This window comes from Bordetella sp., from assembly GCF_057362025.1.
Window position 1 is genome coordinate 111,645 of record NZ_JBMQQZ010000011.1, and the last position, 41,863, is coordinate 153,507.

General features: G+C 65.2%; 37 protein-coding genes and 1 other RNA gene (1 of these 38 running past the window's edge). 21 read left to right on the forward strand and 17 right to left on the reverse strand.

Annotated features, from left to right (window positions below; translation table 11 throughout):
- The 4 genes in view from tssG to ACO1P8_RS04005 are tightly spaced (at most 14 nt apart) and all read left to right on the forward strand, a layout consistent with a single transcriptional unit that may run on beyond the window.
- Positions 1 to 945: the 3' portion of a type VI secretion system baseplate subunit TssG gene (gene tssG, locus ACO1P8_RS03990; protein WP_486294625.1), read on the forward strand. Its footprint begins 78 nt before the window's first position; the window shows 945 of its 1,023 coding nt (coding positions 79–1,023); its start codon lies off the left edge, out of view; its stop codon occupies positions 943 to 945.
- A gap of 14 nt (positions 946 to 959) precedes the next feature.
- Positions 960 to 3,653, forward strand: coding sequence for a type VI secretion system ATPase TssH (tssH, locus tag ACO1P8_RS03995; RefSeq protein ID WP_486294626.1), 2,694 nt, complete (start codon positions 960 to 962; stop codon positions 3,651 to 3,653).
- Complete coding sequence (locus tag ACO1P8_RS04000; protein WP_486294627.1) at positions 3,643 to 5,673, forward strand: type VI secretion system Vgr family protein; 2,031 nt, start codon at positions 3,643 to 3,645, stop codon at positions 5,671 to 5,673. Before tssH ends, ACO1P8_RS04000 begins: the two co-directional genes overlap by 11 nt.
- Before the next feature lies 1 nt (position 5,674).
- Positions 5,675 to 6,064, forward strand: coding sequence for a DUF4280 domain-containing protein (locus tag ACO1P8_RS04005; RefSeq protein ID WP_486294628.1), 390 nt, complete (start codon positions 5,675 to 5,677; stop codon positions 6,062 to 6,064).
- A 181-nt stretch (positions 6,065 to 6,245) separates the two neighbouring features.
- On the opposite strand, the gene ACO1P8_RS04010 is transcribed toward ACO1P8_RS04005, so the two are convergent.
- A complete protein-coding gene (locus ACO1P8_RS04010; protein ID WP_486294629.1) occupies positions 6,246 to 6,527 on the reverse strand; it encodes a hypothetical protein in 282 nt (93 codons plus the stop codon).
- On the opposite strand from ACO1P8_RS04010, the gene tssJ reads away from it, so the two are divergent.
- The 4 genes from tssJ to tssM all read left to right on the forward strand — a co-directional run bounded on the left by tssJ (position 6,526) and on the right by tssM (position 13,267).
- On the forward strand, positions 6,526 to 7,098 hold the full coding sequence (gene tssJ, locus ACO1P8_RS04015; RefSeq protein ID WP_486294630.1) for a type VI secretion system lipoprotein TssJ: 573 nt from the start codon (positions 6,526 to 6,528) through the stop codon (positions 7,096 to 7,098). The genes ACO1P8_RS04010 and tssJ overlap by 2 nt on opposite strands.
- Entirely contained in the window at positions 7,082 to 8,413 is a 1,332-nt protein-coding gene (gene tssK / locus ACO1P8_RS04020) for a type VI secretion system baseplate subunit TssK (RefSeq protein ID WP_486294631.1), read from the forward strand. The genes tssJ and tssK overlap by 17 nt, the downstream gene beginning before the upstream one ends.
- A complete protein-coding gene (icmH, locus tag ACO1P8_RS04025) occupies positions 8,410 to 9,726 on the forward strand; it encodes a type IVB secretion system protein IcmH/DotU (RefSeq protein ID WP_486294632.1) in 1,317 nt (438 codons plus the stop codon). Before tssK ends, icmH begins: the two co-directional genes overlap by 4 nt.
- 61 nt (positions 9,727 to 9,787) lie before the next feature.
- Positions 9,788 to 13,267: a type VI secretion system membrane subunit TssM gene (gene tssM, locus ACO1P8_RS04030; RefSeq protein ID WP_486294633.1), complete on the forward strand. Its 3,480-nt coding sequence runs from the start codon at positions 9,788 to 9,790 to the stop codon at positions 13,265 to 13,267.
- Here the strand turns inward: tssM and ACO1P8_RS04035 are convergent.
- The 10 genes from ACO1P8_RS04035 to ACO1P8_RS04080 all read right to left on the reverse strand — a co-directional run bounded on the left by ACO1P8_RS04035 (position 13,264) and on the right by ACO1P8_RS04080 (position 22,330).
- Positions 13,264 to 14,100: an ABC transporter ATP-binding protein gene (locus tag ACO1P8_RS04035; protein WP_486294634.1), complete on the reverse strand. Its 837-nt coding sequence runs from the start codon at positions 14,098 to 14,100 to the stop codon at positions 13,264 to 13,266. The two genes, tssM and ACO1P8_RS04035, sit on opposite strands and share 4 nt — an antisense overlap.
- Positions 14,097 to 15,149 (reverse strand): FecCD family ABC transporter permease, encoded by a 1,053-nt coding sequence (locus ACO1P8_RS04040; protein ID WP_486294635.1) that lies wholly within the window; start codon positions 15,147 to 15,149, stop codon positions 14,097 to 14,099. The genes ACO1P8_RS04035 and ACO1P8_RS04040 overlap by 4 nt, the downstream gene beginning before the upstream one ends.
- Positions 15,150 to 15,153: 4 nt before the next feature.
- A complete protein-coding gene (gene ybgF / locus ACO1P8_RS04045; protein WP_486294636.1) occupies positions 15,154 to 15,840 on the reverse strand; it encodes a tol-pal system protein YbgF in 687 nt (228 codons plus the stop codon).
- A gap of 100 nt (positions 15,841 to 15,940) precedes the next feature.
- Positions 15,941 to 16,438, reverse strand: a complete 498-nt coding sequence (locus ACO1P8_RS04050; protein WP_094843600.1) for an OmpA family protein — start codon at positions 16,436 to 16,438, stop codon at positions 15,941 to 15,943.
- Positions 16,439 to 16,473: 35 nt separating this feature from the next.
- Entirely contained in the window at positions 16,474 to 17,787 is a 1,314-nt protein-coding gene (gene tolB / locus ACO1P8_RS04055) for a Tol-Pal system beta propeller repeat protein TolB (protein ID WP_486294637.1), read from the reverse strand.
- Positions 17,788 to 17,803: 16 nt separating this feature from the next.
- The gene (gene tolA / locus ACO1P8_RS04060; RefSeq protein ID WP_486294638.1) at positions 17,804 to 18,970 is read right to left on the reverse strand and encodes a cell envelope integrity protein TolA; all 1,167 of its coding nucleotides are present in this window, start codon (positions 18,968 to 18,970) and stop codon (positions 17,804 to 17,806) included.
- A 24-nt stretch (positions 18,971 to 18,994) separates the two neighbouring features.
- A complete protein-coding gene (locus ACO1P8_RS04065) occupies positions 18,995 to 19,486 on the reverse strand; it encodes an ExbD/TolR family protein (RefSeq protein ID WP_486294639.1) in 492 nt (163 codons plus the stop codon).
- Complete coding sequence (gene tolQ / locus ACO1P8_RS04070) at positions 19,486 to 20,163, reverse strand: protein TolQ (protein ID WP_094843596.1); 678 nt, start codon at positions 20,161 to 20,163, stop codon at positions 19,486 to 19,488. Before tolQ ends, ACO1P8_RS04065 begins: the two co-directional genes overlap by 1 nt.
- Before the next feature lie 2 nt (positions 20,164 to 20,165).
- Complete coding sequence (ybgC, locus tag ACO1P8_RS04075) at positions 20,166 to 20,597, reverse strand: tol-pal system-associated acyl-CoA thioesterase (protein ID WP_486294658.1); 432 nt, start codon at positions 20,595 to 20,597, stop codon at positions 20,166 to 20,168.
- Entirely contained in the window at positions 20,597 to 22,330 is a 1,734-nt protein-coding gene (locus ACO1P8_RS04080; protein ID WP_486294640.1) for a proline--tRNA ligase, read from the reverse strand. Before ACO1P8_RS04080 ends, ybgC begins: the two co-directional genes overlap by 1 nt.
- Positions 22,331 to 22,396: 66 nt before the next feature.
- Here ACO1P8_RS04080 and ACO1P8_RS04085 point away from each other — a divergent pair, with 66 nt between their 5' ends.
- The 6 genes from ACO1P8_RS04085 to ACO1P8_RS04110 all read left to right on the forward strand — a co-directional run bounded on the left by ACO1P8_RS04085 (position 22,397) and on the right by ACO1P8_RS04110 (position 28,464).
- Positions 22,397 to 22,969 (forward strand): RNA pyrophosphohydrolase, encoded by a 573-nt coding sequence (locus ACO1P8_RS04085; RefSeq protein WP_094843594.1) that lies wholly within the window; start codon positions 22,397 to 22,399, stop codon positions 22,967 to 22,969.
- A complete protein-coding gene (locus ACO1P8_RS04090; RefSeq protein ID WP_094843593.1) occupies positions 22,950 to 23,642 on the forward strand; it encodes a response regulator in 693 nt (230 codons plus the stop codon). Before ACO1P8_RS04085 ends, ACO1P8_RS04090 begins: the two co-directional genes overlap by 20 nt.
- Positions 23,643 to 23,752: 110 nt before the next feature.
- Positions 23,753 to 25,255 (forward strand): sensor histidine kinase, encoded by a 1,503-nt coding sequence (locus tag ACO1P8_RS04095; protein ID WP_486294659.1) that lies wholly within the window; start codon positions 23,753 to 23,755, stop codon positions 25,253 to 25,255.
- 161 nt (positions 25,256 to 25,416) lie between these two features.
- Complete coding sequence (locus ACO1P8_RS04100; RefSeq protein WP_486294660.1) at positions 25,417 to 25,857, forward strand: tripartite tricarboxylate transporter TctB family protein; 441 nt, start codon at positions 25,417 to 25,419, stop codon at positions 25,855 to 25,857.
- Between the two features lie 6 nt (positions 25,858 to 25,863).
- Complete coding sequence (locus tag ACO1P8_RS04105; protein ID WP_486294641.1) at positions 25,864 to 27,387, forward strand: tripartite tricarboxylate transporter permease; 1,524 nt, start codon at positions 25,864 to 25,866, stop codon at positions 27,385 to 27,387.
- Positions 27,388 to 27,537: 150 nt separating this feature from the next.
- The gene (locus ACO1P8_RS04110; protein ID WP_486294642.1) at positions 27,538 to 28,464 is read left to right on the forward strand and encodes a 2-hydroxyacid dehydrogenase; all 927 of its coding nucleotides are present in this window, start codon (positions 27,538 to 27,540) and stop codon (positions 28,462 to 28,464) included.
- 38 nt (positions 28,465 to 28,502) lie between these two features.
- Here the strand turns inward: ACO1P8_RS04110 and ACO1P8_RS04115 are convergent, their stop codons facing one another.
- The 4 genes from ACO1P8_RS04115 to ACO1P8_RS04130 form a co-directional block, all read right to left on the reverse strand.
- Positions 28,503 to 29,408 (reverse strand): NAD(P)-dependent oxidoreductase, encoded by a 906-nt coding sequence (locus ACO1P8_RS04115; protein WP_486294643.1) that lies wholly within the window; start codon positions 29,406 to 29,408, stop codon positions 28,503 to 28,505.
- A 41-nt stretch (positions 29,409 to 29,449) separates the two neighbouring features.
- Complete coding sequence (locus tag ACO1P8_RS04120) at positions 29,450 to 31,054, reverse strand: gamma-glutamyltransferase family protein (RefSeq protein WP_486294644.1); 1,605 nt, start codon at positions 31,052 to 31,054, stop codon at positions 29,450 to 29,452.
- A gap of 332 nt (positions 31,055 to 31,386) precedes the next feature.
- Complete coding sequence (locus ACO1P8_RS04125; RefSeq protein ID WP_486294645.1) at positions 31,387 to 32,892, reverse strand: tripartite tricarboxylate transporter permease; 1,506 nt, start codon at positions 32,890 to 32,892, stop codon at positions 31,387 to 31,389.
- Between the two features lie 13 nt (positions 32,893 to 32,905).
- Positions 32,906 to 33,370 (reverse strand): tripartite tricarboxylate transporter TctB family protein, encoded by a 465-nt coding sequence (locus ACO1P8_RS04130; protein WP_486294646.1) that lies wholly within the window; start codon positions 33,368 to 33,370, stop codon positions 32,906 to 32,908.
- Between the two features lie 638 nt (positions 33,371 to 34,008).
- Between ACO1P8_RS04130 and ACO1P8_RS04135 the strand changes: the two genes are divergently transcribed.
- From ACO1P8_RS04135 to ACO1P8_RS04150, 4 genes are all read left to right on the forward strand, one after another.
- The gene (locus tag ACO1P8_RS04135) at positions 34,009 to 34,455 is read left to right on the forward strand and encodes a hypothetical protein (RefSeq protein ID WP_486294647.1); all 447 of its coding nucleotides are present in this window, start codon (positions 34,009 to 34,011) and stop codon (positions 34,453 to 34,455) included.
- A gap of 2 nt (positions 34,456 to 34,457) precedes the next feature.
- Positions 34,458 to 34,769 (forward strand): cell division protein ZapA, encoded by a 312-nt coding sequence (locus ACO1P8_RS04140; RefSeq protein ID WP_486294648.1) that lies wholly within the window; start codon positions 34,458 to 34,460, stop codon positions 34,767 to 34,769.
- Between the two features lie 115 nt (positions 34,770 to 34,884).
- Positions 34,885 to 35,072: non-coding RNA, 6S RNA (gene ssrS / locus ACO1P8_RS04145), on the forward strand.
- 273 nt (positions 35,073 to 35,345) lie between these two features.
- Positions 35,346 to 36,122: an SIMPL domain-containing protein gene (locus ACO1P8_RS04150; protein WP_486294649.1), complete on the forward strand. Its 777-nt coding sequence runs from the start codon at positions 35,346 to 35,348 to the stop codon at positions 36,120 to 36,122.
- Here the strand turns inward: ACO1P8_RS04150 and lgt are convergent.
- Positions 36,097 to 36,888 (reverse strand): prolipoprotein diacylglyceryl transferase, encoded by a 792-nt coding sequence (gene lgt / locus ACO1P8_RS04155; RefSeq protein WP_486294650.1) that lies wholly within the window; start codon positions 36,886 to 36,888, stop codon positions 36,097 to 36,099. The genes ACO1P8_RS04150 and lgt overlap by 26 nt on opposite strands.
- Positions 36,889 to 36,976: 88 nt before the next feature.
- Here lgt and ilvD point away from each other — a divergent pair, with 88 nt between their 5' ends.
- Both ilvD and ACO1P8_RS04165 read left to right on the forward strand, forming a co-directional pair.
- Positions 36,977 to 38,662 carry a dihydroxy-acid dehydratase gene (gene ilvD / locus ACO1P8_RS04160; protein ID WP_486294651.1) on the forward strand — a complete coding sequence of 562 codons (1,686 nt, stop codon included), beginning with the start codon at positions 36,977 to 36,979 and terminating at the stop codon, positions 38,660 to 38,662.
- Positions 38,646 to 38,999: a c-type cytochrome gene (locus ACO1P8_RS04165; RefSeq protein WP_486294652.1), complete on the forward strand. Its 354-nt coding sequence runs from the start codon at positions 38,646 to 38,648 to the stop codon at positions 38,997 to 38,999. Before ilvD ends, ACO1P8_RS04165 begins: the two co-directional genes overlap by 17 nt.
- Before the next feature lie 280 nt (positions 39,000 to 39,279).
- On the opposite strand, the gene hppD is transcribed toward ACO1P8_RS04165, so the two are convergent.
- The gene (gene hppD / locus ACO1P8_RS04170; RefSeq protein WP_486294653.1) at positions 39,280 to 40,407 is read right to left on the reverse strand and encodes a 4-hydroxyphenylpyruvate dioxygenase; all 1,128 of its coding nucleotides are present in this window, start codon (positions 40,405 to 40,407) and stop codon (positions 39,280 to 39,282) included.
- Between the two features lie 145 nt (positions 40,408 to 40,552).
- Between hppD and ACO1P8_RS04175 the strand changes: the two genes are divergently transcribed.
- On the forward strand, positions 40,553 to 41,029 hold the full coding sequence (locus ACO1P8_RS04175; protein ID WP_486294654.1) for an Lrp/AsnC family transcriptional regulator: 477 nt from the start codon (positions 40,553 to 40,555) through the stop codon (positions 41,027 to 41,029).
- Positions 41,030 to 41,863: the final 834 nt, after the last annotated feature.

Below are 41,863 nucleotides of genomic sequence, written 5' to 3' on the forward strand. Positions count from 1 at the left end.
ATCGAATCGGCATACCCCGACCGTCCCCGGCTGGGCCGTTCCTTGCGCCCGCGCGACGATGTCGTCAGGTTGGGGCAACGGCCCCGGCTGCATTTCGTGGCGGCAGAGCTGGACGCGTACCGGCCGCCGGATGACGCAAGGCCGGCGCAATTGACGGCCAACGTCGGCGGGCTGCTCGGACCGAACGGCCCGATGCCGCTGTACTTCACCGAATATGTCCATAACCGGCTGGCGCACGGCGGGGACTCCACGCTGGTCGGCTTCCTGGATATCTTCCAGCACCGTCAGCTGTGCCTGTTCTATCGCGCCTGGGCGGATGCCCAGCCGGTGATCGGCATGGATCGCGGCCGGATGCGGGCCGAAGGCTATGCCCGCTATGTCGCCAGCCTGTGCGGCCTGTCCGCGACGGCGTCGGCGGCGGGCGGGGAGAGCGACGATCTGGACAAGCTGCAGTTCTGCGGCCTGCTTGCCACGCGCACGCGGCACGCCAGTGGATTGGGGCTGCTGCTGTCCCAGTATCTGGGCGTGCCGGTGTCGATACGGCAGTTCGTCGGACTCTGGCTGAAGCTCGCCAGCGAGGACTTGACGGCGCTGCGGCGCGACGGCGGCCGTTCCCTGGGCGAGGGCCTCGTGCTGGGGCGGCGGGTCTGGGACAGGCAGGCGAAATTCCGCGCCGTCATCGGACCGGTGGCGGGCCGCGATATACGCCGGCTGCTGCCCGGCGAGCCGGGCTACCGGCGGCTTGTCGAGTGGGTCGAGCTATATACCGGCGGCCTGCTGCATTGGGACATCGAACTGCAAGTCCAGCCCGAAGCCGCCTCCTGCATGAGGTTCGACGGATCCGCGCGCCTGGCATACACCAGCTGGCTGGGGCAAAAAAAAACGGCGGACACGCCCGCGATGCTGCGCATTCAACCGCGCGGAAATACTCACCCTATGAGCTAGAGGAAAAAAAATATATGTCGGAAATCAGCCGCGTCGCATTATTCGGCAAGCTCACGCCGCTCGGCTACCGGGCGATCGAGAACGCGACGACCTTCTGCAAGCTGCGTGGCCACGCCCATGTCGAGCTGGAGCATTGGATGCACCAGATCCTGCAGATGCAGGATGCGGACCTGCATCGCATCGTGCGCCATTTCCGGATCGAGCATGCCGCGCTCGCCCGCGATCTGGTCGAGTCGCTGGACCGCTTGCCGCCGGCGGCGGGCAGGGCGCTGGACCTTTCCGCCCTGGTCGAGGAATCCGTGGAGCGCGGATGGATGTACGCCTCGCTGCAATATGGACAAAGCCAGGTGCGTACCGGCCATCTGGTGCTGGGCATGTTGCGCACGCCTTCGCTGCGGCGGGCCCTGCTGGGAATTTCACGCCAGTTCGCCGGCATCGATCCGGATGTCCTGGCGGAAGGTTTCGCTACGTGGCTGCGCAGTTCCCCAGAAGAGGGTTCGGCGGCGGGCGCCTCGCGTTCGACCGCAGCACCCGCCTCGGGCGCGATGCCCGGGCTGGAGGGACCGCACCAGGCCTTGAGCCGGTACACCGTCGACCTGACCGCGCTGGCGCGCGAAGGCGGGCTCGATCCCATCGTCGGCCGCGACGATGAAATCCGCCAGATGATCGATATCCTGCTGCGGCGCCGCCAGAACAATCCCATCCTGACCGGCGAGGCCGGCGTCGGCAAGACAGCGGTCGTTGAAGGCCTGGCGCAGCGCATCGTTGACGGTAACGTGCCGCCGGCCCTGCGCGATGTTTCCCTGCGCACCCTGGACGTCGGCCTGCTGCAGGCGGGGGCCAGCATGAAGGGCGAATTCGAACAGCGCCTGCGCCAGGTCATCGATCAGGTGCAGGCGTCGGACAAGCCGATCATCCTGTTCGTCGACGAGGCCCATACGCTGGTGGGAGCGGGCGGCGCGGCGGGCACCGGCGACGCGGCCAACCTGCTGAAGCCCGCGCTGGCCCGAGGTACGCTGCGTACCATAGCGGCGACGACATGGGCGGAATACAAGCGCCACATCGAAAAGGATCCGGCGTTGACGCGCCGTTTCCAGCCGGTTCCCGTTGCCGAGCCCGACGAGGCGAAGGCGCTGCGCATGCTGCGCAGCGTGGTCGGCGCGATGGAAGCGCATCATGGGGTCCAGATCCTTGACGATGCCTTGCGCGAGGCCGTGCGGCTGAGCCATCGCTATATTCCCGACCGCCAGCTCCCGGATAAGGCGGTCAGCCTGCTCGATACGGTATGCGCGCGTGTGGCGGTCAGCCGGCATGCCACGCCGGGCGCCCTGGACCGCTGCCGCGCCAGCATCGAGGCGCTGCGCACGGAGCTTGCCTTGCTGGAGCGCGAAGCCGCCATCGGACTGGGCGATGGCGCCCGCGCGGGCCGGGTCGCGGCGAACCTTGCGATGGAGGAACGCGCGCGCGTGGCGCTCGAGGCGCGGTGGGAAAAGGAAAGAGCCCTGGTGGAAGCGATCGCCGGCCATCGTGCCGCGCTGGCCACCGAGTCCGCCACCGAGCCGGCCACCGGGCAGACCGCCACCCCCGCCGCCGTAAGCCGGCTCGCCGAACTGGCGCGCCTTGAAGAGGCACTGGCGGAATGCCAGGGCGAACAGCCGCTGGCGGTAGCCTGTGTGGACAGGCATGCCATCGCCGCGGTCGTGCAGGATTGGACGGGCATTCCCGTGGGGCGCATGCTGAACGATGAAATCGATAGCCTGCTCGACCTGGACAAAACGCTGGACCGCCGCATCGTCGGGCAGTCCCGGGCCACCGCATGCATCGCGCGGCGCATCCAGACGGCCCGCGCCGGCCTGGACAGGCCCGGACGTCCCGTCGGTGTCTTCCTGCTGGCCGGCCCTTCCGGCGTCGGCAAGACCGAGACGGCGCTGGCGTTGGCGGACGCCCTGTACGGTGGCGAGCACAACGTCATTACGCTGAACATGAGCGAATACCAGGAGGCGCATACGGTCTCCACGCTGAAGGGCGCGCCGCCCGGCTATGTCGGCTATGGCGAAGGCGGCGTTCTGACGGAAGCCGTGCGCCGGCGGCCCTACGGGGTGGTGCTGCTGGACGAAGTGGAAAAGGCGCATCCGGATGTGCACGAAGTCTTCTACCAGGTGTTCGACAAAGGCTGGATGGAAGACGGCGAAGGCCGTGTCATCGATTTCCGCAATTGCCTGATCCTGCTCACCACGAATGCCGGCTCGGACGTCATCGAACATTTGTGCGCCGAGGGGCGCGACCTTCCTTCCCCGGACGACATATGCGTGGCCTTGCGCCAGCCGCTTGTGAAGGTATTCCCGCCCGCATTGCTGGGAAGGATGACGGTCGTTCCCTACTATCCCCTGGGCCTGGATACCATAGGCCGGATCGTGCGGTTGCAGTTGGATCGCCTGGGCGGGCGCCTGAAGGCCGATGACGGCATCGTCTTCCAGTACGCCGATTCAGTGGTGGACGAAATCGCCGGCCGCTGCAAGGAACGGCAAAGCGGCGCTCGCCTGGTCGATGCCGTCCTGATGCAGTCCGTGCTGCCCGGCATCGGCAAGACCATGCTGGAATGGCGTCGCGAAGGGCGTTCGGTCGGGGTGATTCGTATAGAGGCGCAAGAAGGCGCATTCCGATACGAATTGGCCGAGTCGGCGGCGGAGGAGCCGGATGTCCTCTGACCCGCAGGGCGGGCGCAAGCTTCGGATCGGCGGCGCGGCCCTGCCGGCGGATACATTGCTGCATACCGTGCAGGGGCGCGAGCGTCTGGGCAAGCCCTTCAAGTTCGATATCCTGTTCTCGTGCGGCGACGGCGCGCCTTCCGCGGAATCGATACTGGGCAGCGCGGTCGTCTTGACGCTGTCCGGGCCCCAGGGAGACCGCGCGTTCCACGGCATCATCGCGCAGTTCAGCCTCGTGGAGCTGGGAGGGCTGACGCAGAAGGCGTCTTCCGGCAGGACGAAATACCGTGCGATCGTGCGGCCGCGCCTCTGGCGCCTGACCCGCTCGTCGCATTGCAGGTTCTTCCACGACAAGACTGTCGTCGATATCGCCAAGTTCCTGCTGGATGAACAGAGCGTCCCGCATCGCTCCATCTGTATCGGCTCCTATCCCAAACTGGACAACTGCACGCAGTACCGCGAAACCGACTTCAATTTTCTTAACCGCCTGCTCCAGCGCGAGGGTATCTACTATTACTTCGATCACAAGGACGGCACGGACACGCTGGTCCTGGTCGACGATCCGCAGCAGCACGGCGCTACCCCGAATTACGAATCCATACCCTTCAATCACGTGGGGCAGGGCGACGGAACGCAAGCCGTGGGGGAAGCCGTCTACGACTGGAAGAACGATCGTCGTGTCGTGCCGGGACGGTCCGAGACGAACGCGTTCGACTTCGAGAACGTCTCCCGCAGTACGAGCCAGGGCCTGACCGGCCATGCCACCAGCGAGAAGCAGGGCAACAAGGCGTATGTCATACAGGAGCCCGCGCTCTGGTATGACGACGACAACGATGGCGTGCGCTATGCGTGGGCACGGCTGGACGCGTATCTTCCCCGCGCTTCGCGCGTGGCTGGCCGCGCCACCGCGTGCGGCATATCGCCCGGTGCCTGGTTCGCGCTGACGGGGCATGCCGTCGCCGAGCAGAACGGCAAGTACCTGGTGACCGACGTGCGCTATCGCATGAGCGATGGCTATTATCCGGTGGGGCACGCCGCCGAAAAGAACTCGTCGCCGCCGGCCGATCCGGCGGCGGCTCGCCGCGCCCGCATGCTGTTCGATTGCCGGTTCCGCGCCATCCCGCGCGATAGCCGGTATCGCGCACGATGCTGGGCCCACGTCCCGGTCATCGGCCCGCAGACCGCCATCGTCCTCGCGCCCGAAGGCGAGGATTTCGCGACGGACGCGCATGGCCGGATCAAGGTGCAGTTCCACTGGGAACAGTTCAACCCGCCCAGCACCGGCCAGGCGATGCAACGCTGCTGGGTCCGGGTCGCCCAGCCCTGGGCGGGAGACCGCTGGGGGGCCATGTTCCTGCCGCGCAAGGGCCAGGAAGTCCTGGTGGACTTCCTGAACGGAAACCCAGACAAGCCTGTCGTGGTCGGGGGGCTTTATAACGGCAAGAACAAGACGCCCTATGCGCTGCCCGATGCGGCGGCGGTGAGTACGATCCTCACGCAGGGGACCGGCGCGGGAAACGCCGGCAAGCGTAACGAGCTGCGGTTCGACGATGAAAAACTGCAGATCCTGCTGTACACCGACGGCAACCAGGACAACTACACCGAGCACGACAGCCTGACCTATGTCGGCCACGATTCGCACACCTTCATAGAAGAGCACCAACTGATCGAAACCAAGTACCAGGACGTCACCGTCGGCGCCAGCCAGACGATACGGGCCCGCGACGTATCTCTGAGCGCGAGCCTGTCCGTGGTACACGAGGCGGGAGAGAAGTACGTCATCAAAAGCGAACTGGTGCACATCAAGTCGGATGCCACCCTGGTGCTCGAAGCGACCGCCATGCTATCGCTCAAGGCCGGTGGAAGCTTCATCTCGATCGGGCCGGACGGCGTGCATATCTCCGGGCCCATCGTATACCTGAATTCGGGTGGCGCCGCCGGCAGCGGCCCCGGCGGCTCGACGAAGCAACCCGAGCATCCCAAGCGCGCCGATGACGGCAAGTCGGTGAAGCGGAACTGATATGGCATTACCTGTAGTACTGGGTGCGCAACTGGCCTGCACCTTCGGCACCGCTCCGTCCGCGCTCATCGTCGAGCCGTCCTCCAGAGTTCTCGTGGAAGGCCGGCCGGCGGCCAACATCGAGGACAACAAACCCATCGTCAACATCCCGCCGTTTCTCATGTGCACCTCCGTGGCGAATCCGGCGGTGGAGGCCGCCACCGCGGCGGCCATGGGCGTGCTGACGCCCATGCCGTGCGTCCCGATCGTCGAGGCGCCCTGGCTGCCCGGTGCGCCCACGGTGCTGGTGGGCGGCCTGCCCGCGCTGGACAACAGTTCCCGCTGCATGTGCCAGTGGGCCGGCGTGATCTCCATCGTTATGCCTGGCAGCGTGCGCACCATGGTGCCGTGACGGGCATCGAGTCCCGTGCGCCAGCAGGGTGCCACCTACGATTTTTCCCAATGTCCGGAGGCGTGGATAGTGCGATCCTTTGGACAGGCATCGAATTCCTTATGGGTAGCGATCGTACCGGCCTTGCGCGGCGTGCATGCCAGGCCCCTGACCATGGGGTAACCGGGTGGCGCGGCGCAGGTCAAACCAGCGTCGTCGCGGTCATCGCGTCGGCCGCTTCGAGGATGGGCAGATGAACGACAATTTCTGGAATACCTTCAATACCAGGACAGGTGCGCTCGATGCGCTCGCGCGCGTTGACTTGTTGGCCGGCGACCCGGCGCTGGATCGCCGGATGGCGGTACTGGCGGACGCCGATCCGTTGGGCTTGCGCATGGCGCGCCGTCCCCCGCCGGGATGTTGCTCGGCGCTTTCCCGAGATCGCGTCTCGCCGGAACACTACGCGTATCGGCTTCCCACCCATGCAAGCGCGGCGCCTGTATGGCGCGCGGATCTCGATGTGTGAACAGCGCCGGCTTGCCGTGCGCTTCATGGTGGTGGCATGTCTGCTCGCATGCCTGGCGGCATGCGCCACGGGGCCGGAGGAGCACCGCGGCGTTTGCCTGCGCCTGGCAGGCTCGGACAGGCTCAATCCGGATCGCGATGGACGCCCGTCGCCCGTCATCGTGCGGATTTACCAGCTGTCCGAAGCCGACGACTTCCGCCAGGCGGGATTCTTCGATCTCTACGGCAACGACAGGCAGCTGCTGGGCAAGGCCATGCTGGCCCGCTCGGTGCTGGCGATCCGGCCGGGTCAGCGGATCAAGCTTGGGCAGGCGCTCGTGCCGGGCGCGCGCTACCTCGCCGTGCTTGTGGCCTATCGCGACATCTGGCGCGCCCGGTGGCGCGCCGTGGTAGCCCTGCCGGACCAAAGCGAGGATGGCGATAGCGATTGGCTGCTGACGCTGCATCCGGACAAGTTGACGATAACGCCGCACGGCGGCGGAAACGATAAGGGTTCCTGGAAAGAGGGAAGTCATGTACTGGAACAGTAAGATCATCTGGTCCGAAGGCATGCTGCTGCAACAGCAGCATCTGCAGCAGCATGACCGCTACTGGCGCAATTACATCGAAGGACGCATCGGCCGTTCCCCGCGGGGCTGGGGTCTTTCGAGACTGGAATTGGACGAACACTTGTTGGCCTTGGGCAAACTGGCGCTGCTGGCTTGCGAAGGCGTGATGCCGGACGGCACGCCATTTGCCCTGCCGCAGGAAGACGACCTTCCCGCCGCACGGGACGTCCCGGAGGATGCGCGCGACGTCCTGGTGGTCCTGGCCTTGCCGCTGGCACGCCCAGGCGCGCCGGAGGCGGCGGGCGATGAACCGGAATCCCCCCACGCGCGCTACCGTATCGCCGAATGCGAAGTGCGCGACGCCAATGCCGGCGCGGACCAGGAGGCATTGGTGCAGGTGGGAAGGCTGCGCCTGCGCCTGGCCTTTCATCATGAGGTCGCCGAGGGCCATGCCCTGCTCGGCATCGCGCGCATCGTGGAGCGCCGGTCCGACGGCACGGTGATCCTCGATCGCGCGTACTGCCCGCCGGTGATCGATTGCCGGGCGGCGCCACGCATGACACGGCTGATGGACGAACTGGTGGGACTGCTCGGGCAGCGTGGGGCCGCGCTGGCCGGTCGGCTGATGGAGCCGAACACGCATGGCGCGGCGGAGATCGCCGAGTTCCTGCTGTTGCAGCTGGTCAATCGCGCCGAACCGCTGTTCGCGCACCTGTCGTCCGCCGGCGGCCTGCACCCGGAACATCTGTACCGGGAGATGCTGAGACTGGCCGGCGAACTGGCCTGCTTCAGCCAGGGAGACCGGCGGCCGCCCAAACTGACGCCGTATCGGCATGACGACCTGGACGGATCCTTCCGGCCCTTGATGGAATATCTGCGCCGCGCGCTGTCGGCCGTGATCGAGCCGCAGGCCATTGCGATTCCGCTGGAGCCAGGCCAGTTCGGCATGCGCGTGGGGCGGGTGCCCGACGTCGGCCTGTTGCGCACGGCCAGCTTCGTGCTGGCCGCTGGCGCGGATCTGCCCGTCGACGCACTGTGGTCCAGCCTGCCCGCGAAGCTGAAGGTCGGGCCGGTCGAAAAAATCCACGACCTGGTCACGCTCCAGCTGCCCGGCATCGCGCTGCGCACGCTGCCGGTCGCGCCGCGCCAACTGCCGTTCCACGCCAACAACTGCTATTTCGCGTTGGATGCGGCCGATGACCTGTGGGCGGAGCTGTCGACGTCGGCGGGTATCGCCTTGCACGTGGCGGGCGATTTTCCCGGCCTGCAGCTGGCGCTCTGGGCCATACGCCAATGAAGGTGGTCGACTATACGCGGGATGGGGACGCGGGGCCGCCCGGGGCCACCTCGCCCCTTGCCGTCATCCATGACATCGCGCCGCCCATGCCGCCGTCCGGCGCGCCGGTGTTCCTGCCCCGCCACGCCTTGAATCCGCTGGTGGCGGCCGCGCATCCGCTATTGGAGATCGGCGTGTTGCTGCGTCACGGCCGCCAGTCGCCGCCTTTTTCGCTGGAGGAGCTGCGTACCCGGCTGGTCGCCATGGTGCGGACCTTCGTGGATACCTGTGCGTCCTTTTCCACGGACATCGTCGCTGCCGCGCGCTACTGCCTTTGCACCTATGTCGACGAGGCTATCGCAGCTACCTGCTGGGGGGGAGAAGCCTGGTCGGCACGCAGCCTGCTCGTCATCTTCCATGGCGAATCGTCCGGCGGCGAACGTTTCTTTACCATCCTGCACGAGCTGTCGCGCGATCCGGCGGCCAACATCGATGCGCTGGAATTGCTGTCGGTGATACTGGCGCTCGGCATGCAGGGCCGCTATCGGCTGTCGCCGCAGGGCATCGCCTCGCTCGGACAGGTGCGCCACAAATTGCGGGGCCTGATCCGCCAGGTGCGCGGCGCCCCGGAGGCCGCCCTATCGCCGCGCTGGCGGGGCGAACGGGTGCCGCCGCGCGGCCCGTTCATGTTGCGTCCGCTGGGGTGGGTGGTGGCGGGGGTGATCCTTGCGCTGGTCTCGCTGCATGGCTGGCTGAGTTTGCGCTTGCGGCAACACGCGGATGCGGTCGCGCTGGCGCGCGAGGCCGTGCGGGTCACCGCTCCCATTCGTGCGCCGGCACCGCCGCCCGCCGTTGCGCCGCCGCGCCCGCAGCCGGCCGCCACTCCCATGCCTTTCGCTCCCCAGCTCGACCAGGCGCTGGCCGCCGACATCGCGGCACAGCGGGTGCATATCGATCGCCGTTCCGACCGCGTCGTTCTCACCCTGAATACCGACGGGCTGTTCGCTTCCGGCAGCGCGCGGGTGGCCCCCGCCGATCTTCCCCTGATCCGCCGGATCGGTGACGCGCTGCGCGGTGTCCCCGGGCAGGTCGTCGTGGTGGGACACACGGACGACCAGCGGCCCGCGCCTGGGGCCCCTTCGAACTGGGCGCTGTCGCTGGCGCGCGCCACGCAGGTCGTAGAGCTCCTGCGCCAGGAGACGGACACGTCCGCGCGGTTCCTGGCACAGGGAAGCGGCAGCAGCCAGCCCGTCGCTTCCAACGACACGCCCGCGGGCCAGGCTCGCAACCGGCGCGTGGCAATCACCGTACTGGCGCCCGGCGCCACCCCGTAGCGCCGCGTCCGTCGCCATCGTGGCCCCAGGGGCCCGGATACTCACTTCGAGAACGCGCTTTATGCTCAAAAGAATCTTCGGCGGGTTGACCTTCCGCCGCTTCCTGATGGCCGTGGTGGTGTTACTGGGCATCGGGTTCATCGTGCACCAATCGCCGCGCTTTTCCTACGCGGGGCATGCGCCTTTCGCGACGCCGGCGGCGCGGGCCTGGCTGACACTGGCCTTGTGCCTGTTGTGGGTTTTCGCGCATGGCCTGACGGCGTTGGTGCGCCGCCTGGACCGCGTGCGCATCAGCTGGGAACCGGCGCCGCCCGAGCCTTCCGCGCCCCAGTATGACGACGGTCCCCTGGTGGCAGCGCAGGACAGGCTCGACATGCTTTTCAGGGCGGTGCGACGCGTGCTGCGCAAGGATGGCCCGGCATGGCGGCTGGGCCGGCACAGCCTTTACCGCCTGCCGTGGTATGTCGCGCTGGGCGATGCGGGCAGCGGCAAGACCTTGCTGCTGGCATCCTCGCGCCTGGGGATGTCGGCGCCCGGCGACGATTCCCATTGGCAGGCGGGCGATCCTTGCAGGTTCTGGCTCGGCAACCATGCCCTGCTGATAGAGACGGGAGGTGCTCCGGCATCCGCCGAAGGCGGCGCCGGTTTCGGACACGCCATCTGGCAGCGCCTGCTCAAACGAACGTGGCAGGCGCGCCGGTTCTGTCCCGTGAACGGTGTCATCGTCGTCCTCAACGTACAGGATCTGCTGGGCGGCGAGCAACTGGCGTTGGCGCGCGCGCAGGATGCCCGCGCGCGCCTGCGCGACATGCAGCGGCGCTTCAGGGCGCCGTATCCCGTGTATGTCGTCGTCGCGCAGTGCGATCGCCTGGCCGGCTTCGAGGCGTTTTTCGCCCACCTGGATCGCGCCGCGGCGGAACAGGTGTGGGGGATGACGTTCGCCGATTCGACCGCTCAAGGCAACGAGGCGGCACTGGCCGCATTCGAGAACGAATTCGCGGCGCTGGTGCGCCGTCTGCAGGATCGCGTCGTGTATCTGACGGCGACCGCCGGCGACGATGTGCAGGCGGGCGCGATCTATGGGTTCCCCTCTCAGTTCGAAGCCCTGGGTGAACCTCTGGGAGCGTGGCTGGGGCATGTGTTCGCGCGGTCGTTCCACGCGAGGGCTTCCTGGCTGCGCGGGGTGTATTTCACCAGCGCCGCGCAGGATGGCGATGTCCGGTACGTTTCTTCGAGTGCCGTCGCCGCGTTCGTCCGGGATGCCGTGCCGTCGCGGCAACGCGGCACCCCGCATGCCCACGGCTACTTCATCACGGGCCTGCTGCGCGATGTGGTGTTCCAGGAGCGCGGGCTCGCCGACCGGGCCGCGGCGCATATGCGGCGGCGCGCTTCGCGCTATCTGTGGCCGGCCGCCCTGGTCCTCGCCGTCGTCATCGCCGGTGCGATGTTGGCGGCCGGATATCAGCGCAACCGCGCCTTGATCCAGAAGGTGCATGGCGATACGGCAAAGCTTGCCGCGCTCGCGGCCGGCGTGACCGCCCACGGGCGCGGCGCCGAACTGCCCCGGATGCTGGCCCTGCTGGATGCCGCCAGCCGGCCGGTGCTTGCGCCGGAGGCTTCCGTCGTCGACGCCATTGTGCTGCACGGCGCCGGCCTGTACCAGGGCGATACGCTGGCCGACACGGCGCATGCCGAATATCACGCGCTGCTGCGGCAGACCCTGCTGCGTTTCGTCCAGGCCCGCGCGCGCCAGGCGATGACCAATATCGCACGCGGCGACATGCCGCGGTTTCGCGCCCTGCGCACCTACCTGATGCTCAGCGATCCGGAGCACTACGATGGGGGCGCCGTTATGGCATGGACGATGCGCGATATCGAACGCCTGCCTCTGACGGACGCGCGGCGCGCCGATATGCTGTCCTATATAAAGGATTTGTTCGAGGCCCCCGATTTCGATGCCGCCTTGCCGCTGGACGCCGCCGTGGTGGCACGCGTCCGTGCCGAACTGACCGCGCGGCCGCTGGCGGACCGCGTGTACGACATGCTGGAGTCCGATCTGTCCGAAGCGGTACCGCAAGCCTTGTCGGTGGCGCTCCTGGAAGGGATGAACACGCCGCTGGTGTTGCGCCGTCCGAGCGGGCGGCCGTTGTCGGAGGGGGTGCCGGGCGCGTACACCCTCGCGGGCTACCGCCTTTACGAGGCCATGCGCGACCAACTGATCGCCGATACCGAAAGAGACGGGTGGGTGCTGGGGCAGGCGAGCTCCCCCGCGGATGCCGTCCGTCTGCGCGATGCGCTCGACAGGGACTATTTCTCGCACTACATCTGGGCATGGGATGCGTTGCTGGGCGACACGCGCGTGGGCCCCCTGCCGGCCGACGCCCGCGACGGCGCCGCGGAGATGCACGTACTCGCGGGCGCCGATTCTCCCTTGAGGCGTTTCCTCCAGGGCGTGGTTGCGCAAACCACGCTGGCCGCCAAGGGCGACCCGGATACGCCCGTGGACCGTCATTTCGACCCGCTGCACCAGTTGTTCGTCGCGCAGGATGGCGGCGTTCCGCCCATCGTCAGGATCCAGGGCGCCATCGAAAGCGCCGCCCAGTTCCTGGACGCGGTGGATGCCGCCCGCCAGCATGGGCTGGCGCCGCCGCCCGCGGAGGCGCTCGCATCCTTGCAGGATGCCGCCGAGGGCCAGCCGGCCCCGGTGCGGGACATGTTGCAGCAGTTGGCCAACGATGGAAAGGCGGTGGCGCTGGATGACGTGCGCCGCCGCATCGACGAACTGTGGCGCGCCGACGTCGCGCCGTTCTGCCATGCCGCGGTCGATAACCGGTATCCGGTCGATCCGCAGTCCGGCCAGGATATGGCGCAGGACGATTTCAACCGCCTGTTCGCGCCCGCAGGCTTGCTGGACGCCTTCTTCCACGCCAATCTGCTGAACTATGTCGACATGAGCGTCAACCCGTGGCGCTGGCGGCCGAATGCCGCGCGGCTGGGTTTCTCGCGCACCGCGCTGCAGGTTTTCCAGGATGCGGCGACGATACGCCAGGCGTTCTTTCCCGATGGCGGCAAGACGATGTTGATCCATTTCCAGCTGTCGCCGATATTCCTGGATCCCTATTTCACGCAATTCAATCTGACCCTGGGAGCCCAGACGCTAAGGTATTCGCACGGCCCGGCCATTCCGACCGGGTTCGCATGGCCGGGCGGCGGCACGCAGTCCGGGCGCATCGACTACGAGCCCGCGGATCCCGAGGGCCGCAATGGACATAGCGTAAGCGGTCCATGGGCGCTGTTCCGCCTGCTGGACATGGGAACCTTGCAGACGGTCCGAAGCGATCGCTTCAAACTCGATTTCGATCTGTCGGGCAAACGCGCGTCGCTGGAGTTGGACGCGGGCAGCGTCATCAATCCCTTCGCCTTGACGGCGTTGCATCGCTTCCGCTGCCTGGATCGCCTGCTGACCGTCGGTCCCGCGGCGAAGCCCCCGCCGCGCCAGCTGCCGGCGGACGCGGCAAGCGGCGTCGGCGCAGGACGCTAGCGCTGTCGTACGGCTTGGTCCAGCACGCCATCGATCATGACGTAAGGCCAGCCCTCGTCGCACCGCGCCACCCGGCCTTGCACGCCGTACACCGCGGCCAGGGTATCGGGCCTGATCACCTCCGCCGGCGGGCCTTCCGCGGCCAGTGCGCCGGCACGCAGCAGCACGGCCCGATCGGTGTGCCGCAGGGCGATGTTCAGATCGTGTACCGCCATCAGCGTGATCAGCGACCGCGCCCGGGTTTCGCGCGTCAGCAGCGCCATGACCTCGAACTGGTGCCGTAGGTCGAGGGCGGACAAGGGTTCATCCAGCAGCAGGACGCGCGGTTCGCGTACCAGCGCCAGTGCAAGGCCGGCCAATTGCCGCTGTCCACCCGAAAGCTCGTCCAGGTAGCACAGGGCGAGGTGCGCGATGTCTAGCCGTTCCAATAGCGCATGCGCGCGGCCGGCATGGTCGGTACCGTTGCTGCGTGCGGCGTGTGCGCGGTCGGCGGCCACGACGGCTTCCAGTACGCGCAGGTGCACGGCCGCGGGCAGGTCCTGGGGCATGTAGGCCACCAGCGTCGATCGTTCCGCCGGCGGCAGCGTCGCCAGATCTCGCCCCGCGAATGCAATCGTGCCGCCGCGCAGGGGCATCAGGCCCGCCACGGCTTTCAGCAGGGTGGATTTGCCGCAGCCATTGGGCCCCAGCACGGCGGCGACTTCGCCGGCCCGCAGCCCTTGCAGCGACAGGGCCGCGAAGACGTCTCGCCCGCCATACCCGGCGCGCATCGCCGAAACCGCCAGGCCGGCGTGCGGGGGGAGAGGCACAGCGCCCGACGGTTCGTGGGTCATGGCAGTTGCCGCCGCAGCACGACGGCCAGGAAGACCGGCAGTCCGGCCAGGGCGGTGACGATGCCGATCGGCAGTACCAGACCGGGTACGAGGGATTTCGAAAGGATGGACGCCAGAGACAGGACGATCCCCCCGATCAGCGCGCTGCCGGCGAGATAGAAGCGATGATCCTCGCCGAACAGGCGGCGGGCGATGTGCGGCGCGACCAAACCGATGAAACCGATGACCCCCGCCAGCGAAACGGCCACCGCGGAGAGCAGGCTGACGCGCGCCAGCGCGCCCAGGCGCAGGCGCCGCACGTCCACGCCGAAGCTGGCGGCCCGCTCCGCGCCCAGGCGCAGCGCCGTCAGGCGCCACGCGGCACGCAGCGAAAAAGGCATCGCGACGGCCAGTGCCAGCGCCAGAGCGCCCACCTGCGGCCAGCCTATCCGGCCCAGGCTTCCCATCGTCCAGAAGACCAGGTTCTGCAAGGCTTGCGCGCTGGCCACGAACTGGATGGCCGAAACCAACGCGTTGCACAGGAAAACCAAGGCAATGCCGAATAGCACCACGCCGCTGGCGCGCATTCCGCTCCAGCGCGCCATGGCATCCAGCAGCAAGGCCGCGGCGGCGGCGAACGCGAAAGCGAACGCCGCAATCATCCAGTCCGGCGCTATCCCCGGTGCAAGCCAGGCGCCGAAAACGATGGCCACGGACGCCCCCAACGCGGCGGCGGACGACACGCCCAGGGTATCCGGGCTGGCCAGCGGGTTGTTCAGGACCGTTTGCATCTCGGCGCCAGCCAGGCCGAGCGCCATGCCGACCAGGGTCGCGGCCAGGGCGTAGGGCAGGCGTATCGACCATACGATGACGCGTTCGACCGGTGCCGCTTCGCCCGGATGCCGCAGCGCATCGAGCATGGCGGCGATCGGAAGGGGGCTGCTGCCCGTGAGGAAGTCCGCCAGCATGGCCGAGCCGATCAGGGCGGCCAGGGCGAAAAGCAAAAGCTGCCGCCGTCGCAGGATGCCCCGGTACCGCCGGACCGGATCGGGCGCCGCCACGCCGGCCATCGCGCTATTGCAGCAGTTGCAGGCGGTTCTTGGCGGTGTCCGCGGCGGGCGTGCCGGGATAGTCCTTGACGATCCGCTGCAGTGTCGCCTTGGCGCCCGCGCGGTTGTTCATTTCGATCTGGCTGCCGGCGATGACCAGCAGCGCATCGGGCGCACGCGGATTGTCCGGCGCGCTCTTGACCATGTTCTGCAGCTGGTCGATGGCGCCCTTGTAATCCTTGGTCGCGTACTTGCTGCTGCCCAGGTAGAACTGCGCCGTGGGCGACAGCTGGCTGTTGGGATACAGGGCGAGGAAGGCGGTCAGCCCATCGGCGGCTTCCTTGTACTGTCCTTTGCGGAAAAGGTCGATGGCGCCGTCGTAGGTGGACTGTTCCTGGGGATCGCCGGCGGTCGCGCCGCCCGTATCGGATTGGGTGCCATTGGCCGGCGCGCGCGGCACCGACTGATGCATGGCTTGTTCGATCTGGTTGCGCAGCTCGGTCACCTGCTGCTGCAGCGACTGGATTTGGTCCGCCAACTGCATGCGGGAGTTCTCACCGATCTGCCGCATCTGCTGGATTTGCTGGCGCAGCTCCAGGATCGCCTTGCGGGCGTCGTCGTCAGCGAAGGCATGGGCGGGTGAGGAGAGGGCGGCGAAGGCGATGCCGGCGGCCACCACCAGGATACGCAAAGACGGGGCTCGATCGTTCATGAGAATTCCTGGGTCAAGATAAAAACATGCGCCGGGCGGCCCTTCGACCGTCCCGACGCATGTTGCAAGGCAAGAGATCAGCTGTTGTCAGCCGTTCGGATTAACGCTGGTAGACGATATCCGCGCGGCGGTCCTGCGCCCAGCTGGATTCGTCCGTACCGGTGGCGTGTTCCTTGCCGAAGCTCGTGACTTCGATTTGCGAGGCATTGACGCCATTCAGCTTCATCAGGTCAGCGACGGCGTTGCCGCGGCGCGTACCCAGGGCCAGGTTGTACTCGGAGCTACCGCGCGGGTCGGTGTTGCCCTGGATCTGGACCTTCTGCGTACCATGGCTGGTCAGGTAGCCCGAGTGCATCTGCACCAGGGACTTGTACTGATCGCTGACGGTGTAGCTGTCGAAATCGAAGAAGACGCTTTTCTGTTGAGCAAGGGGGCTGCTCGGGTTGAACGGGTCCATGACCGGACCCGCGCCGCCGCCGGCGGTGCCCGCCGTGCCAGATCCCTGTCCTGCCTTGTCATCGAGCGGGACGGAGCTGCAAGCGGCTAGAGTTGCGACGAGCGCTGCAACGGTTAGGCTTTTGGCAATGCGCGACTTCATGATGGTTCCTTTGTTTGGTAAGTGAGTCACACGTGTTAGCGGGTAAATGGGCCCCAAGTCGGTTCGTTGATCTGTCCATTCAGTACCGACAGCGTTTGGCGCACACGGCCATCGCTCGATACCACTGCGAGAACATTACGTCCGCCCTGGATAGCCGCGTATAGTACTTGCATTCCATTCGGTGCAAAACTGGGAGATTGGTCATCGTTGCCATTAGTCAGCAAAGTTTCGTTCCCGCTGGATAGATTTAGCGAAGCGATGCGAAATGCGCCGTCGCGTCTTGCAACGTACACGAGGGTCGAACCATCGGGCGAAATACGGGGTGAGACGTTGTAACTACCGTTAAACGTCAGCCTGCGGGGCTCGCCGCCTCCCAATCCCACCTGGTAAATCTGCGGGCCGCCGCTGCGGTCGCTGGTGAAAATGATGGACCGGCCGTCCGGCGTAAACATCGGTTCGGTGTCGATGCCGGGCGAACGGGTAACCCGGCGCAGGTTGGAACCATCCGCGCTGATGGTGTAAATCTGCGACAGCCCGTCGCGGGTCAGCACCACTGCCAGCATGCTGCCGTCCGGAGACCAGGCGGGTGCGCTGTTGTTGCCTTTGTAGTTGGCCACGGGCACCCGGGCGCTGGTGGCCAGGGTATGGACATACACCACCGGCTTGCCGGATTCGAAGCTCACATAGGCCAGGCGCGAACCGTCCGGAGACCAGCGCGGCGAAATGATCGGTTCGCGCGACCGCAGGGCGACCTGCGGATTCTGTCCGTCCGCGTCCGCCACCTGAAGCTCATAGGTATTGCCCTGCTTCAGGACATAGGCGATGCGGGTCGAAAATACGCCGCGCACACCCGTAATTTTCTCGTAGATGCGGTCGGCGATCTGGTGGGCGATGCGGCGTAGTTCCTGTTCGGAACCTGAAAACGCGACGCCGTCCAGCTGGCCCCGCTTGACCGTGTCGGCCAGACGGTAGCGGATGTCGTAGCGGCCGTCGGGCGTCTGGCTGATGCTGCCATAGGCCAGGAAATCCGCGCCCTTGCCGCGCCAATCGTCATAGTTGACGCCGCTGTCCACCGTCAGGCCGGCGTTGGAGCCGTCGATCAGGCGGAATTGGCCGGTGCGGTTCAGGTCGGCGCGGATGACCTCCGCCAGGGCGTGTCCGCGCGTGGTATCGCCGGCGAAATCGGCGATGGCCACAGGGTACTGGGTGGCGCCCGTACCGGAAATGTCTACGCGCAGCTGGGCGTGGGCAGGCCGTGCGGCCAGCAGGATGGCCAGCAACACCAACAGGCCGAAACCGTAGGTCCTCAGCGCAGTCCGGATCGGGGATCGGCGATAAGCTGGAGTCATGGTAAGCAATCTCCTGTCAGTCATACATGCGGTAAATAACGTCGATCAACGGCTCGTACCGCCCGGTCGAAGGTTTCGGGAAGGGGTTGCAGCGCCGGATGCCGGTTTCCACGGCGCGGTCGAAGCCGGCGTTGCCCGACGACGAAGTCAGGGTTACCGCGGATACGCTGCCGTCCGAACGTAACTGTACCCGGTATTGCACCGTCGGGTTGGCGGAGCCGGCGCGCGGAGGTGTCGGGTAAGACACGCCCGGCTGGATGCACGCGCGGACCTTGGCGCCGTAACCATCGTCGCGTCCGCCGCCTGCCTGGTTGCGGTCCGCCGTGCCGCCGGGAATCCCGGCCGCACCCAGCGCGTCGTTGCGGAAGGCTTCTTTCAAGGCACGATCGGCGGCGGCCTTCTTGGCCGCGGCGGCTTTTTCGGCGGCCGCCTTTTCCGCGGCGGCTTTCTCGGCAGCGGCCTTCTCGGCAGCGGCCTTCTCAGCGGCGGGTTTCTCCGCCGCTGCCTTCTTGGCCGCGTCGTCCTTGGCCTTCTTGTCGGCGGCCGCTTTTTCCGCGGCGGCTTTGTCCGCGGCGGCTTTCTGGGCAGCCGCCTTGTCGGCGGCCGCTTTTTCCGCAGCAGCCTTTTCCGCGGCGGCCTTGTCGGCAGCGGCCTTGTCGGCCGCCGCCTTCGCTGCCGCCGCCTTTTCGGCGTCCTGACGTTGTTTTTCCAGGCGTTGCTTTTCTTCCAGCGCGGCCTGCTGGCGTTCCTTCTCCAGGCGCGCCTGTTCGGCCGCTGCTGCCTGGCGGTCTTTTTCTTCCTGTTCCTTCTTCTTGCGCGCCGCTTCGAGGGCGATCTCCGGATCCGGCGTGTCCTGCGGTTGGGCCTGCGGCTGCGGCTGCGGCGGGGGCGGCGGTGGCGCGGGTTGCGGGGGCGGCGGTGCGGGCTGCGGTTCTGGTGTGGGCTGCGGCTGCGGCGTGGGTTCAGGCTGCGGCGTCGGCGGCGGCGATACCGGGGAGTCGCCATTGGCCCACAGCTGTACCTGCACCGGCCCCGGGTTTTCGGTGCGCCAATTTACGCCCAGCACCAGGACCAGCACCAGGATCAGGTGGACGGCCACGGCAAAGCCGAATGCTTTCCGATTGTCCTGCGGGGGCGGGGCTTCCGGAGCTCGGCCGGAGTGCTTGATGAGAGGTGGCGTCATTGAGTCGAATGGGTAGGGCGCGGATCAGCGTTTGGGCGTCGCCGGCGCGGGACGCTGCGGCTGGCCGGCTGCAGCGGCGGCGGCCCCGGTGGAGGATTGCTGGTCGACCAGCAGCCCCAGCCGCGTGACGCCATTTGTGCGTAATTCGTCCATGACCTTCACGACCGATTCGTAAGGCACCTTGCCGTCGGCGGCGATGACGACCGGTGTGTCCGCGGTAATGCGCGAACGCACCTGGCTGACCAATTCCGAACGGCCGATGTTTTCCGGGGTCGCGCCCGGTTCGCGCATGCGCAGCGCGATATCGCCGTTCTGCGAGATCTGCACTTCCAGCGGCTTGACCGGCACGTCGGACGCCTGGCCGACCGAGGGCAGGTTGATCAGTCCGGGCGTGATCAGGGGCGCGGTCACCATGAAAATCACCAGCAGCACCAGCATCACGTCGATGTACGGCACGACGTTGATGTCGGCCTTCATGCGGCGGCCGGTACGGCCGCTCGAGCGTACCGAGGGCATCAGCGCACCTGTCGTTGCAGGATGTTCAGGAATTCATCGACGAAGCTGTCGAACCGGATGGACAGGCGATCGATGTCGTTGGTGAAACGGTTGTAGGCCACGACCGCGGGAATCGCCGCGAACAGGCCGATGGCGGTGGCGATCAGGGCTTCCGCGATGCCCGGCGCCACGGAGGCCAGCGTGGCCTGCTGCATGTTCGACAGGCCGATGAAGGCATGCATGATCCCCCATACGGTTCCGAGCAGGCCGATGTACGGGCTGACGGAGCCAGCCGACGCCAGGAAGTTCAGGTGGGATTCCAGCGCGTCCATCTCGCGCTGGTAGGCCGCCCGCATGGCGCGCCGTGCGCCGTCCAGGACGGCGTTGGCATCGTTGGCCGCGGCCCGACGCGCTTTCAGGAATTCGGTCATGCCGGCATCGAAGATGCGGGCCAGCGCGCCTTGTTCGGCGCGGCGGTTGGCCACCGCCTGCTGCAGCATGGACAGGTCCCCTCCCGACCAGAAGTCGTCTTCGAAGCGGCGCGTTTGCTGATGCGCGCGCTTGATGGCGTAGCGCTTCGCGAAGATATAGGTCCAGGACATGATCGAAATGCCCAGGAGCAAAAGCATGATCAGTTGGACCGGCACGCTCGCATGCGCGATCAGTGCGAACAACGACAGGTCGTTGGAGACTTGCATTTTTATCCCTGAATAGATTCGAGTAGTGCGCGCAATTCCGGAGGCAGCTCCGCCGGCCTCAGGCTGTTCGCATCCACGCAGCACACTTGGATGTTGCCCTCGGCCAGCAGTTCCCCGCTGCGCTCCGCCCGCTGCGCGAAGTGTATCGAAGCCCGGCGTACTCGTGTTACACGCGAGCGTATGGTAAGCACGTCGTCCAGGCGGGCCGGTTTCCGGTAGGACATGTCCAGGCCGGCGACCACGAACAGATGGCCGGATTCGCGAGCCAGCCTGGATTGGTCGAAACCCAGCGCGCGCAGCCATTCGGTCCGGCCGCGTTCCATGAATTTCAGATAGTTGGCGTAGAAAACGATCCCGCCGGCGTCCGTGTCTTCGTAATAGACACGGACGTCCAGCGTCGATTCCGGCGGAAGATACGGGGACAACGGGGAGATCAAAGGGTTTCCAGCTTGGCCAGCACTTGCTCCAGCGCCTGGTCGGCCGGCACCGTACTGGCGCTGGCTTCACGGCGGGCCTGCAATTCGATCACACCGTCCTTCAGTCCGCGCTCTCCAACTGTTACGCGCAAGGGGGCGCCTATCAGCTCCCATTCAGCGAACATCACGCCCGGACGCGCATCGCGGTCGTCCAGGATTACGTCGATGCCACGCTCGCGCAGCGCGGTATAGAGCGATTCAGCTGTGTTACGAACAGTTTCACTTTTTGCCCATCCGACGGGGCAGATCACGACCTCGAAGGGCGCCAGCGCGCGCGGCCAGACGATGCCGCGGGCGTCGTGGTTCTGCTCGATGGCGGCCGCGGCGATGCGGGTGATGCCGATGCCGTAGCATCCCATTTCCAGGGTGGCGGGCTTGCCCGTCTCGTCCAGGTAGGTGGCCTTCAGCGCGGAGGAATACTTGGTGCCCAGGTAGAACACGTGGCCGACTTCGATGCCGCGCTGGATGACCAGGGTGCCCTTGCCATCCGGCGCCGGATCGCCCGCCACCACATCGCGCAGATCGGCCACCTGGGCTGGTTCGGGCAGGTCGCGGACCCAATTGGCGCCCACGTAATGGTAGCCCTCGCGATTGGCGCCGCAGACGAAATTACCCATGTTCGCGACGGTGCGGTCGGCAATCACGGTCACGGGAAGTTGCGTGCCGATGGGGCCAAGATAGCCGGGCTTGCAGCCGAAATGCGCGACGATTTCCCCTTCCGTGGCAAAGCGGTAGCCTCGGTCCAGGCCCGCGACCTTGGCCGTCTTGATCTCGTTCAGGACATGGTCGCCGCGCAGCAGCAGTAGCCAGACGCGCACCTGGCCCGGCTCAGGATCCGTGGCCAGGACGATGGATTTGACGGTGGCTTCCAGCGGGATGCCCAGCTGGGTCGCCACGTCTTCGCATTTGGCCGCGCCGGGCGTCGGCACGGCTTCCAGGGCGCGTGCCGGCGCCTGCCGTTCGGCGATCAGCGCGGCGGCCTCCGCCAGCTCGATATTCGCCGCGTATTGCGTTTCCGGGTTGTAGACGATCAGGTCTTCCCCGGTGTCCGCGATCACCTGGAATTCATGGCTGCGCGTGCCGCCGATCGAGCCGGTGTCGGCCGCGACCGCGCGGAATTCCAGCCCCAGCCGGCGGAAAATCCGCATATAGGCGTCGTACATCGCGTCATAGCTGCGCAGGGCGCCGGCTTCGTCGCGGTCGAAGGAGTACGCGTCCTTCATCGTGAACTCGCGCCCGCGCATCAGGCCGAATCGGGGACGCCGTTCATCCCGGAACTTGGTCTGTATGTGATAGAAGTTCAGCGGCAGCTGGCGCCAGCTATGGATTTCGTTGCGGGCGATGTCGGTGATCACCTCTTCCGAGGTGGGTTGCAGCACGAAGTCCCGGTCATGGCGGTCCTTGAAGCGCAGGAGTTCCTGTCCGTACTGGACCCACCGTCCGGATTCCTGCCAGAGCTCCGCCGGCTGCACGACCGGCATCAGCAGCTCGATGGCGCCGGCCGCGTTCATTTCTTCCCGGACGATCTTCTCGATTTTGCGGATGACCCGCAGGCCCAGGGGCATGTACGTATAGATCCCCCCGGCGAGCTTGCGGATCATGCCGGCACGGGTCATCAACTGGTGGCTGACGATTTCGGCCTCGGCGGGCGCTTCTTTGAGTGTATTGATGTGATAGTTGGAGGCGCGCATGGTTTCCAGGAGGCGGCAGGTACGTATAATCAGACGTAATTGTATTGAATTTGGTGGGGGTGGCCCATGCTGGACCGCGAAGGCTACCGTCCCAATGTCGGCATCATTCTCGTCAACACGAAAAACGAGGTCTTTTGGGGCAAGCGAATCCGGGAGCACGCCTGGCAGTTTCCACAGGGCGGAATCAAGTACGGCGAAAGCCCGGTGCAGGCGATGTATCGCGAACTCCATGAAGAAGTGGGCTTGAAGCCCGAGCATGTCCGCATTTTGGGGCGCACACGCGATTGGCTGCGCTACAACGTCCCGGACCATTTCGTCCGGAGGGAATGGCGTGGCCATTACAAGGGCCAGAAGCAGATCTGGTTCCTGCTCAGGCTGGTCGGGCGCGACAGCGACGTCTGCCTGCGCGCCACGCAGCACCCGGAGTTCGACGCCTGGCGCTGGAGCCAATACTGGGTCCCGCTCGACGCCGTCATCGAATTCAAGCGGGACGTGTACACGCAGGCCTTGAACGAGCTCTCGGCTATCCTGTTCAGGCGGCACCACGAAACACGCTACCTGCGCCAACGGGTGCACGGGCAGCGCGCTGCCGAGAATCTGGCTGGAGGGCCCGAGGGCCATGCGCATATTGCTGGTTGAAGACGAAAGGGACATGGCGTCCTGGCTGGTGCGCGCACTGGCCCAAAGCGGTTTCGTGCCGGACCATGCGCCGGACGCGCGCACGGCCGAAGCCTTCATGGCGGGAACGGAATACGACGCCATCGTGATGGACCTCCGTCTGCCGGACAAGCACGGCCTGGTCGTGCTGCGCGAGATGCGCAACCGCGACGATCGAACGCCGGTATTGGTGTTGACGGCGCAGGGGGCCTTGCAGGACCGGGTGCGGGGCCTGAACCTGGGGGCCGACGACTTCCTGACCAAGCCCTTCGCGCTCGAAGAGCTGGAAGCGCGGCTGACCGCGCTGGTGCGTCGCAGCCGGGGGCGGCAGCATCCGCGCCTGCAATGCGGCTCGCTGTCCTACGACAGCGAAAGCAGGGCCTTCACGCTGGACGGCTCGCTGTTGTTCCTGACGCCGCGCGAACATGCCGCGTTGGCGGCGCTTTTGACCCGCAGCGGCTATCCCGTGGACAAATCGCAGCTGTTCGGCAAAGTGTTCAATCACGACAGCGAAGCGAATCCCGACGCCATCGAGGTCGTCCTGCATCGCCTGCGCAAGAAACTTGCAGGCAGCGATATCCGGATCGTTACCGTGCGCGGGCTGGGCTATATGCTCGAAAGCGTGGCCAGCGAATCCCAATCGGCGGATGCCTAGGGCTTGGCGCTCCTTCCTGAAACCGCGCACTGACCGTGGCCGCACACTCCACGCCGCGACAGGCGCCGACGCAGCGGGCTCCCGGACGCCCGTGGTATGCGCGGGTCGGCATACGCGCGCTGCTTATTACGCTTCTTCTGCCGGGCGTGATCGCGCTGCTGGTCATCGACAGCTATAACGATTACCAGACGCTGGCGGACATCACCAACGATGCTTACGATAGCGCGCTGCTGGAGCCGGCCCGGGTACTGGAAAGCAGTATCGAGTTCACCCCGGACGGCACCTTGCAGGTCGTGACCCCGCTATATGCTCAGGTCATGCTGGAATCGCGCACCGGCCTGCGCAAATACTTCCGCATCGAGGAAATCGATCCGCCCTTGCCCTCCGGGCAGGCGCCCGGCGCGCCCGGCGTGGCGCTGCTGGGTATGCCGGATATCCCGCGTCCGCCCATCTGGCCGCACAGCGACGGGCAGCCGATGTTCTACGACGGCGCCTACCGCAACGATCCGGTACGGATGGTGGCGCTGGTGCGCGATCTCTATTACCACGGCACGCACCGGCAGGTGCTTATCCTGGTGGGCGAAAGCACCGGCAAGCGCATCGAGGCCGAAGACGCCGCCCGGCGCAAAGAGCTGCTGCGCGACGGCCGCATGCTTGCCCTGGTGGTCTTGATGGTCTGGTGGGGCGTGGCCTGGGCATTGCGCCCCCTGGCCAGGCTGCGCAACGACATCCGCGCGCGCTCGGCCGATGACCTGACGCCGCTGGACGCCTGGCGGGTGCCTTCCGAAGTCGCCCCCCTGGTCGAGGCGGTCAATCATCACATCGCGCGGCACCGGCACATGCTGGACGAGCAGTCGCGGTTTCTCGACGATGCCTCGCACCAGTTGCGCACGCCGCTGGCCATCATGTCCACCCAGGCGCAATACGCCTTGCGGGAACGGGACCCTGCCTTGATACGCGACGGCCTGCGCGCGATCGTCGCGCAGCTCGGACGCACCCGCCGCCTGACCGAACAGCTGCTGCAACTCGCGCACGCGAGCCAGGGGGGGGAATCGCCGCATCGCGTACTGGACCTGAACGATGTGGCGCGCGAGGTCGTACTGCAATATTTGCCGCTCGCGCACGAAAAGCAGCAGGACCTGGGCTGGAGCGACGCGCGCGGCGACGCCGATGAAAGCGGCCTGACAGGCCCGGCGGCTCCCGTGGCCGGTTCCGAGGTGGAACTGCACGAGGCCATCGCCAACCTGGTCCACAATGCGGTGAACTACGCGCCCCGCGGGGCACGCATCACCGTATCGGTCGTGCGGGGCGATACCCGTGTGGAAGTACGGGTGTCCGATAACGGCCCGGGACTCAACCCGGCCCTGCGCGCGCGCGCTTTCGCGCGCTTCGATCGCGCCGGCGTAGAGGCGGGCGGCGCGCCCACTTCCGGATCGGGGCTGGGGCTGGCCATCGCGCAGGCCTACGCCCGTCGCAACGGCGGCGATATCGTCCTGGCCGATGGTGAAACCAACCCCCAGGGCGGGGTGGGACTATGCGCCATCCTATGGATTCCCCTGTTAGGGGATAACCCTGGGATTCAGGAACCAGACAGTCTAAAGAAAGCGGATTAGCAGCTTTCGTCCTTATTCTGCCCTCCAGGCTCACGGTGCTTTGTGAGAGGGACGTGCTCACCCTGAGTACTTCCTATAAAGGCTGGTGTAAGCCTAGTACACGGAGGAATGCAGTGGAAACACTGAAAAAATACAACAAGGACTACTACGGCGGAGCGCTGATGGTCCTGATCGGCCTGGGGTCGATATACGGCGGTCTGAATTACCAGATCGGTTCACTTAGCCATATGGGACCCGGGTTCTTCCCGGCAGCGGTAGGGGGGTTGCTGGCTTTCACGGGGATCTTGATCGCCATCGGCGCAAAGACCGGAGCAAAAGACAAGGAAGAAGACGGCACGCACGTACCTTCGTCGCATCCGACGGGCATGCCCGACATGCGCGGTGCCATCTGCATCATCGTCGGTATCCTGGCCTTCATCGGCCTGGGCCAGTACGGCGGTTTGCTGCCGGCCACGTTCGCCATCACGTTCATCTCGGCGCTGGGCGATCGCAAGAACACGGTGAAGCAAGCCTTGATCCTTTCCTTGGGCATGGTGGTTATCGCCGTGGTCGTGTTCTGGTGGGCGCTGCAATTGCAGTTGCCGCTGTTCCAGTGGGGTTGATACGCCATGCATCAAGCACTTGTTGACCTTTGGTACGGTTTTGGCGTCGCGTTCGAACCCCATAACCTGATGTGGTCGTTCTTCGGCGTGCTGGTGGGTAACCTCATCGGCGTGCTGCCCGGCATGGGCGCGCTGTCGGCCATTTCCATTCTGCTGCCGCTGACCTACGTCATGCATCCGGTTCCCGCGATCATGATGCTGGCGGGCATCTTCTACGGCTCGCAGTACGGCGGTGCCATCGGCGCCATCCTGCTCAACCTGCCCTCTCATCCGCCGCATGCGGTGACGTGTCTGGACGGCTATCCGCTGACCAAGCAGGGCAAGGGCGGCACGGCATTGGGCATTACCATGATCGCGTCGTTCTTCGCGGCGTCGGTCGGCATCCTGGTAATGATCTTCTTCTCGCCGCTGCTGGTGGAAATCGCATTCAAGTTCGGTCCGACCGAGATCTTCTCCATCATGCTGCTGGGCCTGATCGCCGGTTCGACGATGTCGCGCGGGTCGCCGTTGAAAGGCATTTGCATGACGCTGTTCGGTCTGCTGTGCGGCGTGGTCGGTACTGACGTGAACACCGGCACCATCCGCCTGTCGTTCGGCATCCTGGATCTGTCCGATGGCCTGGAGCTGGTTGCCATTGCCATGGGCCTGTTCGGCGTCGCCGACTTCCTGATGAGCGTCAACCGCATGGCGATCATCGGCACGGGCACGAAGCTGCGCCTGCGCGATATGCGTCCGTCGGCCAAGGAGCTCAAGCAGTCCTTCCTGCCCCTGGTGCGCGGTACGCTCGTGGGCACGGTGTTCGGCGCCATGCCGGGGACGGGGCCGACCATTACGACCTTCATTGCCTACGCACTGGAGCGCAAGATCTCCAAGACGCCGGAACGCTTCGGTACCGGCATGCTGGCCGGCGTGGCATCGCCGGAAGCCGCATCGCACTCCAAGACCCAGGTGGACTTCATCCCCACCATGAGCCTGGGTATCCCGGGCGACGCAGTGATGGCGCTGATCCTGGGCGGCCTGTTGATCCAGGGCATTCAGCCGGGTCCGCAGCTGATCACGGAGCACCCGGACATTTTCTGGGGCCTGATCGCCAGCTTCTGGGTCGGCAACGTGCTGCTGGTCATCCTGAACGTGCCGCTTATCGGTATCTGGGTCAAGCTGCTGCAAGTGCCTTACCGCTATCTGTTCCCGTCGGCGCTGTTCTTCATCGCAGTGGGCGTGTTCAGCACCCAGAACAGCCTGTTCCAGATCTGGGAAGCGCTGGCCTTCGGGGTCATCGGCGCGATCTTCATGCTGCTCGACTTTTCGGTTGCTCCCATCCTGCTGGGCTTCGTGCTCGGGCCCATGGTGGAAGAGAACTTCCGGCGCGCGCTGCTGCTGTCTCGCGGCGACATGATGGTGTTCGTGCAACGGCCCATCAGCGCGTGGTTCGTCGGCATCTCCACGCTGTTGATCGTGGTGCAGCTCGTCGCCCATGCGCGCAAGAAGCTGAAGAAGCGCGGCAAGCCTATGCTGCCCAAGACCGCCTGATCCCGTTACGGCGAGTCGTCGAAGCCGCCGTGTCCCGCAAGGGCGCGGCGGTTTTTCCTTTCCGCGCCGATAGTCCCCGCGCGTGGCCCATCGCTCCCCGGCGGCGCTGCATGCTAAGGTTTCAACCTTTACCAATCCTCATTGCCCGCCATGCACGTACTCTTCGCCTGTCCTCACAACAACCCCGCGGATTGGCTGCCGGGCCTGACGGCCGAATTGCCGGATTGCAAGATTTCGGTATGGGATCCCGCCGGACCGCCTTCGGGGGCCGATGTCGCCCTGGTGTGGAAGCCGCCGGCGGCGCTGATCGAACATGAAACCCGCCTGAAGGCCCTGTTCAACCTGGGGGCCGGCGTGGATGCATTGCTGCAGATGAACCTGCCCGCGCATGTCCAGATCGTGCGCCTGGAGGACGCGGGCATGGCGGTGCAGATGGCGGAATACGCGCTATTTGCTTTGCTGCGCGCCGCGCGCGGCTTCGGACGATACGAAGACGATCAAGCTGCGTCGCGCTGGGCGCCGCAGCCCGGGCTGCGGCGCGAGCAATGGCCCGTGGGGGTGCTTGGGCTGGGCGAAATGGGCGGCCGTGTCGCGCAAGCGATCGCCGCGTTCGATTACCCGGTGCTGGGCTGGTCGCGGTCGCCTCGCTCGGTCGAGGGCATCCAGACCTACGCCGGCGCGGAACAGTTGCCGGAGTTCCTGCGCCGTACCCGCGTGCTGGTCAACGTCCTGCCGCTGACGCCGGAGACCACCGGCATCCTGGATCGTCAATTCCTGTCGCAGTTGCTGCCTGGCGCGCACCTGATCAATGTCGGCCGTGGCGGCCACCTCAACGAGCCCGATCTGCTTGCCTTGCTGGACGAGGGCAAGATCGATGGCGCGACCCTGGACGTGTTCGATGTGGAGCCGCTCCCCGCCGGGCATCCGTTCTGGGCGCATCCCCGCGTACATGTCACGCCGCACATCGCCGCCAGCACTCTGCGCGCGGAAGCCATCAGCCAGATCGCCGCAAAAATACGTCGGCTCGCGCGTGGCGAGCCGATCTCGGGCGTCGTGGCCCCGCAGCGCGGCTATTGAGGCACGGGCGGGGCCGCGGGCGATCGAGCCCGCCGGGGCTAGTCGCGCAAGCGCTTGACCAGGCTGGACGTATCCCAGCGCCCGCCACCCATCTTCTGGACGTCGGCGTAGAACTGATCGACCAGCGCCGTAACCGGCACGCGGGCGCCGTTGGCGCGGGCTTCCTCCAGCACCAGGCTCAGGTCCTTGCGCATCCAATTCACGGCGAAGCCAAAATCGAACTTGTCGTCGACCATCGTCGAACCGCGGTTCTCCATCTGCCAGCTTTGTGCCGCGCCTTTGCTGATGACGTCCAGCACCAGTTTCATGTCCAGGCCGGCTGCCTGCCCGAACGCGATACCCTCGGACAGGCCCTGCACCAGTCCAGCGATACAGATCTGGTTGACCATCTTCGCCAATTGGCCGGCGCCCGGGGTACCCACCAGCGTCACGGCACGGCCGAACACCTGCGCCACCGGCTTGATGCGGTCGAAGACCTCCGGCTCGCCGCCGCACATCACGGTGAGCACACCGTTGACGGCCCCAGCCTGCCCGCCGGATACGGGCGCGTCGATGAAGTGCAGTCCCAGCCCCTGGGCTTCGCCATGGAGTTCGCGCGCCACCCGTGCCGAAGCGGTGGTGTGATCGACGAACACGGCGTCCTTGTCCATGCCGGCGAAGGCGCCGTCATCGCCCAATACGACACTGCGCAGATCGTCATCGTTGCCGACGCAGCAAAACACGATCTCGGCGCCGGCCGCCGCCTGGCGTGGCGTCGCGGCGGTTTTGCCGCCGAATTCGCCTGCCCATTCGCGCGCCTTGGCTTCGGTACGGTTATAGACCGTCACCTGATGCCCGGCGCGTGCCAGGTGTCCCGCCATGGGAAATCCCATGACGCCCAGGCCAAGGAAAGCCACTTTTTTCGGTGATGTCGCGTCGTAGGTCTTACTGCCGATGGAAGCCATGCAGATCTCCGGTTGCAGAGGGTTTATCGAACGAATACTGTTTAGAATCCCGCCGCCAGGCCGTCGCGGCGGCTATCGCTCGCGGCGACGTAGCCGTCTACGGCAGGATCGCCCAGGCGCCAGATAAATTGCCCGGAGCCGAAGTCCATATAGGGGTCCTCCAGGCCTTCCAGCAGGTGCCCGCGCGCGCGTAGCGCGTCCAGGACCTGCGGGGGCATTTCCGATTCGACATCGATCGAGATGCCGTGATTCCATTTCCAGCGCGGCGCGTCACAGGCCGCCTGCGGCTGCTGGCCGAAATCCAGCATGCGCACCAGCGTTTGCAAATGCCCCTGTGGCTGCATATTGCCACCCATCACGCCAAAACTCATGACCGGTGCGCCTTCCTTCATCAGGAACCCGGGGATGATCGTATGGAAGGGGCGCTTGCCGCCGCCCACCAGGTTGGGATGGCCGGGCTCCAGCGTGAAGCCGTGGCCGCGGTTCTGCAGGCTGACGCCCGTGCCGGGAACGACCACGCCCGAACCGAAGCCCATGTAGTTGGACTGGATGAAGCTGACCATCATGCCGTTGCGGTCGGCCGTCGTCAGGTAGATCGTGCCGCCCGTCGGCGCATGTCCCGTCGTGAACAGCTTCGCGCGCCGCATATCGATCAGCCGGGCACGCGCCGCCAGGTAGTCCGGGGCCAGCATCTGTTCCGGCGACACGTACATATGCCGCGCATCGCCCACATGCGCGTAGACATCGGCGAAGGCCAGTTTCATGGCCTCGATCAGCAAATGCTGCGTATCCGGATGGTCCACGGGCCGCGCGGCGACGTCGAAATTTTCCAGGATCCCCAAGGCGATCAGGGCGGCGATACCCTGGCCGTTGGGCGGAATCTGGTGCAAGGTATAACCGCGATAGTTCTGTCCCAGCGGGGTTACCCACTCCGGCCGGTGGTCGCGCAGGTCGGCCAGGGTCATGCCGGCATCGTGCGCCTGCGCATGTGCCACCAGCTTGTGCGCCGTCTCCCCTTCATAGAAATCGCGTCCACCCGTCGCCGCGATGCGTCGCAGCGTGCTGGCCGCCCCCTTCAGCACGAAGTGCTCGCCGACCGACGGCGCGCGCCCGCGCGGCAGGAAGTGTTCGGCGAAGCCGGGCTGCGATTGCAGCACGTCCGCCTGGGCTGCCCACTTCTGCTGCACGATGGGCGAGACGGCGAAGCCGCGCTCCGCATAGTCGATCGCCGGTGCGAGGATGTCCTCGAAGGACATCGATCCCAGCCTCTCGTGCAGCGCGCCCCAGCCCGCGACGCACCCGGGCACAGTCACGCTGTCCCAGCCCCGCATGGGAATGGCCCCGTTGTGCTTGCGCTTGAAATAATCGGGATTCCACGCTGCGGGTGCCGGGCCGGACGCATTCAGGCCATGCAGGCGCGAACCATCCCAAACGATCGCGAAGCAGTCGGATCCCAGCCCGTTGCTGACGGGCTCGGTCAAGGTAAGCGTGGCCGCGGCCGCGATAGCGGCGTCCACGGCGTTGCCGCCGGCGGCAAGGACGCGCAGCCCTGCCTGCGCGGCCAGCGGCTGCGAGGTCGCGACGACATTACGGGCGAACACGGGCGCGCGCGCAGTCCTGTAGGGATTCTGCCAATCAAAAGTCATAGGGAGCGGGAGCGACATTCAGGACGGGGTAAACCCCTACTTTAACGTAAGAGATTGTGTGCACTGCACCATGCCATCCGAGCATGCTGCCGAACCCCCGCGCGCGGGCGCGCGCGAGGGCCGGAATCTCCGGAAAAACCGCGGCCGCCAAAGGCACTCCCGTCCACCCGGAAGCAATGCCCACGGGCGGCGGCGAGCTTTCCGGCTCAGGCGGGAAGCGGCCGTTCTGCGGCGAACGTCAACGGCGCCGGAATAATTGGACGCAAAAAAAGCGCCCGCGTGGGGCGCTTTTTTTGCCAGGACGCCCCGCAGGGGGGGCGTCGAGGCGGTCATCAGCCTTCTTCGACGAAGGTTTCGTCGCGTTTCTTGCGGATGGAGGGCAGGGCCACGATGATCACCAGGGCGATCGCCGCGGCGAGCAGGCTGGCCGACAAGGGGCGCGTGACGAAGGTCCCGAAGTCGCCACGCGAAAGCAGCAGCGCCCGGCGGAAGTTTTCTTCCATCATCGGTCCCAGCACCAGGCCCAGCAGCAGCGGCGCGCCTTCGCACTTGAGCTTGGACCAGACATATCCGATCACCCCGAAGCATGCCGTCGTGAAGATGTCGAAGGTGTTGTAGTTCAAGGAATACACGCCGATCGTGCAGAACACCAGAATGGCGGGGAACAGCACGCGATAGGGCACCTTCAGCAGCTTGACCCACAGGCCGATCAGCGGAAGGTTCAAAACCACGAGCATCAGGTTGCCGATCCACATCGAGGCGATCAGGCCCCAGAACAGCTCGGGGTGGCTGCTCATGACCTGCGGGCCGGGCTGGATGTTGTGGATGGTCATCGCGCCGACCATCAGCGCCATCACCGCGTTGCCGGGAATGCCCAGCGTCAGCAGGGGGATGAAGGACGTCTGCGCGGCGGCGTTGTTGGCCGATTCCGGTCCGGCCAGGCCAGCGGGATGCCCTTTGCCGAAACGCTTCGGTTGGCGCGAGATCTTCTTTTCCAGCGTGTAGGACGCGAACGAGGACAGCACCGCGCCGCCGCCGGGAAGAATGCCCAGTGCCGAACCCAGCGCCGTGCCACGCAGGACCGCGGGATAGGCTTCCTTGAACTCGGTTTTGTTCGGGTACAGGCTGCCGATCTTGTCGGTGATGTCGACGCGGTTTTCCTTCTGCTCCAGGTTGGTCATGATCTCGGCGAAGCCGAACACGCCCATGGCGACGATGGCGAAGTCGATGCCGTCCTGCAGTTCCGGGATTCCGAAGTCATAGCGCGCCACGCCGGAGTTCACATCGGTGCCGACCATGCCCAGCAGCAAGCCCAGCAGGATCATCGCGATGGCCTTGGGCAGCGAACCGGAAGCCAGCACGACCGCGCCGACCAGGCCCAGCACCATCAGCGAGAAGTACTCCGCCGGGCCGAACTTGAAGGCGACTTCGGCCAGCGGGGGCGCGAAGGCGGCCAGCAGCATGGTTGCCACGCAGCCCGCGAAAAAGGACCCGAGCGCGGCAATCGCCAGGGCGGCGCCGGCGCGTCCGTTGCGTGCCATCTGGTGACCGTCCAGCACAGTGACCACTGCCGAAGTTTCGCCGGGCAGTGCCACCAGGATGGCCGTCGTCGAGCCGCCATACTGCGCGCCGTAGTAGATACCGGCCAGCATGATCAGGCCCGCCACCGGTGGCAGGACGTAGGTGATGGGCAGCAGCATGGCGATGGTCGGCACGGGGCCGATCCCCGGCAGCACGCCGATCAGGGTGCCCAGCAGGCAGCCCAGCAGGGCATAAGCCAGGTTTTCCGGCGAAATCGCGACGGAAAAGCCCAGCATCAGGTGTTCAAATAATTCCATGGCCGTTTACTCCTTAGTTCGCGCCAATGAAGGACGGCCAAAGCGGGAAGATCAGACCCAGGCCCTTGATGAAGGCCAGGTAGACGAATATCACCAGGAAGACACCGTTGGCCGCGGCCACTTTCCAATTGAACTCGTGGCTGGCCAGGCTGCTGATGACCACCAGCAGGAAAACAGAGATATAGACGCCCAGGAATTTCAGCACGAAGCCGTAAAGCACCACTGACCCGAGCACCAGGAATGCGATGCGCCAGTCGAAGCGGTCTATGTGGGTCTCGGTGGCCTTGGCCGACAGCGAGCCGATCAGGACGATCGCGCCCAGCAGGGCCAGCACGATACCGAGCCAGAAGGGAAAGTATCCCGGGCCCATGCGTGCAGCGGTACCCATCTGGTAGCTGGTCGCCTTCACGGCGAATCCCAGCCCAAGGGCGATGAACATCACCCCGGACCAGAAGTCCTGTTTGTTGCGTAGCTGCATGATTGTCTGCTCCTAATACAGCATGTGATAAAAAAACGTTCAGGTAGCCGTTTGCTTCGCTTCAGGTTCGAGTTTGCTTGATGAAAGTAAACTCACAGGTCTGCGAATGGCTGCATGGTAATGGAGCCCATGGAGGGATGAAACCCTGTAATTTGGCTGAATGCCTATGGTTTTCCCTAGAAATGAACCTGTCAGGTACCTGAGTCGTAACAAAGTCGACTCGTCGGCAGGCGAATGAAAGCTTTTTGAAAGTTATTAGAAAGAGAAGGGAAAGCCGCAATCCGGGCCGTGGCGCGGCAACGACACATCGGTCGCCGCGGAGCCGCAGCGGCTTGTGGCTGGAAAGGTGTCCCCGGGACGACAGGCGGGGGCGGCGATCAACGGCGCGGTGGCGGCTACCCGAGCGGGCCGGCGATCCAAGCGGGGTAGCGATCGCCGCGACTGCCGTGACACCATGCGTCGGAATCACGCGCTGGCGACGGGAATCCGCCAAAGTCGCCGGCGCGAAACCCGCGCGACGCGTTCGATCGTTTACGAAGCCGTTGGCCGGTAGCCGGCACTTCTACCGAAATATTGCCAGGTATCACATGGTGCATATGACCATGTAGGTGCGCTGCGAATGGTTTACGATAGCGCCCATGTTGCAAGACCTCGACCAACTCGCTGCCCGCATAGGGCAACTGGTGCAGCGCACCCGTCAGCTTCATAGCGAACGGGATGCCTTGCGATCCCGCCTGGCCCAGGCTGACCAGGAATCGCGCAAACTTCGCGAACGCTGCGATGAAGCGGACGCGCGCCTGCAGGCTTTGCAGGAGCGCCTGCAGACACACGACAGCGAACTCGCCTCGAAACTGGCGCAGTCCGAAGAGGCCGAAGCCAGGCTGCGTGCCGAACTCGAAAAGCATGTAGACCAGCGCCAGGCACTGGAAAGCCAGCTCGCCGCGCAGGAAACCGCATGGCAAACGCGAATGAACGCGCGCGAAACCGATCTGCAGCGCTTGCGTGTGGCCGCCGTGGCCGCGCGTGAACGCATCGATGCCGTTCTGGCGCGCCTGCCGGGTGCGCCGGTCGAGGAGCACCAGTAAGCATGGAACGCCTAGACGTCAATATCCTTGGGCGTGAGTATTCGCTCGCGTGTTCCGTGGACGAAAAGCCCACCCTGGTGGCTGCCGTGCGCCATGTCGATCAGCTCATGCAGCGCATACAGGGCACGGGCAAGGTCTCCAGCAACGAACGCATCGCGGTCATGGCCGCATTGCAGATCGCAGGCGAGCTGCTATCGATGAAAGCTCCCGACGGCCCGCTTGGCGGGTTGGCGGTTGGCGACTTCAAGCGTAGAATTGAAGACATGAATTCGATGCTGGACGACGCTCTCTCGGGGCAGGAAAAATTGCTGTAGTCGTGCGTCCTCTGGGATTTCCCCACAGGATTCCGCGGGGCCTCCCGCAATCGCTCACTACACCTTGTTCGCATCGCTGATTCATCGACGATTGTTTCGTCGACGGTTTTTCGGTTTGTCCCTGCCGTGTTCGAGACTGGACCATACATTCTCTGAACCTATGCTTTATGGCATACAGGTTGCGTGAATGTGGGGGCTGGTGTGATCGTCTCTCTGTTAGACGAACCCGACGCCCCTCCGATCGCGACCACCTTGAACCTCAGGGTTCGAGATGCCGGTCCTGACGGCACAGGCGGGGCATTTACATCGCGGGCCTGCTTTTGCAGGCCCGCGGCACATCGGCAAAGCCTTCGTCCATCGCCGCACGCAAGCGACCCAAAACGGCGCCGCCGTTAGCCGCCATTCGCCGCCGTTACCCGCCGTGCCGCGATCGTTTCCATGTTTTTCATTCCCTTCTCCGGGCCAGGCACATGGCCTACACTCTGGCGATCTCGCCGGTGCTCAGGCATGCCCGAGGCTGTCACGCCCCGGAGTGCCGCCAACCCCATCCCTATCTCTCTTCATAGGTTCCAATACATGTCCGTTCGCGTACTGTCCAGTTCCCTTGCTCATTTCATGGCGCGAGGCGCCATGGCGCTAGCTGCCGTGTGCGTCGCGCCGGCCGTCCTCGCGCAGTCCGCGGGCACGGAGGCGAACGCTGGCGCACCGACGCATGAGGGCGCGGACAAAGCCGAGGTCGGCCCTCTGCTGACGTTGCAGGCGGCGGCGACGGAAGAGGTCCGGCAGGACACCGTGCAGATCACCGTCAGCGCCCAGGCAGAGGCGGCCGACCAAGCATCTGCCGGAAAGAAATTGAACGCGTTGCTCGACGAGTTGATGAAGATCGCCAAGGGCAATCCCGATGTCAGCGCCCACACCGGCACTTATCGTGTGTGGCCGAACATGAACAACAAAGGCAAGCTGGTCGGCTGGCAGGGCGAGGGCTCCATCATCCTGGAGTCCACCAACTTCGACGCGGCATCTTCGCTGGCGACCAAAATGGGCGACAAGAGCGCCATATCGAACATCAACTTCACTTTGTCGCGCAAGGCGCGCGAAGCCGTCGAGCGCAAATTGCTGAACCAGGCGGCCCAGGCTTTCCGCGATCGCGCCCTGGCCGCGGCATCCGCGTTCGGTTTCAGCGGCTATCGCCTCCAGAAGATACAGCTCGGCGGCATGGGCGCCGTTGCGCCACGTGCCTATATGGCCATGGCCAAGGGCGCGTCGGCTCCCGCACCCGCGGCCGATGTTCCGCTGCAAGCCGACATGGTTACCGTCAGCGTCGATGTCAACGGGACGATCGTTTTGCAGTAAAGAGGAACATCAGGACACCCACGACTACCATGGGGATCGACAGCCACTGGCCCATGCTGAGCCCACCGGCAAGCAGACCCAGGAAGTTGTCGGGTTCCCGCGTGAATTCCACCAGGAAACGGAAGGTTCCGTAGCCGATCAGGAAAAGGGCGCTGACCTGTCCCGTGGGCCTCGGCTTGCGGGCGAACCACCACATCAGGATGAACAGGGTGATGCCTTCCAGGCCCAGCTCATAGAGCTGCGAGGGATGGCGCGGAATGCCGTCGCCGCTCTGCGGAAAGACCATGGCCCACGGGACGTCGGTTGGACGGCCCCATAGTTCGCCGTTGATGAAATTGCCCAGGCGCCCCATCGCCAGCGCCAGCGGTATCAGCGGGGCGATGAAATCGCTGACGGTAAGGAAAGACACGCCGCGCTTGCGCGCGAAATAAAGCATGACCAGGATGACGCCCAGAAGGCCGCCATGGAACGACATCCCGCCTTCCCAGAGGTAAAAGATCTCCAGGGGGTGGGCGAAGTAATAGCCCGGCTTGTAGAACAGTACATAACCCAGCCGCCCGCCCGCGACGACGCCGATCACGCTGTAGAAGATCAGGTCCTCCAAGTCCCGCGCGGAGAATCCTCCCGCCACCTTGCCGTGGGCGATGCGCCAACGGCCCAGCAGGTAGACCAACCCGAAGCCCAGCAGGTACATGAGTCCATACCAATGGACGGCCAGCGGCCCGATACGGATGGCGATAGGGTCGAATTGCGGATAGCGCAGCATGGCTTGGATGTATAAAACAAGGTGTCCGATCATAACCGGCCCGGAGCGGGCCGCAGTGCCGGCGCGCGCGCGGGCAAGGAGTCAGATCATGGCAGCGAATGAACGTTCCCGGCATATTACGCAAGGTGTCGCCCGCGCGCCGAATCGCGCCATGTACTACGCGATGGGCTATCGCGAGAGTGACTTCGACAATCCGATGATCGGCGTGGCGAACGGCCATTCCACGATCACGCCCTGTAATAGCGGGCTGCAGGGCTTGGCCGATGCGGCGGTGCAGGCCATCCGGGATGCCGGCGCGAATCCGCAAACCTTTGGTACGCCGACGATCTCGGACGGCATGTCCATGGGCACCGAGGGAATGAAGTACTCGCTTGTGTCGCGCGAAGTCATCGCCGATTGCATCGAGACGGCCGTCCAAGGCCAATGGATGGACGGCGTCGTCGTTATCGGCGGCTGCGACAAGAACATGCCGGGCGGCATGATTGCCATGGCGCGCATGAACGTGCCTGCCATCTACGTCTATGGCGGTACGATCAAGCCAGGCCATTACCAGGGCCGGGATCTGACCATCGTATCGGTGTTCGAGGCCGTGGGCGAATACACCATGGGCCGCATGGACGAAACCGACTTCAAGCAAATCGAGCGTTGCGCGGTCCCGGGTTCGGGTTCGTGCGGCGGCATGTATACGGCCAATACGATGAGTTCGTCGTTCGAGGCGATGGGCCTGAGCCTGCCGTACTCCAGCACGATGTCGAACGTGGATGCCGAAAAAACCGAATCCGCCGCGGCATCGGCCCGGGTGCTGGTGCAAGCGGTACGCCTGGGGATCCGTCCCAGGGATCTGATCACACGACACTCCATCGAGAACGCCGTCTCCGTGATCATGGCTACCGGCGGCTCCACCAACGCGGTACTGCATTTTCTCGCCATCGCGCATGCCGCCGAAGTGGAGTGGTCCATCGATGACTTCGAGCGCATACGCCGGCGCGTGCCGGTCATCTGCGATCTGAAGCCCTCCGGCCGCTATGTCGCTACCGACCTGCACCGTGCCGGCGGCATTCCTCAAGTCATGAAATTGCTATTGAACGCGGGCCTGTTGCATGGCGACTGCCCCACCATCACGGGAAAAACCATCGAGGAAACATTGCGCGATGTGCCGGATACGCCGCCCGCGGGACAGGACGTGATCCGCGCCGTCGACAGCGCCCTGTACCCGCAGGGGCACCTGGCCATCCTGAAGGGCAACCTGTCTCCGGAGGGATGTGTGGCGAAGATCACGGGACTGAAAAACCCGGTGATGACCGGCCCCGCCCGGGTCTTCGATTCCGAGGACGACGCCATGGCGGCCATCATGGCGCGCTCGATCATTGCCGGCGATGTCGTGGTCATTCGTTACGAAGGGCCGAAGGGCGGCCCGGGCATGCGGGAAATGCTGGCGCCCACGGCGGCGCTGGTCGGCCAGGGCTTGGGCGAAACCGTAGGCTTGATTACCGACGGGCGATTTTCCGGCGGTACGTGGGGCATGGTGGTCGGCCATGTGGCGCCGGAAGCATTCGTGGGCGGTCCCATCGCGCTGATCCGCGAAGGCGATTCGGTTACCATCGATGCCCACCGACTATTGCTGCAACTGAACATCAGCGACGACGAAATGGCCGACCGCCGCAACGCCTGGACACCGCCACGGCCCCGCTATACGCGTGGGGTGCTGGCAAAGTTCGGCAAGCTGGCCGGCACCGCCAGTCGCGGAGCCGTGACCGATGCATTTGAAGATTGACTCGATATGGACTTGCGTGGCTGCCGCCGCGCTGGGGCTGCTGGCGGTCCAGGGCGCCAATGCGCAAACCGTGGGGGAATCGCTCGTAAAGAGCAAGGTGTGCCTGGGGTGCCATCAGGTCGATAGTCCGCGTGTCGGGCCGCCGTTCACCGCCGTCGCGCAACGTTACGCCGGGCTGCCAGACGCAGAAAGCTATCTGGCCGATTCCATCCGCAACGGCGGCCGCTACCGCTGGGGCAAGCTTTCGATGGCGGCGCAGCCCCAAGTCAGTCCGGCAGAGGCGCGCGAGATCGCCAGCTGGATTTTGTCGCTGGCGCCGCCGCGGAAAACCCCCTGATCAGTGCGCGCGCGATGCGCGCCATTGCGCGATGGAGCGTGTTCACACCTTGTTCCCGCCATCCGCGCTGCGCTGTGTAGCGGGCGGGGGCAAGACAACCCGCAAAACGAGCCTTCGCCGCTAACCGGGAGGGCCCAGCCCGTCCGTGTACGCGGTTTTGCCGATCTTCGGCGGACCGGCGTGGCTGCCCGTTCGAGACGGACGGTGGCGTATGGCGTCCTGCCGTTGCGGGACGACAGGGCGGTCAGCGCCTGCATGGGCCGGTATGCCTGGCCGTTTGTCAGCCGTTGCCGGCGTCGTCGGCGGGTTTCAATACCCCGCGGCGCATCTGGTCCAGCTCGATCGATTCGAACAATGCCTTGAAGTTGCCTTCGCCGAAGCCTTCGTTGCCTTTGCGTTGAATGATCTCGAAGAATATCGGGCCGATCTGGTTCTCCGTGAAAATCTGCAGCAACAGGCCGCCGCCCGGTGCGCCGTCCAGCAGGATCCGGTTCTTCGCCAGGCGCTCGGTCTGTTCGCCGTGGTCCGGAAGCCGCCGGTCAAGCAGTTCGTAATAGGTGTGTGGCGTATCCAGAAAGGAGACGCCGCCCGCCCGCAGCGCCTCCACCGTCGCATAGATATCGTTTGTGCTCATGGCGATGTGCTGGATGCCTTCGCCGCGATACAGGTCCAGATATTCCTGGATCTGTCCTTTCTGTTCGGTGCCTTCCTCATTGATCGGGATGCGGATATTGCCGCAGGGCGAGGTCATGGCCTTGGACTTGACGCCCGTGACCTGGCCTTCGATGTCGAAGTAGCGCACCTCGCGGAAATTGAACAGGCGCTCGTAGAATTCGGCCCATTCCGCCATGCGGCCCTTGTGCACGTTATGGGTAAGGTGGTCCACCATCGTCAGTCCCGCGCCCGCGTGGTTCATGTCGCTTTCCGCGGTGCGGGCGTCGATCGGTTCGAAATCGACGTCATAAATGCTGATATCCCCGATGCCGCCGTGGCCTTCCTTGCCGCGCCAACGATCCACCAGATAGATCAGGGAGTCGCCTATGCCTTTGATCGCCGGAATGTTCAATTCCATCGGCCCGCTGTGCGAATCGAAGCCCCAGGCGCCCAATTCCAGGGCTCGTCGATAGGCCGCCGCGGCATCCTGCACGCGAAACGCGATGGCGCAGATCGACGGACCGTGCAGTCGCGCGAAGCGCTGGGCAAAAGAGTCTGGCTCGGCATTGACCAGGAAATTGACGCCGCCCTGGCGATACAGGATCACATCCTTGTGGCGATGCCGCGCGATGGCCTTGAATCCTAGCTGCTCGAACACCCGGCGCAATGCGGTGGGGTCGGGTGCGGCGTATTCAACGAATTCAAAACCGGCGGTTCCCATGGGGTTGTCCCATGGCCGGAAGGCTTCTGTCATGACGTGCGTCCCTGGTTGTCTGTTCTGGGTTGGAGAAGGTCGGGAAATTGTAGAAAACATGGTCCGGCATTCGATTGCGAAAATGGCGGTATCCTAGGGATTTGAGGCAATAAAATGCTTCGGTCGTGCAGATTTAGGGTGAATAATGCCAAGAGATGACCTGGATAGGACCGATCGCAAAATTTTGGTGGAGTTGCAGCGGGACGGCAAGCTGACAAACCAGGAGCTGGCGGACCGGGTCTCGCTATCGCCCAGCCCGTGCCTGCGCCGCGTGCGGCGCCTGGAAGAAGAGGGCTACATCCGCCGCTACGTCGCCGTGGTCGACGCGGAAAAAGTCGGCTTCGGCCTGGTTGCCTACGTCACGATCCGGTTGAACAAACACAGCGGCTCCAGCCACGCTCCCATGGCCGACTTTGCCCGCGATGTGCAGGCATGGCCGGAAGTCGCTGCCTGTTACGCCATGACCGGAGATATGGACTATCTGTTGCGCATCCAGGTACAGGATCTTGCCCACTTCTCCCGCTTTGCGATGGATACCCTGATGCAGCATCCGGCGGTAATCGATATGCGTTCGAGCTTCGCGCTCCAGAAAATCAAGGAGATTACGGAGCTGGCGCTGTGATACGTCGCCGGGTGTTCGCAGGGTATTAAGAGATGCGCGATAAGGGCGGTCGATAAAAGGCGGCAGCGGAACGGGGTGATGCGGGGCGGCTTCGTCGCGCAGGACGAACCGGGGTGCAGCGGCGGGCCGGCTGTAGCGCAGGGCGAACCTTGGTAGCGCAGGGCGACGCCGGACAGAGACGGGAAGGAGCCCTGACAGGGGCGCGAACGCATACGGGCACGGGCTCCAACGTGGCGCGAGTCATGTCGGCGACAAGTCCGAGGACGCCTGCATTCAACGAAAAGCGGGGGCGAGCGAGGCCGGGATATGCCGCTTTCATGCTATGATGCAAGGCTCCGGTTGCGTCATTGGACCGGCGGGAGTTCCCGTGACGAGATGGGGGCTCTTTGGGGTTTGTAGAGGTGTTTGCTGTACGCGTGTGGCCTTGTTGCCCAAGTCTCGGGTGGCCAAGGCAGTGCGATCGGGTTCTCTCCTTCGGTTTTGGCGGATGAACCCTGGCTATCACGGGCAGTTCGGATCTTTCCAAATCAAATCGGCGATGCTGATTTGACAGCCCAAAAAAATGTCTTCATAATCTCGTTTCTCTGCTGCTGACACAGCAAGCGACGCGAAGCGAAACGGTGGCAACACCGGGTGGAAACACCGGGCAGCAATGCCAGCGACGCGGCAGGCGAAGTCAGCGGGGGTTGCAAGACCTCCGGGGTAGCGAGCCCACCTGTTCTTTAAAAATTAAACAACCGATAAGTGTGGGCGCTTGATGGATGGCGGCGCACCTGTCCGGGACTGGCACGCAAGTGCGGGGTTCGGGATGGGGCCGAAGAAATCAAGTGCTCA

Coding starts and splice junctions, on each gene's coding strand:
- icmH (WP_486294632.1), top strand. CDS start 8,410: ATGAAGGTGGTCGACTATACGCGGGATGGGGACGCGGGGCCGCCCGGG.
- ybgF (WP_486294636.1), bottom strand. CDS start 15,840: ATGAACGATCGAGCCCCGTCTTTGCGTATCCTGGTGGTGGCCGCCGGC.
- ACO1P8_RS04080 (WP_486294640.1), bottom strand. CDS start 22,330: ATGCGCGCCTCCAACTATCACATCAATACACTCAAAGAAGCGCCCGCC.
- ACO1P8_RS04140 (WP_486294648.1), top strand. CDS start 34,458: ATGGAACGCCTAGACGTCAATATCCTTGGGCGTGAGTATTCGCTCGCG.
- ACO1P8_RS04115 (WP_486294643.1), bottom strand. CDS start 29,408: ATGGCTTCCATCGGCAGTAAGACCTACGACGCGACATCACCGAAAAAA.
- ACO1P8_RS04165 (WP_486294652.1), top strand. CDS start 38,646: ATGCATTTGAAGATTGACTCGATATGGACTTGCGTGGCTGCCGCCGCG.
- ACO1P8_RS04050 (WP_094843600.1), bottom strand. CDS start 16,438: ATGAAGTCGCGCATTGCCAAAAGCCTAACCGTTGCAGCGCTCGTCGCA.
- ACO1P8_RS04085 (WP_094843594.1), top strand. CDS start 22,397: ATGCTGGACCGCGAAGGCTACCGTCCCAATGTCGGCATCATTCTCGTC.
- ACO1P8_RS04005 (WP_486294628.1), top strand. CDS start 5,675: ATGGCATTACCTGTAGTACTGGGTGCGCAACTGGCCTGCACCTTCGGC.
- ACO1P8_RS04100 (WP_486294660.1), top strand. CDS start 25,417: ATGGTCCTGATCGGCCTGGGGTCGATATACGGCGGTCTGAATTACCAG.
- ACO1P8_RS04130 (WP_486294646.1), bottom strand. CDS start 33,370: ATGCAGCTACGCAACAAACAGGACTTCTGGTCCGGGGTGATGTTCATC.
- ilvD (WP_486294651.1), top strand. CDS start 36,977: ATGGCAGCGAATGAACGTTCCCGGCATATTACGCAAGGTGTCGCCCGC.
- lgt (WP_486294650.1), bottom strand. CDS start 36,888: ATGCTGCGCTATCCGCAATTCGACCCTATCGCCATCCGTATCGGGCCG.
- tssH (WP_486294626.1), top strand. CDS start 960: ATGTCGGAAATCAGCCGCGTCGCATTATTCGGCAAGCTCACGCCGCTC.
- tolA (WP_486294638.1), bottom strand. CDS start 18,970: ATGACGCCACCTCTCATCAAGCACTCCGGCCGAGCTCCGGAAGCCCCG.
- ACO1P8_RS04000 (WP_486294627.1), top strand. CDS start 3,643: ATGTCCTCTGACCCGCAGGGCGGGCGCAAGCTTCGGATCGGCGGCGCG.
- ACO1P8_RS04110 (WP_486294642.1), top strand. CDS start 27,538: ATGCACGTACTCTTCGCCTGTCCTCACAACAACCCCGCGGATTGGCTG.
- ACO1P8_RS04040 (WP_486294635.1), bottom strand. CDS start 15,149: ATGGCCGGCGTGGCGGCGCCCGATCCGGTCCGGCGGTACCGGGGCATC.
- tolQ (WP_094843596.1), bottom strand. CDS start 20,163: ATGCAAGTCTCCAACGACCTGTCGTTGTTCGCACTGATCGCGCATGCG.
- hppD (WP_486294653.1), bottom strand. CDS start 40,407: ATGACAGAAGCCTTCCGGCCATGGGACAACCCCATGGGAACCGCCGGT.
- tssK (WP_486294631.1), top strand. CDS start 7,082: ATGTACTGGAACAGTAAGATCATCTGGTCCGAAGGCATGCTGCTGCAA.
- ACO1P8_RS04090 (WP_094843593.1), top strand. CDS start 22,950: ATGCGCATATTGCTGGTTGAAGACGAAAGGGACATGGCGTCCTGGCTG.
- ACO1P8_RS04125 (WP_486294645.1), bottom strand. CDS start 32,892: ATGGAATTATTTGAACACCTGATGCTGGGCTTTTCCGTCGCGATTTCG.
- ACO1P8_RS04065 (WP_486294639.1), bottom strand. CDS start 19,486: ATGCCCTCGGTACGCTCGAGCGGCCGTACCGGCCGCCGCATGAAGGCC.
- ACO1P8_RS04150 (WP_486294649.1), top strand. CDS start 35,346: ATGTCCGTTCGCGTACTGTCCAGTTCCCTTGCTCATTTCATGGCGCGA.
- tssJ (WP_486294630.1), top strand. CDS start 6,526: ATGCAAGCGCGGCGCCTGTATGGCGCGCGGATCTCGATGTGTGAACAG.
- ACO1P8_RS04120 (WP_486294644.1), bottom strand. CDS start 31,054: ATGACTTTTGATTGGCAGAATCCCTACAGGACTGCGCGCGCGCCCGTG.
- ACO1P8_RS04105 (WP_486294641.1), top strand. CDS start 25,864: ATGCATCAAGCACTTGTTGACCTTTGGTACGGTTTTGGCGTCGCGTTC.
- ACO1P8_RS04135 (WP_486294647.1), top strand. CDS start 34,009: ATGTTGCAAGACCTCGACCAACTCGCTGCCCGCATAGGGCAACTGGTG.
- ACO1P8_RS04010 (WP_486294629.1), bottom strand. CDS start 6,527: ATGGGTGGGAAGCCGATACGCGTAGTGTTCCGGCGAGACGCGATCTCG.
- tolB (WP_486294637.1), bottom strand. CDS start 17,787: ATGACTCCAGCTTATCGCCGATCCCCGATCCGGACTGCGCTGAGGACC.
- ACO1P8_RS04035 (WP_486294634.1), bottom strand. CDS start 14,100: ATGACCCACGAACCGTCGGGCGCTGTGCCTCTCCCCCCGCACGCCGGC.
- tssM (WP_486294633.1), top strand. CDS start 9,788: ATGCTCAAAAGAATCTTCGGCGGGTTGACCTTCCGCCGCTTCCTGATG.
- ACO1P8_RS04175 (WP_486294654.1), top strand. CDS start 40,553: ATGCCAAGAGATGACCTGGATAGGACCGATCGCAAAATTTTGGTGGAG.